Source organism: Nocardioides iriomotensis (assembly GCF_004168035.1).
GTDB lineage: Bacteria > Actinomycetota > Actinomycetes > Propionibacteriales > Nocardioidaceae > Nocardioides_B > Nocardioides_B iriomotensis.
This window is the reverse complement of record NZ_SDPU01000013.1, coordinates 1-54,731: the sequence shown is the minus strand read 5'-3', so window position 1 is coordinate 54,731 and position 54,731 is coordinate 1. Positions and strand designations below refer to the sequence as shown.

61 protein-coding genes and 1 tRNA gene (1 of these 62 running past the window's edge) are annotated in these 54,731 nt (G+C 72.3%); 45 read left to right on the top strand and 17 right to left on the bottom strand.

All coding sequences use genetic code 11. The annotated features are described in order from the left end of the window. Nucleotides 1-341 carry the 3' portion of an HAD family hydrolase gene (locus ETU37_RS05140; RefSeq protein ID WP_129985992.1) on the top strand. It extends 268 nt beyond the left edge of the window, so only the last 341 of its 609 coding nucleotides appear in the window; its start codon lies off the left edge, out of view; the stop codon is at nucleotides 339-341. Beyond that, a complete protein-coding gene (locus tag ETU37_RS05135; RefSeq protein ID WP_129985990.1) occupies nucleotides 341-628 on the top strand; it encodes a DUF1905 domain-containing protein in 288 nt (95 codons plus the stop codon). The genes ETU37_RS05140 and ETU37_RS05135 overlap by 1 nt, the downstream gene beginning before the upstream one ends. Nucleotides 629-636: 8 nt before the next feature. On the opposite strand, the gene ligD is transcribed toward ETU37_RS05135, so the two are convergent. After that, nucleotides 637-1,602, bottom strand: a complete 966-nt coding sequence (gene ligD, locus ETU37_RS05130; protein WP_129985988.1) for a non-homologous end-joining DNA ligase — start codon at nucleotides 1,600-1,602, stop codon at nucleotides 637-639. Nucleotides 1,603-1,651: 49 nt separating this feature from the next. Between ligD and ETU37_RS05125 the strand changes: the two genes are divergently transcribed. From ETU37_RS05125 to ETU37_RS05095, 7 genes are all read left to right on the top strand, one after another. Beyond that, nucleotides 1,652-2,050, top strand: coding sequence for a VOC family protein (locus ETU37_RS05125; protein WP_129985986.1), 399 nt, complete (start codon nucleotides 1,652-1,654; stop codon nucleotides 2,048-2,050). Further along, the gene (locus tag ETU37_RS05120) at nucleotides 2,047-2,487 is read left to right on the top strand and encodes a GNAT family N-acetyltransferase (RefSeq protein WP_206053740.1); all 441 of its coding nucleotides are present in this window, start codon (nucleotides 2,047-2,049) and stop codon (nucleotides 2,485-2,487) included. Before ETU37_RS05125 ends, ETU37_RS05120 begins: the two co-directional genes overlap by 4 nt. A 43-nt stretch (nucleotides 2,488-2,530) precedes the next feature. Then, nucleotides 2,531-3,403 carry a CHAD domain-containing protein gene (locus ETU37_RS05115; protein ID WP_129985984.1) on the top strand — a complete coding sequence of 291 codons (873 nt, stop codon included), beginning with the start codon at nucleotides 2,531-2,533 and terminating at the stop codon, nucleotides 3,401-3,403. 126 nt (nucleotides 3,404-3,529) lie between these two features. Next, complete coding sequence (gene mfd, locus ETU37_RS05110) at nucleotides 3,530-7,156, top strand: transcription-repair coupling factor (protein ID WP_129985982.1); 3,627 nt, start codon at nucleotides 3,530-3,532, stop codon at nucleotides 7,154-7,156. A 21-nt stretch (nucleotides 7,157-7,177) separates the two neighbouring features. Beyond that, on the top strand, nucleotides 7,178-7,867 hold the full coding sequence (locus ETU37_RS05105) for a SurA N-terminal domain-containing protein (protein ID WP_129985980.1): 690 nt from the start codon (nucleotides 7,178-7,180) through the stop codon (nucleotides 7,865-7,867). Beyond that, nucleotides 7,861-8,805, top strand: coding sequence for a nucleoside triphosphate pyrophosphohydrolase (locus tag ETU37_RS23910; protein WP_338068603.1), 945 nt, complete (start codon nucleotides 7,861-7,863; stop codon nucleotides 8,803-8,805). The genes ETU37_RS05105 and ETU37_RS23910 overlap by 7 nt, the downstream gene beginning before the upstream one ends. 145 nt (nucleotides 8,806-8,950) lie before the next feature. Then, a complete protein-coding gene (locus ETU37_RS05095) occupies nucleotides 8,951-9,847 on the top strand; it encodes a DUF559 domain-containing protein (protein WP_129985978.1) in 897 nt (298 codons plus the stop codon). Here ETU37_RS05095 and ETU37_RS05090 read toward each other — a convergent pair. After that, nucleotides 9,844-10,461 carry a hypothetical protein gene (locus ETU37_RS05090; RefSeq protein ID WP_129985976.1) on the bottom strand — a complete coding sequence of 206 codons (618 nt, stop codon included), beginning with the start codon at nucleotides 10,459-10,461 and terminating at the stop codon, nucleotides 9,844-9,846. The genes ETU37_RS05095 and ETU37_RS05090 overlap by 4 nt on opposite strands. A 114-nt stretch (nucleotides 10,462-10,575) precedes the next feature. Between ETU37_RS05090 and eno the strand changes: the two genes are divergently transcribed. From eno to ETU37_RS05050, 8 genes are all read left to right on the top strand, one after another. Continuing rightward, nucleotides 10,576-11,853, top strand: a complete 1,278-nt coding sequence (gene eno, locus ETU37_RS05085) for a phosphopyruvate hydratase (RefSeq protein ID WP_129985974.1) — start codon at nucleotides 10,576-10,578, stop codon at nucleotides 11,851-11,853. Nucleotides 11,854-11,899: 46 nt separating this feature from the next. Further along, nucleotides 11,900-12,520, top strand: a complete 621-nt coding sequence (locus tag ETU37_RS05080) for an FtsB family cell division protein (protein WP_129985972.1) — start codon at nucleotides 11,900-11,902, stop codon at nucleotides 12,518-12,520. Continuing rightward, the gene (locus ETU37_RS05075) at nucleotides 12,517-13,005 is read left to right on the top strand and encodes a DUF501 domain-containing protein (protein WP_129985970.1); all 489 of its coding nucleotides are present in this window, start codon (nucleotides 12,517-12,519) and stop codon (nucleotides 13,003-13,005) included. Before ETU37_RS05080 ends, ETU37_RS05075 begins: the two co-directional genes overlap by 4 nt. Then, the gene (locus ETU37_RS05070; protein ID WP_129985968.1) at nucleotides 13,002-13,937 is read left to right on the top strand and encodes a Ppx/GppA phosphatase family protein; all 936 of its coding nucleotides are present in this window, start codon (nucleotides 13,002-13,004) and stop codon (nucleotides 13,935-13,937) included. The genes ETU37_RS05075 and ETU37_RS05070 overlap by 4 nt, the downstream gene beginning before the upstream one ends. A gap of 63 nt (nucleotides 13,938-14,000) precedes the next feature. Continuing rightward, on the top strand, nucleotides 14,001-14,285 hold the full coding sequence (locus ETU37_RS05065; RefSeq protein WP_129985965.1) for a hypothetical protein: 285 nt from the start codon (nucleotides 14,001-14,003) through the stop codon (nucleotides 14,283-14,285). A gap of 50 nt (nucleotides 14,286-14,335) precedes the next feature. Next, a complete protein-coding gene (locus tag ETU37_RS05060) occupies nucleotides 14,336-15,187 on the top strand; it encodes a uracil-DNA glycosylase (RefSeq protein WP_129985963.1) in 852 nt (283 codons plus the stop codon). 145 nt (nucleotides 15,188-15,332) lie between these two features. After that, entirely contained in the window at nucleotides 15,333-15,911 is a 579-nt protein-coding gene (locus ETU37_RS05055; RefSeq protein WP_129985961.1) for a hypothetical protein, read from the top strand. Nucleotides 15,912-15,975: 64 nt separating this feature from the next. Next, nucleotides 15,976-16,048, top strand: a tRNA-Leu gene (locus ETU37_RS05050). A gap of 36 nt (nucleotides 16,049-16,084) precedes the next feature. Here the strand turns inward: ETU37_RS05050 and ETU37_RS05045 are convergent. The 3 genes from ETU37_RS05045 to ETU37_RS05035 form a co-directional block, all read right to left on the bottom strand. Further along, entirely contained in the window at nucleotides 16,085-16,585 is a 501-nt protein-coding gene (locus ETU37_RS05045; protein WP_129985959.1) for a hypothetical protein, read from the bottom strand. Nucleotides 16,586-16,664: 79 nt separating this feature from the next. After that, on the bottom strand, nucleotides 16,665-18,233 hold the full coding sequence (locus ETU37_RS05040; protein WP_129985957.1) for an AMP-binding protein: 1,569 nt from the start codon (nucleotides 18,231-18,233) through the stop codon (nucleotides 16,665-16,667). A 16-nt stretch (nucleotides 18,234-18,249) separates the two neighbouring features. After that, nucleotides 18,250-19,521, bottom strand: a complete 1,272-nt coding sequence (locus ETU37_RS05035) for an MFS transporter (protein ID WP_129985955.1) — start codon at nucleotides 19,519-19,521, stop codon at nucleotides 18,250-18,252. A 63-nt stretch (nucleotides 19,522-19,584) separates the two neighbouring features. On the opposite strand from ETU37_RS05035, the gene ETU37_RS05030 reads away from it, so the two are divergent. The 5 genes from ETU37_RS05030 (at nucleotide 19,585) to ETU37_RS05010 (ending at nucleotide 23,059) form a co-directional block, all read left to right on the top strand. Continuing rightward, on the top strand, nucleotides 19,585-20,061 hold the full coding sequence (locus tag ETU37_RS05030; RefSeq protein WP_129985953.1) for a winged helix-turn-helix transcriptional regulator: 477 nt from the start codon (nucleotides 19,585-19,587) through the stop codon (nucleotides 20,059-20,061). A gap of 36 nt (nucleotides 20,062-20,097) precedes the next feature. Beyond that, complete coding sequence (locus ETU37_RS05025) at nucleotides 20,098-20,502, top strand: phage holin family protein (protein ID WP_129985951.1); 405 nt, start codon at nucleotides 20,098-20,100, stop codon at nucleotides 20,500-20,502. Further along, nucleotides 20,499-20,690 carry a hypothetical protein gene (locus tag ETU37_RS05020; RefSeq protein WP_129985949.1) on the top strand — a complete coding sequence of 64 codons (192 nt, stop codon included), beginning with the start codon at nucleotides 20,499-20,501 and terminating at the stop codon, nucleotides 20,688-20,690. The genes ETU37_RS05025 and ETU37_RS05020 overlap by 4 nt, the downstream gene beginning before the upstream one ends. Before the next feature lie 9 nt (nucleotides 20,691-20,699). Then, nucleotides 20,700-22,070: a chromate efflux transporter gene (chrA, locus tag ETU37_RS05015; protein WP_129985947.1), complete on the top strand. Its 1,371-nt coding sequence runs from the start codon at nucleotides 20,700-20,702 to the stop codon at nucleotides 22,068-22,070. Between the two features lie 143 nt (nucleotides 22,071-22,213). Next, nucleotides 22,214-23,059, top strand: coding sequence for a Bax inhibitor-1/YccA family protein (locus tag ETU37_RS05010; protein WP_129985945.1), 846 nt, complete (start codon nucleotides 22,214-22,216; stop codon nucleotides 23,057-23,059). 81 nt (nucleotides 23,060-23,140) lie between these two features. Here ETU37_RS05010 and ETU37_RS05005 read toward each other — a convergent pair whose 3' ends face one another. Beyond that, nucleotides 23,141-24,163 carry an SGNH/GDSL hydrolase family protein gene (locus ETU37_RS05005; RefSeq protein ID WP_129985943.1) on the bottom strand — a complete coding sequence of 341 codons (1,023 nt, stop codon included), beginning with the start codon at nucleotides 24,161-24,163 and terminating at the stop codon, nucleotides 23,141-23,143. A 36-nt stretch (nucleotides 24,164-24,199) separates the two neighbouring features. Here ETU37_RS05005 and ETU37_RS05000 point away from each other — a divergent pair, with 36 nt between their 5' ends. The 6 genes from ETU37_RS05000 to frdD all read left to right on the top strand — a co-directional run bounded on the left by ETU37_RS05000 (nucleotide 24,200) and on the right by frdD (nucleotide 29,150). After that, a complete protein-coding gene (locus tag ETU37_RS05000; protein WP_129985941.1) occupies nucleotides 24,200-25,591 on the top strand; it encodes a cystathionine beta-synthase in 1,392 nt (463 codons plus the stop codon). Between the two features lie 108 nt (nucleotides 25,592-25,699). Further along, complete coding sequence (locus ETU37_RS04995; RefSeq protein ID WP_129985939.1) at nucleotides 25,700-25,927, top strand: hypothetical protein; 228 nt, start codon at nucleotides 25,700-25,702, stop codon at nucleotides 25,925-25,927. Further along, entirely contained in the window at nucleotides 25,920-27,674 is a 1,755-nt protein-coding gene (gene frdA / locus ETU37_RS04990; protein ID WP_129985937.1) for a fumarate reductase (quinol) flavoprotein subunit, read from the top strand. Before ETU37_RS04995 ends, frdA begins: the two co-directional genes overlap by 8 nt. Before the next feature lie 2 nt (nucleotides 27,675-27,676). Continuing rightward, entirely contained in the window at nucleotides 27,677-28,426 is a 750-nt protein-coding gene (locus tag ETU37_RS04985; RefSeq protein ID WP_129985935.1) for a succinate dehydrogenase/fumarate reductase iron-sulfur subunit, read from the top strand. Continuing rightward, nucleotides 28,423-28,812 carry a succinate dehydrogenase/fumarate reductase transmembrane subunit gene (locus tag ETU37_RS04980; RefSeq protein WP_206053739.1) on the top strand — a complete coding sequence of 130 codons (390 nt, stop codon included), beginning with the start codon at nucleotides 28,423-28,425 and terminating at the stop codon, nucleotides 28,810-28,812. Before ETU37_RS04985 ends, ETU37_RS04980 begins: the two co-directional genes overlap by 4 nt. Next, nucleotides 28,809-29,150 (top strand): fumarate reductase subunit FrdD, encoded by a 342-nt coding sequence (frdD, locus tag ETU37_RS04975; protein ID WP_240755550.1) that lies wholly within the window; start codon nucleotides 28,809-28,811, stop codon nucleotides 29,148-29,150. Before ETU37_RS04980 ends, frdD begins: the two co-directional genes overlap by 4 nt. A 24-nt stretch (nucleotides 29,151-29,174) precedes the next feature. Here the strand turns inward: frdD and ETU37_RS04970 are convergent, their stop codons facing one another. Then, entirely contained in the window at nucleotides 29,175-30,077 is a 903-nt protein-coding gene (locus tag ETU37_RS04970; protein ID WP_129985933.1) for a cobalamin-binding protein, read from the bottom strand. A 127-nt stretch (nucleotides 30,078-30,204) separates the two neighbouring features. On the opposite strand from ETU37_RS04970, the gene ETU37_RS04965 reads away from it, so the two are divergent. Genes ETU37_RS04965 through ETU37_RS04920 form a run of 10 tightly spaced genes read left to right on the top strand, consistent with a single transcriptional unit; the run spans nucleotide 30,205 to nucleotide 37,654 of the window. Further along, entirely contained in the window at nucleotides 30,205-30,846 is a 642-nt protein-coding gene (locus ETU37_RS04965) for an ABC transporter permease (protein ID WP_129985932.1), read from the top strand. 1 nt (nucleotide 30,847) lies between these two features. Beyond that, entirely contained in the window at nucleotides 30,848-32,029 is a 1,182-nt protein-coding gene (locus tag ETU37_RS04960) for an ABC transporter ATP-binding protein (protein WP_129985930.1), read from the top strand. Next, nucleotides 32,026-32,826, top strand: coding sequence for an ABC transporter permease (locus ETU37_RS04955; RefSeq protein WP_129985928.1), 801 nt, complete (start codon nucleotides 32,026-32,028; stop codon nucleotides 32,824-32,826). Before ETU37_RS04960 ends, ETU37_RS04955 begins: the two co-directional genes overlap by 4 nt. After that, on the top strand, nucleotides 32,826-33,800 hold the full coding sequence (locus tag ETU37_RS04950) for a glycine betaine ABC transporter substrate-binding protein (protein ID WP_129985926.1): 975 nt from the start codon (nucleotides 32,826-32,828) through the stop codon (nucleotides 33,798-33,800). The genes ETU37_RS04955 and ETU37_RS04950 overlap by 1 nt, the downstream gene beginning before the upstream one ends. A gap of 18 nt (nucleotides 33,801-33,818) precedes the next feature. Beyond that, nucleotides 33,819-34,766 (top strand): hypothetical protein, encoded by a 948-nt coding sequence (locus ETU37_RS04945; protein ID WP_129985924.1) that lies wholly within the window; start codon nucleotides 33,819-33,821, stop codon nucleotides 34,764-34,766. 9 nt (nucleotides 34,767-34,775) lie between these two features. Beyond that, nucleotides 34,776-35,552 carry a TSUP family transporter gene (locus ETU37_RS04940; RefSeq protein WP_129985922.1) on the top strand — a complete coding sequence of 259 codons (777 nt, stop codon included), beginning with the start codon at nucleotides 34,776-34,778 and terminating at the stop codon, nucleotides 35,550-35,552. Beyond that, on the top strand, nucleotides 35,545-36,177 hold the full coding sequence (locus ETU37_RS04935; protein ID WP_129985920.1) for a YigZ family protein: 633 nt from the start codon (nucleotides 35,545-35,547) through the stop codon (nucleotides 36,175-36,177). Before ETU37_RS04940 ends, ETU37_RS04935 begins: the two co-directional genes overlap by 8 nt. Before the next feature lie 9 nt (nucleotides 36,178-36,186). Further along, nucleotides 36,187-36,507: a pyridoxamine 5'-phosphate oxidase family protein gene (locus ETU37_RS04930; RefSeq protein WP_129985918.1), complete on the top strand. Its 321-nt coding sequence runs from the start codon at nucleotides 36,187-36,189 to the stop codon at nucleotides 36,505-36,507. Between the two features lie 17 nt (nucleotides 36,508-36,524). Beyond that, nucleotides 36,525-37,250: a VOC family protein gene (locus ETU37_RS04925; protein ID WP_206053738.1), complete on the top strand. Its 726-nt coding sequence runs from the start codon at nucleotides 36,525-36,527 to the stop codon at nucleotides 37,248-37,250. Continuing rightward, on the top strand, nucleotides 37,247-37,654 hold the full coding sequence (locus ETU37_RS04920; protein WP_129985914.1) for a PPOX class F420-dependent oxidoreductase: 408 nt from the start codon (nucleotides 37,247-37,249) through the stop codon (nucleotides 37,652-37,654). The genes ETU37_RS04925 and ETU37_RS04920 overlap by 4 nt, the downstream gene beginning before the upstream one ends. Here ETU37_RS04920 and ETU37_RS04915 read toward each other — a convergent pair. Continuing rightward, nucleotides 37,617-39,422 (bottom strand): glycoside hydrolase family 2 protein, encoded by a 1,806-nt coding sequence (locus tag ETU37_RS04915; protein WP_240755556.1) that lies wholly within the window; start codon nucleotides 39,420-39,422, stop codon nucleotides 37,617-37,619. The two genes, ETU37_RS04920 and ETU37_RS04915, sit on opposite strands and share 38 nt — an antisense overlap. A gap of 62 nt (nucleotides 39,423-39,484) precedes the next feature. Between ETU37_RS04915 and ETU37_RS04910 the strand changes: the two genes are divergently transcribed. Further along, a complete protein-coding gene (locus ETU37_RS04910; RefSeq protein ID WP_129985910.1) occupies nucleotides 39,485-39,994 on the top strand; it encodes a GNAT family N-acetyltransferase in 510 nt (169 codons plus the stop codon). Then, the gene (locus ETU37_RS04905) at nucleotides 39,991-40,515 is read left to right on the top strand and encodes a DinB family protein (RefSeq protein WP_129985908.1); all 525 of its coding nucleotides are present in this window, start codon (nucleotides 39,991-39,993) and stop codon (nucleotides 40,513-40,515) included. The genes ETU37_RS04910 and ETU37_RS04905 overlap by 4 nt, the downstream gene beginning before the upstream one ends. Nucleotides 40,516-40,713: 198 nt before the next feature. Here the strand turns inward: ETU37_RS04905 and ETU37_RS04900 are convergent, their stop codons facing one another. After that, complete coding sequence (locus tag ETU37_RS04900) at nucleotides 40,714-41,028, bottom strand: YccF domain-containing protein (RefSeq protein WP_129985906.1); 315 nt, start codon at nucleotides 41,026-41,028, stop codon at nucleotides 40,714-40,716. Nucleotides 41,029-41,097: 69 nt separating this feature from the next. Continuing rightward, complete coding sequence (locus tag ETU37_RS04895; protein WP_165372406.1) at nucleotides 41,098-42,522, bottom strand: LCP family protein; 1,425 nt, start codon at nucleotides 42,520-42,522, stop codon at nucleotides 41,098-41,100. Between the two features lie 305 nt (nucleotides 42,523-42,827). Between ETU37_RS04895 and ETU37_RS04890 the strand changes: the two genes are divergently transcribed. Continuing rightward, complete coding sequence (locus tag ETU37_RS04890) at nucleotides 42,828-44,027, top strand: amidohydrolase family protein (protein WP_165372405.1); 1,200 nt, start codon at nucleotides 42,828-42,830, stop codon at nucleotides 44,025-44,027. Here the strand turns inward: ETU37_RS04890 and ETU37_RS04885 are convergent. The 3 genes from ETU37_RS04885 to msrA form a co-directional block, all read right to left on the bottom strand. Further along, nucleotides 44,024-44,374: a YciI family protein gene (locus tag ETU37_RS04885; protein ID WP_129985900.1), complete on the bottom strand. Its 351-nt coding sequence runs from the start codon at nucleotides 44,372-44,374 to the stop codon at nucleotides 44,024-44,026. The two genes, ETU37_RS04890 and ETU37_RS04885, sit on opposite strands and share 4 nt — an antisense overlap. A gap of 92 nt (nucleotides 44,375-44,466) precedes the next feature. Further along, entirely contained in the window at nucleotides 44,467-44,757 is a 291-nt protein-coding gene (locus tag ETU37_RS04880) for a hypothetical protein (RefSeq protein ID WP_129985898.1), read from the bottom strand. Between the two features lie 85 nt (nucleotides 44,758-44,842). After that, entirely contained in the window at nucleotides 44,843-45,496 is a 654-nt protein-coding gene (gene msrA, locus ETU37_RS04875; RefSeq protein WP_129985896.1) for a peptide-methionine (S)-S-oxide reductase MsrA, read from the bottom strand. An 85-nt stretch (nucleotides 45,497-45,581) separates the two neighbouring features. Between msrA and ETU37_RS04870 the strand changes: the two genes are divergently transcribed. The 3 genes from ETU37_RS04870 to ETU37_RS04860 all read left to right on the top strand — a co-directional run bounded on the left by ETU37_RS04870 (nucleotide 45,582) and on the right by ETU37_RS04860 (nucleotide 49,656). Next, a complete protein-coding gene (locus ETU37_RS04870; protein WP_129985894.1) occupies nucleotides 45,582-46,766 on the top strand; it encodes a cystathionine gamma-synthase in 1,185 nt (394 codons plus the stop codon). Further along, complete coding sequence (locus ETU37_RS04865) at nucleotides 46,759-48,120, top strand: glutamate mutase L (RefSeq protein WP_240755549.1); 1,362 nt, start codon at nucleotides 46,759-46,761, stop codon at nucleotides 48,118-48,120. The genes ETU37_RS04870 and ETU37_RS04865 overlap by 8 nt, the downstream gene beginning before the upstream one ends. 246 nt (nucleotides 48,121-48,366) lie before the next feature. Beyond that, nucleotides 48,367-49,656 (top strand): AI-2E family transporter, encoded by a 1,290-nt coding sequence (locus tag ETU37_RS04860; protein ID WP_129985892.1) that lies wholly within the window; start codon nucleotides 48,367-48,369, stop codon nucleotides 49,654-49,656. Here the strand turns inward: ETU37_RS04860 and ETU37_RS04855 are convergent. From ETU37_RS04855 to ETU37_RS04840, 4 genes are all read right to left on the bottom strand, one after another. Next, on the bottom strand, nucleotides 49,572-51,185 hold the full coding sequence (locus tag ETU37_RS04855; protein WP_240755548.1) for an MDR family MFS transporter: 1,614 nt from the start codon (nucleotides 51,183-51,185) through the stop codon (nucleotides 49,572-49,574). The genes ETU37_RS04860 and ETU37_RS04855 overlap by 85 nt on opposite strands. Continuing rightward, a complete protein-coding gene (locus ETU37_RS04850; RefSeq protein ID WP_129985890.1) occupies nucleotides 51,182-51,676 on the bottom strand; it encodes a MarR family winged helix-turn-helix transcriptional regulator in 495 nt (164 codons plus the stop codon). The genes ETU37_RS04855 and ETU37_RS04850 overlap by 4 nt, the downstream gene beginning before the upstream one ends. A 71-nt stretch (nucleotides 51,677-51,747) precedes the next feature. Beyond that, a complete protein-coding gene (locus ETU37_RS04845) occupies nucleotides 51,748-52,701 on the bottom strand; it encodes an RNA polymerase subunit sigma-70 (RefSeq protein WP_129985888.1) in 954 nt (317 codons plus the stop codon). Nucleotides 52,702-52,717: 16 nt separating this feature from the next. Further along, nucleotides 52,718-53,131, bottom strand: coding sequence for a VOC family protein (locus ETU37_RS04840; protein WP_129985886.1), 414 nt, complete (start codon nucleotides 53,129-53,131; stop codon nucleotides 52,718-52,720). A 129-nt stretch (nucleotides 53,132-53,260) separates the two neighbouring features. Between ETU37_RS04840 and ilvA the strand changes: the two genes are divergently transcribed. Next, entirely contained in the window at nucleotides 53,261-54,484 is a 1,224-nt protein-coding gene (gene ilvA, locus ETU37_RS04835; RefSeq protein WP_129985884.1) for a threonine ammonia-lyase, read from the top strand. Nucleotides 54,485-54,731: the final 247 nt, after the last annotated feature.

Below are 54,731 nucleotides of genomic sequence, written 5' to 3'. Positions count from 1 at the left end.
CGCTGGTCGCGAAGGTGCGCGCCACCGGCGCGCGCTGCTACCTCGCCACCAACCAGGACGAGCACCGCGGCCGCTTCATGCAGCGCGAGCTCGGGTACGACGAGCTCATGGACGGCGCCTTCTACTCCTACGACCTGCGCGTCGCGAAGCCCGACCCGGCCTACTTCCGCACGGTCCTCGACCGGCTCGGGCTCGCCCCCGACAGCGTGCTGTTCGTCGACGACAACCCGGGCAACGTCGACAACGCCCGGGCGGTCGGCCTGCGCGCCGAGAGCTGGCAGGTCGGGGAGGGCGTCGACGTCCTCCGCGAGCACCTCGTGCGGCACGGGCTGGACGTCTGATGGAGCTGGAGTTCACCGGCCCGGTCTTCGAGTGGCGCGGCCCCGCGCCGTACCACTTCGTCGCCGTGCCCGAGGACGACGCCCTCGTGATCCAGGACGTCGCGGCCGCGCTGACCTACGGCTGGGGGATGATCCCGGGCACCCTTCGCATCGGCGAGACGACGTGGACGACGTCGCTGTGGCCCAAGGACGGGTCGTTCGTCGTGCCGCTGAAGGACAAGATCCGGCAGGCCGAGGGGATCGAGCTCGGCGACGTCGTCACGATCACCCTCACGCTCGACGTCTGAGGCGGGACCTACTCGTCGGGGTCGGCCGGGCCCTCGGCGCCCGCGGCCTCGTCACGCTCCGCCCACTCCAGCAGCGGGGTGAAGTCGAAGACGTGGTCGTCGATGTCGTGGTGCAGGTCGCCGAGCTCGGCGTAGCGCGCGGGCACCGTCGCGATCGTGAAGTCGCGCGGGTCCGCGTCGTCCACCTCGTCCCACCGGATCGGCGTCGACACCGTGCCCTCGGGGTTGCCGCGCACGGAGTAGGCGGCGGCGATCGTGTGGTCGCGGGCGTTCTGGTTGTAGTCGACGAAGAGCCTGGTGGGGTCGCGGTCCTTGCGCCACCAGGTCGTCGTCACGTCGTCGGTACGGCGCTCGACCTCACGCGCGAACGCCAACGCTCCGCGCCGGACGTCCTTGAAGCCGTGGTCGGGCGGGATCCGCACGTAGACGTGCATCCCCTTGCCGCCCGACGTCTTGGGGTAGCCGGTGGCTCCCAGCTCGTCGAGCACCTCGTGCACGACGTGGGCGACCCGGCGCACCGTCGCGTAGTCGCACTCGTCGCCGGGGTCCAGGTCGATGCGCCACTCGTCGGGCTTCTCGGTGTCGGCGCGGCGACTGTTCCACGGGTGGAACTCGACCGTCGACATCTGCACCGCCCAGACCACCTGGGCGATCTCGGTGACGCACAGCTCGTCGGCGGTCCGGTTCCAGCGCGGGAAGTGCACGCGCACGGTCTCCATCCACGGCGGGGCGCCGTGGGGGAGCCGCTTCTGGTGGACCTTCTCGCCGCTGACGCCGGTGGGGAACCGGTGCAGCATGCACGGCCGCTCGCGGAGCGCGTTGACGATGCCGTCGCCGACCGCGAGGTAGTACTCGACGAGGTCCATCTTGGTCTCGCCGCGGGCCGGGAAGTAGACGCGCTCGGGATTGGAGACCCGGACGACCTTGTCCTCGACCTCCAGCTCCACCGCGGGCGACGACCCCTTCGATGCCATGGAGAAAACCTAGCGACCGGGGCCCCCGGGACAGGCCAGGATGGCCGCCATGACGTCGTACATCTCCCACACCAGCGTGGACTGCAAGAACGCCTACGAGCTCTCGGAGTGGTGGAAGCAGGTGCTCGGGTACGTCGACGTGGACGGCGACCCCAACGAGCCCGGCCACGAGGAGTGCATGATCCTGTCGCCGCAGACCGGCCACCACGTGCTGTTCATCGAGGTCCCGGAGGGCAAGCAGGTCAAGAACCGCGTGCACTTCGACCTCCGGCCGAGCGACGGCACCCGCGACGAGGAGGTGCGACGGCTGCGCGACCTCGGCGCGACCGTGGTGGCCGACCACAGCAGCATCCATGGGCCGGGCATCGGCTGGGTCACCCTGGCCGACCCGGAGGGCAACGAGTTCTGCGTCCTGCGCAGCGACGCCGAACGCGCGGCGCAGGCGTGACCGGGATCGTCACCGGTCCGCGTCCGGACCTCGAGGAGGTGCTGACCGACCGGCTGGTCGAGTTCAACGTCGCCGCCTCGGAGGCCGTGCGGGAGCGGTTCGAGCCGGACAACCTCCGGTCGAACCCGCTGGCCGCGTGGGCACTCGACGGGGAGCGGCTCGTCGGCGGCTGCGTCGGGCGCACCGAGGACGTGTGGCACTGGCTGACCGTCGACACGATGTGGGTCGACGCTTCGCTGCGCGGCACCGGGCTCGGCCGCGCGCTGCTCGCGTCCGTCGAGGACCAGGCGCGAGCCCGCGGCTGCCGCTGGGCGAAGCTGAACACCTGGGACTTCCAGGCGCCGGGGTTCTACGGGGCCTGCGGGTACGACGTCTACGCCCGCGAGGTCGACTACCCGCCCGGCCACGTCAACCACCTCATGCGCAAGGACCTCTGAGCAACGCCCTGCGGAGCGCCCACCCGCAGGGCAGACTCGGCGCATGAGCCACGTCGACGTGCCCGCCCTCCTGCGCGACCGGCTCACGACGCTGATCGCGGCCACCCGCGACGCCGAGCGCCGGATCGGCGAGGACGACCCCGAGGGCGTGCACGACCTGCGGGTCGCGCTGCGGCGCATCCGCAGCCTGGTCACGACCTTCCGCCAGGAGCTCGGCGAGGAGGAGTGCGACGCCCTGCGCCTCGACCTGCGCCGCGCCGGTCTCGAGCTCGGCGGGCTGCGCGACCTCGAGGTGGTGGAGGGCCGCCTGCACCAGCTCCTCGGGGAACAGCGCGTCGAGCTGGTCCTCGGCAACGTCGCCGGGCGCATCGACGACCACGTGCGGGCGCTGCGCGCCGAGGCGGCCCCGGCCGTCGACACCTTGCTCGGCTCGGCGGCCTGGCGGACGCTGCTCGCCGACCTCGACGTGTTGGCGGAGCGGACGCCGCACGCGAGGCGGTCCACCGCCCGCAAGCGCCTGCGCAAGGACTGGCGCCGGCTGCGCAAGCGGGCCGCCGTCGCGGCGATGACCACCGACGAGCACCTGCGCGGGAATGCGCTCCACGACGTGCGCAAGGCCGCCAAGCGGGCCCGGTACGCCGCGGAGACGCTGGGGCCGCTGTTCGGCGACGACGCCGCCCGGCTCGAGCAGGCAGCGGAGGCGGTGCAGGACGCCCTCGGCAGCCATCGCGACACCCTGCTCACCCGGCAGACACTGCGCGACCTGGGCGTCCAGGCCTACCTCGACGGCGACAACGGCTTCAGCTACGGCCGGCTGCACGCGCTGGAGGAGATCGCCGCGGCGGCGTACCTCGCCGACTACGAGCGCGTGCACGAGCGCCTCGGCAAGGCCACGGTCGCCGGCTGGCTCGGCTGAGCCGCTGCCGCGGCCCGGCGGCTGTCGGCGGCACTCCGTAGACTGGCCGCTCCAACCCCCTGTCGACCTCGACCGGGGGCGTCTGTGCTGTCTGTGCCGTCCTTCTCGATCCTGGAGCGTCCTCTCATGACTGCCCTTGCCGGTGTGGCCGAGCTGGTGCTCGGCGACAAGACGCTGAGCAGCGCGCTCGACGAGGCCCGCGCCGGCACGCTCCCGGCCCTCGACCTGACCGGTCCCGCCGCGCTGCGCCCGTTCACCGTCCGCGGCCTCGTCGACGCCGGCCGCACCGTGCTCGCGGTCGCGGCGACCGCCCGTGAGGCCGAGGACCTCGTCGACGCGCTGGGCGGCCTGATCGACCCGTCCCTGGTCGGCTACTACCCGTCCTGGGAGACGCTGCCGCACGAGCGGCTCTCCCCGCGCAGCGACACCGTCGGCAAGCGGCTCGCCGTGCTGCGCCGGCTCAAGCACCCCGGCGACGACGTCTCCAACGGCCCGCTCAAGGTCGTCGTGGCGCCGGTCCGCTCGGTGCTGCAGCCGCAGGTCAAGGGCCTCGCCGACCTGGCGCCGGTCGAGCTGGTGGTCGGCGACGAGGCCGACCTCGAGGACGTCGTGCGCCGTCTCGCCGGCGCGGCCTACTCCCGGGTCGACCTGGTCGAGAAGCGCGGCGAGTTCGCGGTGCGCGGCGGCATCGTCGACGTGTTCCCGCCGACCGAGGAGCACCCGCTTCGCGTGGAGTTCTGGGGCGACGAGGTCGAGGAGATCAGGTCGTTCGCCGTGGCCGACCAGCGCACGCTGGAGCCGGTCAGCCGACTGTGGGCGCCGCCCTGCCGCGAGCTGCTGCTCACCGACGAGGTGCGCGAGCGCGCCCGTGTGCTGGGTGAGCAGCACCCGCAGCTCGTCGAGATCACCGACAAGCTCGCCGCCGGCGTCGCCGTCGAGGGCATGGAGTCCCTCGCTCCGGCGCTCGTCGACGACATGGAGCTGCTCGTCGACCTGATGCCCGACGACACCCACGTGCTCGTCCTCGACCCGGAGCGCGCCCGCAGCCGCGCCCACGACCTGGTCGCGACCAGCGAGGAGTTCCTCGGCGCGTCGTGGGCGGCCGCCGCCGGTGGCGGGCAGGCGCCGATCGACCTCGGGGCGGCGTCGTACCGCAGCCTCGCCGAGGTCCGCTCCCACGCGCTCACCCAGCAGAAGCCGTGGTGGAGCATCTCGCCGTTCGGCCTCGCCGACGACGACGTCCCGGCCGACGACGCGCCGCTGCGCGACGTGATGGGCGAGATCGTCCGCGCCGACGTCGACTGGGAGGCGGGGGCGGTCGAGAGCCGGGCCGTCGACGTCAAGCCGGCCGACGAGTACCGCGGCGACATGGAGCGCGCCATCGGCGACATCCGCACCTGGCTCGCCGGCGGCCGGCGCGTCGTGCTGGTCAACGAGGGTCACGGCCCCGCGCAGCGGCTCACCGAGGTGCTCCAGGAGCACGACGTACCCGTCCGCATGGTCGACGCCCTGCCCACCGCGGCCGACGTCCCCACCGACCTCGCGGTCGTCACCTGCGCGACGCTGGCCCACGGGCTCGTCACCGACGACCTGGTGGTCGTCACCGGCGACGACCTCTCCGGCCAGCGCGCGTCCACCAAGGACATGCGCAAGATGCCGGCGCGGCGCAAGCGGCAGATCGACCCGCTGGAGCTCAAGCCCGGCGACTACGTCGTCCACGAGCAGCACGGCGTCGGCCGCTACGTCGAGATGAAGCAGCGCGAGGTGCAGGGTGCCACCCGCGAGTACCTCGTCCTCGAGTACGGCGCCTCCAAGAAGGGCCACCCGCCCGACCGGCTCTACGTCCCCACCGACCAGCTCGACCAGGTCACGCGGTACGTCGGCGGCGAGCAGCCGTCGCTCGACCGGCTCGGCGGGGCCGACTGGGCCAAGCGCAAGGGCCGCGCCCGCAAGGCCGTGCGGCAGATCGCGGCCGAGCTGATCAAGCTGTACGCCGCCCGCCAGGCCACCCAGGGGCACGCGTTCGGCCCCGACAGCCCGTGGCAGCGCGAGCTCGAGGACGCCTTTCCGTTCACCGAGACCCCCGACCAGCTCTCGACCGTCGACGAGGTCAAGGGCGACATGATGCGCACCGTCCCGATGGACCGGCTGGTCTGCGGTGACGTCGGCTACGGCAAGACCGAGATCGCCGTGCGGGCGGCGTTCAAGGCCGTCCAGGACGGCAAGCAGGTCGCCGTGCTCGTGCCGACGACCCTGCTCGTGCAGCAGCACTTCTCGACGTTCGCCGAGCGGATGTCCGGCTTCCCCGTCGTGCTCAAGGGCCTCTCGCGGTTCCAGACCGACAAGGAGGCGGCCGAGGTGATGGAGGGGCTGCGCGAGGGCAGCGTCGACATCGTCATCGGCACCCACCGGCTGCTCAACCCCGACATCAAGATCAAGAACCTCGGCCTGATCATCGTCGACGAGGAGCAGCGGTTCGGCGTCGAGCACAAGGAGCAGATGAAGCGGCTGCGCACCTCCGTCGACGTGCTGTCGATGTCGGCGACGCCGATCCCGCGCACGCTGGAGATGGCGATCACCGGCATCCGCGAGATGTCCACGATCACCACCCCGCCCGAGGAGCGGCACCCGGTGCTCACCTACGTCGGCGCCTACGAGGACCGCCAGGTCACCGCCGCGATCCGGCGTGAGCTGCTCCGCGAGGGCCAGGTCTTCTACATCCACAACCGGGTGCAGTCGATCGAGAAGGCCGCCGGCCGGATCAAGCAGCTCGTGCCCGAGGCGCGCGTCGCCACCGCCCACGGCCAGATGAACGAGCGGCAGCTCGAGCAGGTGATGGTCGACTTCTGGGAGAAGCGGTTCGACGTGCTGGTGTGCACCACCCTCGTCGAGTCCGGCCTCGACGTCTCCAACGCCAACACGATGATCATCGAGCGCTCCGACATGCTCGGCCTGTCCCAGCTGCACCAGCTGCGTGGTCGCGTCGGACGGTCCCGCGAGCGTGCCTACGGCTACTTCCTCTACCCGGCCGACAAGCCGCTCACCGAGACCGCCCACGAGCGGCTCGCGACTCTCGCGCAGCACTCCGACCTCGGCGGCGGCATGGCGATCGCGATGAAGGACCTCGAGATCCGCGGCGCCGGCAACCTGCTCGGCGGCGAGCAGTCCGGCCACATCGCCGACGTCGGCTTCGACCTCTACGTGCGGCTCGTCGGCGAGGCGGTCAACGAGTTCCGCGGCGACGGCGCCGAGCAGGAGCCGACCGAGGTCAAGATCGAGCTCCCGATCGACGCGCACCTGCCGCACGACTACGTGCCCAGCGAGCGGCTGCGGCTCGAGATGTACAAGCGCCTGGCGGAGGTCCGCTCCGACGAGGACGTCGCGCTGCTGCGCGAGGAGATGCTCGACCGCTACGGCGAGCCTCCCGCCCCGGTCGCGTCGCTGCTGGAGGTGGCCCGGTTCCGGGCCCGGATGCGCGGTGCGGGTCTCACCGACGTGACCGTGCAGGGCAAGTACGTCCGGTTCGCTCCGGTCGAGCTGCCCGACTCCGCGACGGTGCGGCTCAACCGCCTGTACCCGAAGAGCATCGTCAAGGCCAGCCTGCGTACCATGCTCGTGCCCCGTCCCTCGACCGCCGTCGTGGGCGGTACGCCGATCCGCGACGAGGCGCTGCTGACGTGGGCCCGTCAGGTCGTCGACACCGTGGTCGACCCGGCAGGAGCCACCCCGGCGCCTGCCGCCGCGAGCCAGTAGGACCGGTAGGAGAGAGAACTCGTGACCCGAGCCAAGGTCAAGCTGTCCGTCATCGCGGTCGCCGCCGCGGCCGTCCTGTCCGGCTGCGGGATGCACCCGGGTGCCGCGGCCGTCGTGGGCGACGAGCAGATCTCGACAAACACGGTCGACGACGCCGCCGCCGCGCTGTGCAGCTCGACCGTCAGCGCCGCCGTGGCGCAGGGTCAGCCGCGGCCCGACCTGCCGTCGCGCGGCGCCCGCTCGGCCGCGATCCAGCTGCTGCTCGACAACGAGCTGAGCCGGCAGTACGGCGAGGCCGAGGGAATCAAGGTCGACCAGGAGGCGGTCTCCTCCGCGCTGGCCCGGAGCGCCCAGCAGATCAACCTGCTGCCGCAGCCGGAGCGCGCCCACTTCCGGGCGCTGTTCCTGGGCTTCCAGGTCAGCCAGAGCATCCTCGACCAGGCCGGCGCCGCCTCGCTGGCGCAGCAGGGCAACGCCAACCCGTCGCCTGAGGAGGCCAGCGCCGAGGGCGCGCGGCTGCGCAACCAGTGGGTGAAGCAGCAGGGCATCGACGTCGAGGTCGACCCGCGCTTCGGCGAGTACGCCAACGGCACGGTCACGCCCACCAGCGGCTCGCTCTCGATCGCCGCGTCCGACCGGGCGCGCCAGGGTGCCGCCGACGAACCGGGCCAGGCGTGGACGGCCGGTCTCCCGATGTCGCAGAAGTGCTGACGCTCCTCGTCACGAGTCCCCGGGTCGCACCCGGGCTGATGACCTGGCCCGCGTGGCAGGCGGTCACCGGGCCGGCGACGCTGCTCGCCGCGTCCGCCGACCTGCCGGTCGTGCGCGCCGTCGAGGCCGCCGGCCGCCCCGTCACGATCGTCGACGACCCGTCGACCGCGGCGCTGCTCAACGCCGCTGCGTCCGGCCTCGTCGTGTACCTCGCCGGTGACGAGGAGGCAGACCGGCTCCCCGCCGAGCTCGCCGCCGCGCTCGTCGCCGGCCCGGCCGACGGCTCCGACGCCGCCGAGGTCGAGGTGCTGCACGCGTCGTACGACGTCCCGGGGGCGCGGCTGCTCGACCTGGTCACGGTCATGGACCAGCTGCGGCTGCACTGCCCGTGGGACAGGGAGCAGACCCACCGGTCGCTTGCGACGTACCTCGTCGAGGAGGCCTACGAGACGCTCGAGGCGATCGAGACCGGCGACGTCACCCACCTGCGCGAGGAGCTCGGCGACCTGCTGCTGCAGGTCTACTTCCACGCGCGGATCGCCGCTGAGACGCCCGACGAGGACGGCGGCTTCACCATCGACGACGTCGCCGGCGGCATCGTCGACAAGCTGGTGAGCCGGCACCCGCACGTCTTCGCGGGCCTCGACGTCGCCGATGCCGCGGAGGTCGAGGAGAACTGGGAGGCGCTGAAGGCCTCCGAGAAGGGCCGTACGTCCGTGCTCGAGGGCGTCCCGATGGCGCTGCCCGCCCTGCACCTCGCCGACAAGGTCGTCGGCCGCGCCGGCCGCGTCGGCGTCACGCCCGCCACCGGTCCGTCCCTCGGCGACCGGCTGCTCGCCCTCGTCGTCGAGGCACGCGCCGCCGGCGCCGACCCCGAGCAGGAGCTGCGGGACGCCGTCCGCCGGTTGGCCGAGGCGGTGCGGGCCGCGGAGGCCTGACGTCCTGCGCGACTGCGCACGTGCACTGTTGTGACACCGTGGCCGGTGGATCCCGTGTCACAACGGCGCATGTGCATGGTTGTGCCCGGGCCGAGCCTGTGGACGACCGCCGACGCGCCGACTCCGGACGCGGCAGGCTCGACGGATGAGCAGCCTCGACCTCCGCCGACCGTTCACCCGCGCGGACGCCGTGGCCGCCGGTGTCGACCCGCGCGTGCTGCGGACGTCGCGGTTCCGGCGGCTGTTCCGCGGCGTCTACGTCAGTGCTGCACATGCTGACGAACCGTGGCTCCGCACGGCCGGCGCGCTCGCGCTCCATCCGCCGGACGCCTTCGCCAGTCACCACTCGGCCGCGCGACTGCTCGGCCTGCCGGTCCAGGGTGCTGCCGTCGAGCATGTGTCGGTCAACCGCGCCCAGGACCGCCGCTCACGTGCGGGGATCGTGTGCCACGTCGCGCCGGTCGGATCGCAGGTGGTGGAACGGCAGGGGCTGCGCGTGTCGGCGCCGCGCCAGGTCTTCCGAGAGCTGGCCGGCGTGCTGTCGCTCGTGGACCTGGTGGTGGTCGGCGATGCGCTGGTCCGGCTCTTCCCGCTGACCGCCGCCGACCTGCTCACGACGTTCACGGTGGGGCGCGCCGGCCGTGCGGCTGCGTACGTCCGTGACGGCGTGGGCTCGCCGATGGAGACCCGGCTGCGCCTGCTGATCGTGCTTGCCGGGCTCCCCGAGCCGGTGGTCGACCACGTGCTCTGGAACGACGCTGGTGGCGCACGGTTCCGGCTCGACCTTGCGTACGTCCCTCTACGCGTGGCGGTGGAGTACGACGGTCGGCAGCACGCGCACGACACGCGGCAGTGGCGGCACGACCTGCGGCGGCGCGAGTGGCTCGACGCGCACGGCTGGCGCCTGGTGGTCGTCACGGCGGAAGGCATCTACCGGGATCCGGTCGACACGCTCGAACGCGTCCGTGCCGCCCTCGCCGCTCGGACAACATCCGTGCCCCGCCGGCTCGACGAGGGCTGGCGGGGTCACTTTCCCTGCTAGACGAGCGCCTCGCCGCTCATCGCCGCCATGGCCGCCGCGACCTGGCGGTTGTGGTCCGCCAGCAGACCGGCGTCGGTGCGCGGCAGCACGTCGTCCCAGAGCTCGAGCATCCAGCCGCGCGCCTGCATCATCCCGAGCGGGCGGGCCGCGAAGGCCAGGTGGAAGTGCGCGCTGCCGTCGCCCCACCGGGCGAAGTGGGTGCGTGCGACGCCGTCGAGCGACTGCACGGCGCCGGCCAGCCGCTTGATCACGACGCCCATGGTGGTGACCTCGTCGGGGCCGAGCTCGTCGAGGCGCAGGTGGGCGTTGGGCGCCAGCCCACCGATCCAGGGGAGCCCGCTGTCGTGCGCGCCCACCACGTGCCAGTGCTCGTCCGCCCAGATCCAGTGCTCGCGGCCGCGGGCGGGGCAGTGCCAGCACTCCGACGGGTCGAGCACCCCGGAGCGGGGTTCCTCGGGCACCAGCATCGGCGCCAGCGGCTCCATCCGGAGCTCCTCGACCGGCACCATCGGGTGCGCGACGACCATGTCGGTCGCGTAGCGCTCGCCGATCGTCACGCCGTCGTGCCAGCGGGAGGTCGCGGGGTGGGTGAGGTACTGCGGCTCGTCTGTCACGCGCCGGAGTGTGCCACCCGACCCGCCGTACCGCGGGGCGAGCCGTCGCGGCGACACCCCGCACCGCCGTTAGGCTGGGCCCGTTCGACCGTCCGTCTTCCCCCAGGAGCAACCGTGGCCAGCATCGAAGCCGTCGGCGCCCGCGAGATCCTCGACTCCCGCGGCAACCCCACCGTCGAGGTCGAGGTCGCCCTCGACGACGGCACCATCGGCCGCGCGGCGGTCCCGTCCGGCGCGTCGACCGGCGCGTTCGAGGCGATGGAGCTGCGTGACGGAGGCAAGCGCTACCTCGGCAAGGGCGTCGGCAAGGCCGTCGACGGCGTGCTCGACGTGATCGGCCCCGAGCTGGTCGGTTTCGAGGCCTCCGAGCAGCGCCTCGTCGACCAGCGGCTGCTCGACCTCGACGGCACCCCCAACAAGGCCAAGCTCGGCGCCAACGCGATCCTCGGCGTGTCGCTCGCGGTCGCGCGTGCGGCGGCCGACAGCGCCGGCCTCCCGCTCTTCCGGTACGTCGGGGGGCCCAACGCGCACGTGCTGCCGGTGCCGATGATGAACATCCTCAACGGCGGCGCCCACGCCGACACGGGCGTCGACGTCCAGGAGTTCATGGTCGCCCCGATCGGCGCGCCGACGTTCCGCGAGGCGCTGCAGCAGGGCGCCGAGGTCTACCACGCGCTCAAGAGCGTGCTGAAGGAGAACGGCCTGGCCACCGGCCTCGGCGACGAGGGCGGCTTCGCCCCTGACCTGGCCAACAACCGTGCGGCGCTCGACCTGATCAGCACCGCCGTCGAGAAGGCCGGGCTGAAGGTCGGCCAGGACGTCGTGTTCGCACTCGACGTGGCCGCGACGGAGTTCTGGAACGACGGCTCCTACACGTTCGAGGGCGCCGGCAAGTCCAGCGACGAGATGATCTCCTACTACACCGAGCTCGCCTCGTCGTACCCGATCGTCTCCATCGAGGACCCCCTCAACGAGGAGGACTGGGACGGCTGGAAGGCGATGACGGCGGCGCTGGGCGACAAGCTCCAGCTCGTCGGCGACGACCTGTTCGTCACCAACGTCGAGCGGCTCGGCCGCGGCATCGCCGAGAAGTCCGCCAACGCGCTGCTGGTCAAGGTCAACCAGATCGGCTCGCTCACCGAGACCCTCGACTCCGTCGACCTCGCGCACCGCAACGGCTTCCGCTGCATGATGAGCCACCGCTCCGGCGAGACCGAGGACACCACGATCGCCGACCTCGCGGTCGCGACCAACTGCGGCCAGATCAAGACCGGTGCCCCGGCGCGGTCCGAGCGGGTCGCGAAGTACAACCAGCTGCTCCGGATCGAGGAGGAGCTCGACGACGCCGCGCGGTACGCCGGACGCGGCGCGTTCCCGCGCTACACCGCCTGACCCGACCCCGCCGACCCACAGCCGACCCGCGAGGAGCCAGCGCACCATGGCCGACCGCCGCCCGTCGTCCCGGGGCAACCGCCCCGGGGCTCCCGGCGCGTCCTCGCGACCCCGCGGCGGGTCGAGCCGGCCCCACCAGCACCAGCGGCCGACGTCGCGGCCCCCGGTCCGCGCGGCCGCCGCACGCACCGCTGGGCCAGGAGCCCAGGCGCCGCGCCCCCGGTTCACCGGGCGGGCCGCGATCCTGGTGCTCGTGCTGGCCGTGCTGATGGTGTCCTACGCGTCGAGCATGCGGGCCTATCTCGAGCAGCGCTCCCACCTCGAGACGCTGCACGACCGGATCGCTGCGTCGGAGGACAACATCGAGGCGCTGGAGCGCGAGAAGGAGCGCTGGGACGACCCGGCGTTCGTCCGCGCCCAGGCCCGCGAGCGGTTCGGCTGGGTGCTGCCCGGCGAGATCGGCTTCCAGGTCATCGACGAGGACGGCACGGCGCTCGACCACGACGACTCCCTGCCCGACCCGGTGGCGACCGACGAGGAGGAGCAGCCGCTGTGGTGGCAGACCGCGTGGGACAGCGTGGAGGCCGCCGGCAACCCGCAGGACGCGGAGGACGCCCCCGAGCCGATCGAGCGCATCCGGGCCCCGAAGCCGCCCGCGCAGCGGTGAACGCCCCGATCGAGCCGGCGGACGAGGCGAAAGTCGGCGAGCAGCTCGGCCGGCCGCCGCGCTCCATCCACGCCGTCGCGCACCGCTGCCCCTGCGGCAACCCTGACGTCGTCGCCACCGAGCCCCGGCTCGACGACGGCACCCCGTTCCCGACGACCTTCTACCTCACCTGCCCGCGCGCGGCCTCGCGCATCGGCACGCTCGAGGCGTCCGGGCTGATGAACGACATGACCGAGCGGCTCGCCGACGACCCCGACCTGGCGGCGGCGTACCAGCGGGCGCACGAGCGCTACCTGGAGTACCGCGAGTCCATCGGCCACGTCGAGGAGATCGCGGGCGTCTCCGCGGGCGGGATGCCCACCCGCGTGAAGTGCCTGCACGTCCTCGCCGGCCAGTCGCTGGGCATGGGCCGCGGGGTGAACCCGCTCGGTGACGAGGTGGTCGACGCGCTCGGAGAGTTCTGGCAGTCGGGACCCTGCGTATGACGCGGGTCGGGTCCATCGACTGCGGCACCAACACCATCAAGCTGCTGGTCGCCGACCTCGACCCGGCGAGCGGCACCGAGGAGCAGCTCGTCCGTGAGATGCGGATCGTGCGCCTCGGCCAGGACGTCGACCGGACCGGCCGGCTCGCCGACGAGGCGGTCGCGCGGACGCTCGCGGCGGTCGAGGAGTACGCCGCGATCCTCGACGAGCACCGGGTCGACGCACTGCGCTTCTGCGCCACGTCCGCCAGCCGCGACGCCTCCAACGGCGACGAGTTCCGCGCGGCCGTGCGCGAGCGGCTCGGCGTCGAGCCCGAGGTCGTGTCGGGCGACGAGGAGGCCGCCCTGTCCTTCGACGGCGCCACCCGCGCGCTGCAGGCGACCGACCTGCCCCGGCCGTTCCTCGTCGTCGACATCGGCGGCGGCTCCACCGAGCTGGTGCTCGGCGACACGTCCGTGGACGCGGCGCGGTCGCTCGACATCGGGTCGGTCCGGATGACCGAACGGCTGATGCCCTCCGACCCGCCGACCCCCGACGAGGTGGCCGCGGCCGCGGACGCGATCGACGCTGCCCTCGACACGCTCCCGTCCTTCGGTGTCGACCCCAGCCGGGCCGCAACCGTCATCGGCGTCGCCGGCACCGTGACCACCGTGGCGACCCTGCTCGCCGGCCTCGACCACTGGGACCGCGAGCGGATCCACCTCGCCACCTTTCCCGTCGACGACGTGCACGCCCTGACCGACCGGCTGCTGCACCTGACCGTCGCCGAGCGGATCGCGCTGCACGTGCCGAGAGGCCGCGCGGACGTGATCGGAGCCGGTGCGCTCGTGCTCGACCGCGTGCTCCGCCGTACCCCCGCCGAGCGGCTGCTCGTCTCCGACGCCGACATCCTCGACGGGATGGCGTGGTCGCTGGTCCACCGCGAGGATTGACCCGGCTGCTCCTCGGGTAGGTCCAGGAAGGACGAGGGACGCCGCACTGACGAAGGAGCGACGATGAAGAAGCTGACCCTGCTGGCCGCCGCCGCCGTGGGCTACGTCCTCGGCAGCCGCGCCGGACGCGAGCGCTACGAGCAGATCAAGGCAGGGGCCACGAAGATCGCCCAGGACCCGCGGGTCCGGGCCAAGGCCAGCGAGGCCGGCCAGACGATCAAGGAGCAGGCCCCGCACGTGAGGGACAAGGTCGTGGAGACCGCCTCGTCGGCGACCGCGGCCGCCAAGGAGAAGGTCGGCAGCCACAGCAGTGGCGCCGACCAGTCCACCCCGTACCCGCAGTCGTAGCGGGACCCCCGGTCGACGGGCCGGGCCATGGACCCCGGGAGGATGGGGCCATGGTCCGGCCCGTCCCGCTTCCGCACCCGGTGACGGGCGAGGCGTTCCCGTCCCCGGTGCCTCCGGGGACCGGCTGGCCGGACGACCCCGCCACAGCCGACACACCGGTGGCTCGGACGGCTGCCGCGGTACGACGCACCGCGCGCGGCGCGACCCTGGACGACCTCGAGGCGGCGATCTCCGTGTGCCGCGCCTGCGACCGGCTGGTGCGCTGGCGCGAGGACGTCGCCGTGGGGAAGCGGGCGTCGTTCGCGGGGGAGCCCTACTGGGGCAGGCCGATCGGCGGCTGGGGCGACCCGCACCCATCGGTGCTGATCATGGGGCTGGCGCCCGCCGCGAACGGCGGCAACCGCACCGGCCGGATCTTCACCGGCGACCGGTCCGGCGACTGGCTCTTCGCCTCGCTGCACCGCGTCGGGCTGGCCGTGCAGGAGACCTCGCTGCACGCAGGCGACGGGCAGCGGCTGGTCCGGACCCGGATGGTCGCGACCGTGCGCTGCGCACCTCCGGACAACAAGCCGACGACCGACGAGCGCGACACCTGCGCGCCGTGGCTGCACCGCGAGGTCGCGCTCGTCTCGGACCGGCTGCGGGCCGTGGTGTGCCTCGGCTCCTACGGCTGGGACGCCGCGCTGCGGGTGTTCCGCGAGGTGGGGTACGACGTTCCCAGGCCCAAACCACGGTTCGGGCACGGCGCCGAGGCCGTGCTCGTCGCGCCCGACGGCCGCGAGGTGGTCCTGCTGGGCAGCTACCACCCGAGCCAGCAGAACACCTTCACCGGCAAGCTCACCGAGCCGATGCTGGACGCGGTGCTCGGTCGTGCGGCGTCGCTGGCCGCGCTGGAAGACTGAGCACCACGCCCCCGTAGCCCAATGGCATAGTCGCGGAAGGTTCGTGTGAGCGCCGACACATCGGACTCGATGTGCCTGCAGTGCTCGATGCGCGCTGGCAGTCTGTGTCTGCACTTGACAAGGTGACACGAAGACGGGGGATCTCATGCGTTCTCGCACGCGCACTCATGCGGCGCTGCTCGTAATGCTCGCTGTCGTGGTGGCCGGGTTGTCGGCTTGGCCCGCTGCGGGCCTCAACTCATCCATGACGACCAAATCGGACCCGATCGACGACTTGGAGGCCCTCAAGGGAGGGAAGAGCGCCAACGCGTCTGTGCGAAAGGCGACAGATTTGACATCGGTCGCGTTCGGCTCGGGAGTCGGTCGTTCGTCGTTCAAGTTGCGTTGGTGCACGAGGAAGGCCTCGTCGCCCAGTCTCAGCCCTGGGACGTCGTATGCCTACAAGGCGATCGTCGCCTATCCCGGTGCCGCGGTCATGGTGGGCGAGATCATCGTGTACGTGAGCCCGGACGGCGTGCGTACGGGAACAGTGGGGCTGCAAGGTTCGTCGGCGTCTGTGCGATCCAAGGTCGACAGTAACTGCGTCACTGCCAGCGTGCCCGTCGCCGCCTTCCCGAGTCACGTGAGCAGGCTCCAGCTCGCCATGGGCACCGAGATTGTGAACTTCTCGCCACGGTTCACGCTGATGGACCACGGCCCGGCGCGCTGGATCGATCTGCGCTGATCGTTCTCGCCAAGCCGGGGGTCGTGACGTCGCCAGTGCCCGTAACCTCGGGGCTGTTGGATCCGCCCCCGTAGCCCAATGGCAGAGGCAGAGGTCTTAAACACCTCTCAGTGTCAGTTCGAGTCTGACCGGGGGCACCCGCGCCGTCCCACGGTCGCTCATGCTCACCGGCGTCACCCCGTGAAGTCGACGTGCACCGTGCCGGTGTCCTCACCGGTGCTGTGCTCCACCGCGACACCCTGGGCGCCGACGTAGCGGCCGGTCCCGCCGGTGATCGAGATGACCGTGTTCGCACCGCCGAGCCGTGTGGTGGTGATGCCGCTGACCGTGCCGCCAGGAAGCGTGTAGACGCCGTAGCAGAGCAGCCGGGAGTCCTCGGGAACGGTCGCGCCCTTGACCACAGCACAGGTGGCGGCCAGGTTCCCGACCTTGTCCTTGCCGCGGAACAGGTGGTTGGTGAGCACGAACGAGTCGCCGGGCGAGGGGGCGAACTCGTCGGGCCCCTGCAGCGGTGGCGCGTCGACGTACCGGAAGGTCGCCCCCTCGTAGCGCAACGAGAGGTCGCTCGGCGACGCCCCCGACGCCGTGGACTGGTTGAGCAGGACACCGGCCGTCAGCGCGGCGAGGATGCCGAGGGCGAAGGCGGCGGCACTGCGGCGGGGCGAAGCGGACATGTCGACCTCCAGGTCTGGTCTGGGGTACGACGGGGCCTCCAGCGCGCAGCGTAGGACCGCTGCGCCGCGGGTGACATCCTCAGCGCGGCGTATCTGCCCCGGGGCCCGCGGGCTGCTCGCCGACCCGGGTCCGCAGCTCGAACTTCTGGATCTTGCCGGTCGCCGTCTTCGGTAGCGGCCCGAACACCACGTGCTTGGGCGCCTTGTAGCGCGCGATCCGGGACTTCACGAACTCGATCAGCTCGTCCTCGGAGACGTCGCCGGCGTCGTCGCTCAGCGTCACGAACGCGACGGGCACCTCGCCCCACGTCTCGTCCGGCCGGGCGACCACCGCCGACTCGCTGACGGCGGGGTGCTCGGCGAGGACCCGCTCGACCTCGATCGAGGAGATGTTCTCGCCGCCGCTGATGATGACGTCCTTCGCCCGGTCCTGGAGCTGGAAGTAGCGGTCGTCGTGCTGCACGCCGAGGTCGCCGGTGCGGAACCGGTCGTCGCCGACCGTGGCCGCGGCCGTCGCCGCGTCGTCGCGGTAGTAGCCCGCCATCACCGTGTTGCCGGCGATCGTCAGCTCGGCGAGCCCCCGGCCGTCGTCGCCCGGCACCGGCTCCAGGGTGACCGTCGCGCCCATGACGTTGGGGATGCCCTGCCGGGACAGCTTCTCGGCCTGCTCGTCCTCGGGCAGCCCGTCCCACTCCGGCTGCCAGTCGCAGATCAGCGAGGGGCCGTAGGTCTCGGTCAGCCCGTAGAGGTGCACCACGTGCAGGCCGAGCTGCTCGGCCCGCCGGATCAGCGCCGGGGTCGGCGGGGCACCGCCGGTGGCCACGGTGAGGGGCTGCTCCACCGGGGCCGCGGCGGGCGACGTCAGCAGGCTGGTCAGCAGGGTCGGCGCGGCGCAGAAGTGGGTGACCGTCTCGTCCCGGATCAGCTGCCACAGCTGCTCCGGGTCGGTGGTGCCGGTGCACAGCGACGTCGCGCCGGCCGCGGCGACCGCCCACGGGAACGACCAGCCGTTGCAGTGGAACATCGGCAGCGTCCAGAGGTAGACCGAGTCCATCTCCAGCCGCAGGTGGTACGCCATCGCGATCGACTGCAGGGCGGCGCCGCGGTGCCGGTACATCACGCCCTTCGGCGAACCGGTCGTGCCGCTCGTGTAGTTGAGGGTGATCAGGTCGAGCTCGTCGGTGACCCCGTGCCGCTCGGGTACGGCGTCCGCCGATGACACGGCCGCCGTCAGGAGCGCGGAGTCGGGCAGCACCGGGAGGTCGAGACCCGCGACGGCGTCGTCCGCGAGGTCCGCGAGGTCCTGCTCGGCGACGAGCAGCCGCGGCTCGGCGTGCTCGAGGATGCCGTGCAGCTCGCCGGCGGCGAGCCGGTGGTTGAGCGCGACCAGCACGCCGCCGGCCCACGGCACCGCGAAGTGCGCGAGCAGCGCGACGGGCACGTTGCGCGCCAGCACCGCCACCCGGTCCCCGCGCCGCACACCGGCCTCGACCAGCAGCCCCGCCGCCCGCCGTACCTGCTCGCGGAGCCCGGCGTAGGTGGTCGACGCGCCCTCGAAGCGGTAGGCGACCCGGTCGGGGAAGTAGTCCGCGGCCCGGTCGAGCTGGGCGAGCGGGGTCAGGGGAGCAAGGCCGAGCGCAGCATCCATCCCTCGAAGATAGGGCTCACCCCGTGACGGGGTGCCGCGCGTCCCGACGGATCCCGACCGACAGCGCGGCCGCCACGACGCAGAGCGCGGCGGCGCTGAACCAGGCGGCCGTGTAGGTCCCGGTCGCGTCGCGCGCGAAGCCGGCGGCCACCGAGGCGAGCGCGGCACCGACCTGGTGCGACGCGAACACCCAGCCGAACACCACCGTGCCGGAGTCGCCAAAGACGTTGCGGCACAGCGCGACGGTCGGCGGCACGGTGGCCACCCAGTCCAGGCCGTAGATCACCACGAAGGCGACCATGCTCGGGTGCACGGCGTCGTTGAGCAGCACCGGCAGCAGCGCCAGGCCGACGCCGCGGAAGAAGTAGTAGAAGCCCAGCAGCAGGCGGGGGTCGAACCGGTCGGTGAGCCAGCCGGAGGCGACCGTGCCGACGATGTCGAAGATGCCGACGACGGCGAGCAGGCCGGCGGCGGTCGTCTGCGCCATGCCGTGGTCGTGGGCGGCGGGCACGAAGTGGGTGCCGATCAGCCCGTTGGTGGTGGCGCCGCAGATCGCGAAGCCGGCCATCAGCGCCCAGAAGGTGCGGCTGTGCGAGGCGTCGCGGAACGCCTGGATCGCGGCGCGGGCGGCGCCGGCCGGGTGCGGGACCGGCCGGGGCGTGGGCTCCGACGCGCCGTACGCCATGACGCCGAGGTCGCTGGGGTGGTCGCGCAGCACGAGCCACACGAGCGGGACGACCGCGAGGGCGGCTGCGGCGATGACCAGGGAGGCGGTGCGCCAGCCGGCCACCTCGGCGGTGGCGGCGACGATCGGCAGGAAGACGAGCTGGCCGGTCGCACTGCCCGCGGTGAGGATGCCCATCACCAGGCCGCGCCGCGTCACGAACCAGCGGTTGGCGACGGTGGCCGCGAACACCAGCGCCATCGACCCGGTGCCGAGCCCGATCAGCACGCCCCAGGTGAGCACGATCTGCCAGCTCTGCTGGACGAAGACCGTCAGGCCCGCCCCGAAGGCGATCAGCGTCAGGGCCACCGAGGTGACCCGGCGGATGCCGAAGCGGTCCATCAGGGCGGCCGCGAACGGCGCGGTGAGCCCGAACAGCACCAGGTTGACGCCCACCGCCAGCGACAGCACGCCGCGGCTCCAGCCGAACTCGTCCTGCAGGGGCACCATCAGCACGCCGGGCGCGGCGCGGAACCCGGCGGCCCCGATCAGCGCCACGAACGCGACGGCGGCGACGAGCCAGGCGGGGTGCACGCCGCGGCGGACGGGGGTGATCGTGGCCATGGGGAGAGACTAGACTCTCTTGAAAGAAGTCAACATCCGAGTTCCGAGGAACGGACACGCACCATGCCGCTGCGCTCCGACTGGTCCGAGGCGACCTGCCCGATCGCCCGCTCGCTCGACGTCGTCGGCGACCCGTGGGTGCTGCTCGTGCTGCGCGAGGCGTTCCAGGGCGTCACCCGGTACGACGAGTTCCGGGCGCGCCTCGGCGTGGCCGACAGCGTGCTGGCCAAGCGGCTCGCCGGCATGGTCGACGCCGGGCTCCTCGAGCGGACGCCGTACCGCGACGGCCAGCGCACGCGGGACGGCTACGTGCTGACCGACGCGGGGGCCGACCTGCTGCCGCTGCTCAACGCGCTCGTGCTCTGGGGTGAGCGGCACCGCCCGCGGGGCAGCGGCGTGATGCACGTCGTGCACGACCGCTGCGGACGCGAGACCGCGAGCGCCGACACGTGCACGTCCTGCGGCGAGCCGCTCAGCCCCGCGACCGTCTCGTGGCGCAAGCCGCGCGACCCGTCCCGGCTCGTCCCGCTGGTGCGGTAGGGGTTTACCCGGGGGTGGTGTGGGCACTCGAACCACATGAGCGCACCGCACGACACCGACAGGGAGACGCTCGGCGCCCTGGTGCACGACCTGAGTGAGCAGACCAGCGCGCTGGTCCGCAGCGAGGTCGAGCTGGCCAAGGCCGAGCTCACCGCCAAGGGCAAGGCCGCCGGCGTCGGCGCCGGGATGTTCGGCGCGGCCGGCATCCTCGGGCTGTTCGGGCTCGGGGTCCTCATCGCCACGGCCATCCTCGCGCTGGCCCTCGTCCTGCCCGCCTGGGGCGCGGCGCTGATCGTCGCGGTGGTGCTGTTCGCCGCCGCGGGCATCGCCGCCGTCGTCGGCAAGGGCAAGGTGTCGCAGGCGACGCCGCCGGCGCCCGAGCGCGCCGTCGAGGGAGTCAAGCAGGACGTCGAGACCATCAAGGGAGGGCACAGCCGATGAGCTCCACCCACGTCGACCCCGCGGTCGCCGCCGCGCAGGCCGAGGTCGAGCGCAACCGCGAGCAGCTCGCCCAGACGGTCGACCACCTCCAGCAGAACATCGAGGCGAAGAAGCGCCCGGCGGCGATCGTCGCCGCGGTCGCTCTCACCCTCGGGGTCGCTGTTCTCGTGTGGAGGAAACGCCGCTAGATTGTCCACATGGTCAGTGGACTTTCTCGGGACATCGGGGACGGGCACCTGGTCCCGCTGCGCGTGGCCACCCGCGCCTGGTTCCTGATCTCGCTGCAGACCTTCGGCGGGCCGGCCGGCCAGATCGCGGTGATGCACCGCAGCATGGTCGACGAGAACCGCTGGATCGGGGAGCGCCGGTTCCTGCACGCGCTCAACTACTGCATGCTGCTGCCCGGCCCCGAGGCGCAGCAGCTCGCCGTGTACGTCGGCTGGTTGCTCAACGGAGCCGTCGGTGGCCTGATCGCCGGGGTGCTGTTCGTGCTGCCCGGCCTGGTCGCGCTGCTGGCGCTCTCGGCGCTGTACGCCGGGTTCGGCGAGACCGCCTTCGTCGCCGGCCTGTTCGCGGGCCTCGCGCCCGCGGTCCTGGCCGTGGTCGTGCAGGCGGTCGTCCGTGTCGGCAGGCGGGTGCTGCGCCACCCGGCGCTGGTCGGGCTCGCGGTCGCCGCGTTCGTCGCGCTGGCGGTGCTGCACCTGCCGTTCCCGCTGGTCGTGCTCGCCGCCGGCCTGGCCGGGGTCGCCCTGCACCGCTGGCGTCCCGCGGTCGTGGCGATGCCGGCGGAGAGCGCCGACCCCGACGCGCCGGCCCCGGTCGTCCCCGACGACGCCCTGCACACCGTCCGCCCGACCTGGCGCCGCGCGGCCGTCGTGCTGGGCATCGGCCTGCCGGTCTGGCTGCTCCCGGTCGCCCTCGCCGCGGCCCTCGCCGGCGGCGACAGCGTCTACGCCCAGCAGGGCCTCTTCTTCAGCGGCACCGCGCTCGTCACGTTCGGCGGTGCCTACGCGGTGCTCGCCTTCGTCGCCCAGAAGGCGGTGGAGGTCTACGGCTGGCTGGCGCCGGGGGAGATGGCGCGCGGGCTCGCGCTGGCCGAGACCACGCCCGGGCCGCTGATCATGGTGGTGCAGTTCGTGGCGTTCCTCGGCGCCTTCCGCGACCCCGGCTCGCTCGACCCCTGGGTCGCCGGCGTCCTCGCGTCGCTGCTCACCACGTGGGTGACGTTCGTGCCCTGCTTCCTGTTCATCTTCCTCGGCGCGCCGTACGTCGAACGCCTGCGCGGCAACGCCACCCTCTCCGCCGCGATGACCGGGATCACCGCCGCCGTCGTCGGCGTGATCGCCAACCTGGGTGTCTACTTCGCCACGCACACGCTGTTCGACGCCTCCCGCGACGTCGCGCTCGGCCCCTTCACCGTCGAGCTTCCCGTCCTCGCCACCCTCGACTGGGTGGCGGTCGTCGTGGCGCTGCTGGCGGCGTTCCTCCTGCTCAGGGCCGGCTGGAGCGTGCTGCGCACCCTGGGGGTCTGCGCGGCGCTGGGACTGGTCCTCACGCTCGTCCTCTAGGGGCGCGCCACCGCGTCTTCTCATGGAACCGTTGCCTGCGCACGGTCGTTGAACGAACAGCGGGTCCGTAGGATTGGACTCGCACACCCACGGGGACGTTCCAGACCGGAACACCCCCAGGCCTCCAAGGAGGAGACCACACGATGCGCAGCAGCAATCCCGTGTTCGCCAGGAGCGAGGGCTTCAACGGCCGTGGCTCCTCGAGCGGCATGAGCTACCCCGGCTACGACGCACCCCCGGCTCCGGCCTACGGCCAGGGCGCTGGCTACGACGCTCCGCAGCAGACCCAGGCCCCGGTCTCGACCGGCCCGATGACGATCGACTCGGTCGTCCAGAAGACCGGCATCACGCTGGGAACGACCATCGTGATCGCGGCCGCGACGTGGATCCTGACCGGCCCGATCACCGCTGAGTCGATCCCGACGCTCTACGCCCTGTCGATGTTCGGTGCCCTCGTCGGCTTCGGGCTGGCGATGGTCAACTCGTTCAAGAAGGTCGTCTCGCCGGGCCTCGTGCTCGCGTACGCCGCCGTCGAGGGCGTCTTCGTCGGCGCGTTCTCCAAGGCGATGGAGGCCAACTTCGGTGGCGGCCTCGTGATGGGTGCCGTCGTCGGCACCTTCGCCGCGGTCGCCGGCACGCTCGCGGCCTACAAGTTCTTCAACATCCAGGTCAGCGACAAGTTCCGCAAGTGGACCGTCGCCGCGCTGTTCGGCTTCGTCGCCGTCTCGCTCTTCGACTTCGTGCTGAGCTTCTTCGGCGCGTCGTTCGGGTTCAACGGCTTCGGCACGATCGGCTTCATCGCCAGCCTCATCGGCCTGGGCCTCGGCGTGCTCATGCTGATCCTCGACTTCGACTTCGTCGAGCGCGGCATCGCGGCGCGCCTGCCCGAGCGTGAGTCGTGGCGTGCGGCGTTCGGCCTGACCGTCACGATCATCTGGATCTACATCGAGATGCTCCGGATCCTCGCGATCCTGCGCGGCAACGACTGACCGAGCAGCACAGCACCCAGCACTCCCAAGGAGAGGCCCCGCGGCAGCCGCCGCGGGGCCTTCTTCGTGTCGGGACCTGTCTCAGGAGGCCGGAGCCGGCGCCTCGTCGGTCGCGCGCGGCGCCTCCGCCTCGGCCTCGGGCTGCCGGCGCCGGCGGCGCAGCTGCACCCAGCGGCCGAGCGCGCCGCGCTTCTGGCCGGCGATCTCGGTCCCGCCGAGCTCGGTGCCGGGCACCTTCGCGGCCTCCACGGCGGCCTCGGAGATCGGCAGCACCGTGTCGCCGCGGGCCGCCACGGGCGTCAGCTCCTCGTCGGGGATCTCGCCGAGCGCGGCGAGCACCGACGGCAGCAGCACCGAGGCCAGCGAGGAGTAGCCGGCCGCCGACGGGTGGAACCGGTCGGGACCGAAGAACAGGCTCGGCGTCGCCGCGAACTCGGGGCCCAGGATCGAGCCCAACGACACGGTGCGGCCGCCGGCCTCGACGACCGCGATCGCCTGGCCGGCCGCCAACCGTCGCGACAGCACGCGGGCGAGCTGGCGCAGGGGAGGGGCGATCGGCTCGATCGTGCCGAGGTCGGGGCAGGTCCCGACGACCACCTCGACGTTCGCCTCGCGGAACCGGCGCACCGCCTCGGACAGCAGCCGCATCGACTCCGACTGCGGGCGGGTGTGGGTGACGTCGTTGGCGCCGATCAGGACGACGGCGACGTCGGGCTCGACCGCGAGCGCCTCGTCGACCTGGCCCGCGAGGTCCCGGCTCTGCGCCCCCACGCGGGCGACCGAGCGCAGGTACACCCGCTGGTCGGTGGCCTCGGCGAGACCGGAGGCGAGGTGCGCTCCGGGGGTCTGCTGGACGATGTCGACGCCGTACCCGGCCGCCGAGGAGTCGCCGAGCAGGACCATCTTGAGGGCGGGACCGGGTCGGCCATGGCCGTACCAGCCGGTCGCCTGGGGCGGGTCGCCGTTGGGCAGGCCGATCGCACGGCGGGCGAGCAGCGCCTCGGCGCGGAGCAAGGCGTAGACGGTCGCGCCCACGACGGAGAGGCCACCGCCGCCGTACGCCGCGGCAGCCGCCAGCCGTCGCGCCGCAGCAGCCTTCCCCACGTCCGTCATTTTATGGAAGCCACCTAGACTCCCGCCGTGGACTACGTGAACTCGCTCCTCGACCTGGTGGGCAACACCCCGCTCGTCAGGCTCCAGCACGTCGTGCCCACCGGCGACGACGCTCCCCTCGTGCTCGCGAAGATCGAGTACCTCAACCCCGGCGGCTCCGTGAAGGACCGCATCGCCCTGCGCATGGTCGAGGCGGCCGAGCAGGACGGCTCGCTCAAGCCCGGCGGCACCATCGTCGAGCCGACCTCCGGGAACACCGGCGTCGGGCTCGCGATCGTGGCGCAGGCCAAGGGCTACAAGTGCGTCTTCGTCTGCCCCGACAAGGTCAGCGAGGACAAGCGCAACGTGCTCAAGGCGTACGGCGCCGAGGTGGTGGTCTGCCCGACGGCCGTCGCGCCGGAGCACCCGGACTCCTACTACAACGTCTCCGACCGGCTCGTCCGCGAGATCGAGGGCGCGTGGAAGCCGGACCAGTACTCCAACCCCAACAACCCGCGCTCCCACTACGAGACCACCGGCCCGGAGATCTGGCAGCAGACCGACGGTCGCGTCACGCACTTCGTCACCGGCATGGGCACCGGCGGCACGATCAGCGGCACCGGCCGCTACCTCAAGGAGCAGAACCCGGCCGTCCGGGTGGTCGGCTCCGACCCGGCGGGCTCGGTCTACTCCGGCGGCACCGGCCGGCCCTACCTCGTCGAGGGCGTCGGCGAGGACTTCTGGCCCACGACGTACGACCCCGACATCGCCGATCGCGTCATCGAGGTCTCCGACGCCGACTCGTTCGCAATGACCCGGCGGCTCGCCCGCGAGGAGGCGCTGCTCGTCGGCGGCTCCTGCGGCATGGCCGTCGCCGCGGCCGCGAAGCTCGCCGAGGAGCTCGCCGGCACGCCCGAGGGCAAGGACGCCGTGATCGTGGTGCTGCTGCCCGACTCGGGCCGCGGCTACCTCACCAAGATCTTCAACGACGACTGGCTCGCCCAGTACGGCTTCCTGCCCGCCTCGGGCGAGGAGACCGTCGGCGGCGTGCTGCGCCGCAAGAGCGGCGAGATCCCCGACCTCGTGCACACCCACCCCAACGAGACGATCGCCGAGGCCGTGCACATCCTCCAGGAGTACGGCGTCTCGCAGATGCCCGTGGTCCGCGCGGAGCCGCCGATCGTGGCGGCCGAGGTGGCCGGGTCGGTGTCGGAGCGGGCGCTGCTCGACGCGCTCTATGCCGGCCACGCCCGGCTCACCGACCCGGTCGAGGAGCACATGGAGAAGGCGCTGCCGACGATCGGCTCCAACGAGTCGGTGTCGGAGGCGGTCGCGACGCTCGAGGGCGCCGACGCGCTGCTCGTCCAGGAGGACGGCAAGCCCATCGGGGTCGTGACCCGGCAGGACCTGCTGGCCTACCTGGTCACCAGCGGCGCCTGACCGCTCGACCGACGGTGCCCGACCACCCGAAAGGGGTGCTTCCCAACCCGTCCCGCGAGGCGCACTCTGGGGGCGGGAACGTGGTCCCCGAGCCACGGGAGGTGCACGGTGACGTCGACCATCACGCGCTTCGAGCCGACACTCGCTCCTTGCGGACAGCTCAAGTCCGGTGAGCGCTCCGTCTCCGAGGACGAGCAGGGCCTGTTCGCCGAGGAGGTGACCTACGCCTGCGGCTGTCGCAGCTCCAAGGAGGAGTTCCACGACGGCAGCGTCCATCGCCTGGTGGTGAACCACCGCGGCAAGGTGCTCGTCGACGAGGAGCTGCGCGGTGAGTGACGGCGGGTTCGCCGCCACGCACGACGTGCTCCTCGTCGGTGGTGGCGGCGCCGGCCTGCGGGCCGCCATCGCCATCGCCGAGACCGACCCGCGGCTCGACGTCGCCGTCGTGTCGAAGGTCTACCCGATGCGCAGCCACACGGTGTCCGCCGAGGGCGGCGCCGCCGGGGTCATCGCCGAGGGGGACTCCCTCGACGAGCACGCCTACGACACGGTCTCGGGCAGCGACTGGCTCGGCGACCAGGACGCCATCGAGGCGTTCGTCGAGGAGGCGCCGCGCGAGCTGCTGCAGCTCGAGCACTGGGGCTGCCCGTGGAGCCGTCAGCCGGACGGTCACGTCGCGGTGCGTGCGTTCGGCGGCATGAAGAGGATGCGCACCTGGTTCGCCGCGGACAAGACCGGCTTCCACATGCTGCACGCGCTCTTCCAGACGTCCTTGAAGTACGACCGGCTGACCCGGTACGACGAAGGCTTCGTCACCCGTCTGCTGGTCGACGACGGCCGGGTGCACGGGGTGGTCGCCGTCGAGCTCACCACCGGCAAGATCCACAGCATCGGCGCCAAGGCCGTCATCCTGTGCACCGGCGGCTGCGGCAAGGTCTTCCCGTTCACCACCAACGCCAACATCAACACCGGCGACGGGATGGCGCTGGCCTACCGGGCGGGAGCCCCGCTCAAGGACATGGAGTTCGTCCAGTACCACCCGACCGGCCTGCCCTTCACGGGCATCCTCATCACCGAGGCGGCCCGCGCCGAGGGCGGCTGGCTGCTGAACGGGGACGGCTACCGCTACCTGCAGGACTACGACCTCGGCACCCCGTCGCCGACCCCGGTGCTCCGCAGCATGGAGCTCGGGCCGAGGGACAGGCTGTCGCAGGCCTTCGTGCACGAGGTGGAGAAGGGCCGCACCAGCCACTCGCCGTACGGGCCCATCGTGCACCTCGACCTGCGCCACCTCGGCGAGAAGCTGATCGAGGCCAAGCTCCCGTTCGTGCGTGAGCTGTGCCTGAAGTACGAGCGCATCGACCCCGTGCACGAGCTGATCCCGGTGCGGCCGGTCGTGCACTACATGATGGGCGGGGTCCACACCGACCTGCACGGCGCGACGCCGGTCGCCGGGCTGTACGCCGCCGGGGAGACCGCCTGCGTCAGCATCAACGGCGCCAACCGGCTCGGGTCGAACTCCCTGCCCGAGTGCCTGGTCTTCGGAGCGCGCGCCGGACGGGCCGCGGCGACGTACGCAACGGGCGCCCGACCCGCGCCGTCGTCGGTGCACGCGCAGGCCGCCGACGAGGTGCGCCGGCTCGAGCGCGAGCTCCTCGGCCACCGCGCCGGCACCGAGCGCGTCTCGCGGATCCGCGACGAGATGCAGGCGACGATGGAGGAGAGTGCCGGCATCTACCGGGCCGCGCCCGCGATGAAGAAGGGCGTGGACACGCTGGCGGAGCTCCAGCAGCGGATGGCCGGGGTGGGGGTCGCCGACACGAGCCGGTCCTTCAACACCGAGCTGGTCGCAGCGCTGGAGCTCGCGAACATGCTGGACGTGGCCGAGTGCATCCTGCGCTCCGGGCTGGAGCGTGAGGAGTCCCGCGGAGCACACCAGCGCACCGACTTCCCGGCGCGCGACGACGAGCGCTTCCTCGTGCACCAGCTGGTCCACCGGGGCCCGGACGGGTCGCCGCGCGTGGGCACCGTCCCGGTGACGATCACGCGATGGCCGCCGGGCGAGCGGGTCTACGGGAGGTAGTCATGGGATCCGAGAGCAGCATCGGCCTGCGGGTGTCGAGGTACCGGCCCGAGAGCGACCCGGGCCCCGGCTGGCAGGAGTACGACGTACCGCTGCGCACGGAGTGGACCGTGCTGGACGCCCTCAACCACGTCAAGAACGAGCTCGACCCCACCCTGTCGTTCCGCTGGTCGTGCCGGATGGGGATCTGCGGCAGCTGCGGGATGAACGTCGACGGCGAGCCGCGGCTGACGTGCGGCACCTTCCTCGTCGACCATGCCCCGGGCCCGATCCGTGTGGAGCCGCTGGCGAACTTCCACGTCGTGCGCGACCTCGTCATCGACATGACCGACTTCATGGAGAAGCTGCCGCGCGTGAAACCGTGGATCATCCGCGACGAGGAGCAGTCCGTCGACGACGGTGAGTACCTCCAGACGCCGGAGGAGCTCGACGCCTACAAGCAGTTCAGCATGTGCATCAACTGCATGCTCTGCTACGCCGCCTGCCCGGTCTACGGGCTCGACCCCGACTTCATCGGTCCGGCGGCGATCGCGCTGGCGGAGCGCTACGACCTCGACTCGCGTGACCGGGGGGCCAGGGAGCGGCTCGACGTGCTGATCGAGCACGAGGGGGTCTGGGGCTGCACGTTCGTCGGTGAGTGCACGCGCGTGTGCCCCAAGCACGTGGACCCGGCCGGCGCCATCCAGCGCTACAAGCTGAAGGCGGCCAAGCAGTCGGTGATGGCGGTGCTGCTCCCGCGGGGTGCGCGATGACCGAGGTGCGGGCCTACCGGCGCACGCTGTCGACCTGGTGGTGGGTGCGGAAGCCGTCGTACTTCCTGTTCGTGATGCGCGAGCTGAGCAGCATCTTCGTCGCCTGGTTCGTGCTGTACCTGCTGGTCCTGCTGTCGGCGATCGGGCGGGGCGAGGAGGCCTACCGCGACGTCCTCGACCTCGCCGCCCACCCGCTGGTCGTCGTGGTCAACGCGGTCGCGTTCGCGTTCGTGGTGCTGCACACGGTCACCTGGTTCGCGCTGACCCCGAAGGCGATGGATGCCCGGGTGGCCGGCCGCCGGGTGCCGGCCGCGGCGGTGATGGCGTCCCAGTACGTCGGGCTCGCCGTGGTGTCCGCGTTCGTGGTCTGGCTGGTGACCCTGTGACCAAGCGCCGCCTGGAGCCGTTCGTGTGGCTGATGTTCAGCGCCGGGGGCGTGCTCGCCGCCGTGTTCCTGCCGGTGCTCGCGTTCCTGTTCGCGTTCGCCTTCCCGCTGGGCTGGATGACCCCGCCCGGCCATGCTCACCTGAGTGCCGTGACGAGCCACCCGCTGACGGTGCTGTTCCTGCTCGGGTTCTTCGTGCTGCTGCTGGTGCACAGCGCGCACCGCTTCCGCTACACGCTCTACGACGGCCTGCAGATCAAGGCCCGTCGCGCGGTCGCGCTGCTCTGCTACGGCGGCGCCGCCGTGGGCACGGTCCTCGCCCTCGCCGTACTGCTCTGAAGGCCTGGCCGGCGGGCGGCTCGGTCAGCCGCCGTCACGGACGCGCCGCGCGATCGGGCTCGCCGGCAGGTCGGCGAAGGCCTCCGGGTGCAGGATCCCGGCCAGTGCCTCGACGCCGTCGACCAGCCGCGGGCCCGGTCGCGCGAAGGACGCGTTGGCGTCCACCGCCCACACCGGTACGGCGTCCGGCAGCGCCCCCGACGCGACGAGCTGCGCGGCGAGCGCCGCCGACCCGTCGAGGTCGTAGCCGCACGGCGCGCACACCACGACCTCCGGGCGCGCCTCCGTCACGGCCTGCCAGGTGGTGCGGAACGACTTCTCGCCCGGCGTGCCGAGCACGGACTCGCCACCGGCGAGCGCGACCATGTCGGGCACCCAGTGGCCGGGAGCGAACGGCGGCTCGGTCCACTCCAGCAGCAGGGTGCGCGGGCGAGGACGTCCCGCGACGCGTCGGGCCACCTCGTCGAGCCGGCTGCGCAGCGACGTGACCAGCTCCGATGCCGTGGTCTCGGTGCCGGTGGCCTTGCCGAGCGTCTCGACCGACGCGAGCACCTCGTCGAGCGTGTGCGGGTCGATCGTGAGGACCTCGGCCGTGCAGCCCAGGTGGGCGAGCGCGTCGTCGACGACGGACACGTCGACCGCGCAGACGGCGCAGAGGTCCTGGGTCACGACGAGGTCGGCGTCGAGCCCGGACAGCGCGCCCGCGTCGAGGTGGTAGAGGTCCTCGCCGCGGTGCAGCGCCGCCGCGACCCAGGCGTCGATCTCCCTCGTCGTCAGACCCTCGGGCATCGCGCTGGTGGACACGATCGTCCGGGTGCGGGCCTCGACGGGGTGGTCGCACTCGAACGTCACCCCGACCACGTCGTCACCGGCCCCGAGGTCGAACAGGATCTCGGTCGTCGAGGGCAGCAGGGACACGATCCGCATGGCTGACAGCCTCGCACGCCGTACCCCCGGGTGCCCCCGGAGCGATGTCACACGGTGTTTGAACCCGAGTTGCTCGGGCACGTTGGATCAGGACCCGTCGTCGACTCTCGGGAGCTGAGCGCACCTCGTGTGGGACTACCTCGTCCAGGAGCGCGCCGACATCGCGTTCGGTGCCTACCAGCACACCTCGCTCGTCGTGCAGTGCGTCGTGCTCGCCACGGTCCTGGCCTTCGCGCTGGCCGTGCTGGTCACCCGCGTGCCCCGGCTGGAGGGCGTCGCCAACGCCGTCAGCGCGATCGGGCTCACCCTGCCGTCGTTCGCGCTGCTCGGCTTCCTGCTGCCGCTGCTGAGCCTCGGCACCGGTCCCGCCGTCGCCGCGGTGACCTTCTACGCCGTGCTGCCGATCCTGCGCAACGCGGTCGTCGGGCTCCAGGGCGTCGACCGCACGCTGCTGGAGTCGGCGCGCGGCATGGGCATGGACCCGGTCAGCACGCTCGTGCGCGTCCAGCTCCCACTCGCGTGGCCGGTCATCCTGGCCGGCGTCCGCACGTCCACGCAGATGACCATGGGCGTCGCCGCGATCGCCGCGATCGTGCTCGGCCCCGGTCTCGGCACCTACATCTTCAGCGGCCTCGAGCAGATCGGCAGCGCCAACGCCCTCCACTCCGCGCTGGTCGGCACCGTCGGCGTCGTGGTCCTCGCGCTCGTGCTCGACCTGCTCCTGCTCCTGTTCGGCCGCCTCACCACCTCGAAGGGGATCCGTGTCTGAGATGAACGACCATTCCCAGCAGCACCCCGACGGCGTCAGTGGCGTCGACCTCGAGCTGAAGGACGTCACCAAGAAGTACGCCGGGCAGCAGACGCCGGCCGTCGACGGGCTCAGCCTGCACATCCCCGCCGGCGAGATCGTGATGTTCGTCGGCCCGTCGGGATGCGGCAAGACCACGTCGTTGAAGATGATCAACCGGCTCATCGAGCCGACCTCCGGCACCATCACGATCGACGGCGAGGACGTCCGCTCGCAGAAGGTCGACGACCTTCGCCGCCACATCGGCTACGTCATCCAGGGCGGCAGCCTGTTCCCGCACATGACGGTCGCGCAGAACATCGCGCTCGTTCCGGGCCTGCTCGGCTGGGACAAGAAGAAGGCAGACGAGCGGGTCGACGAGCTGCTCGACCTGGTCAGCCTCGACGCCGGCCGCTACCGCGACCGCTATCCCCGCGAGCTCTCCGGCGGGCAGCAGCAGCGCGTCGGTGTCGCCCGCGGGCTCGCCGCCGACCCGCCGGTGGTGCTGATGGACGAGCCGTTCGGCGCCGTCGACCCGATCACCCGGCAGCGGCTGCAGGACGAGCTGATGTCGATCCAGTCGGAGCTGGGAAAGACCATCGTCTGCGTCACCCACGACATCGACGAGGCGATCAAGCTCGGCGACCGGATCTGCATCCTCCAGGAGGGGGCGAGGGTCGCCCAGTACGACACCCCCGCCAACATCCTCGCCGCGCCTGCCGACGAGTTCGTCGAGGACTTCGTCGGCGCCGGCTCCTCGCTCAAGCAGCTCACGCTCGCGCGCGTCAGCGACGTCGAGCTCTCGCCGTGGACGACCGTCACGGTCGGTGAGTCCAGCCGCGACGCGCTCGCGCGCGCCGAGCAGGCCGGGCACTCCTCCGTGGTCGTCCTCGACTCCCGCAAGCGGCCACGAGGCTGGACCTGGCTGCGCGACCTCCGGGCCGCCGAGACCGTGCCGGAGCCGCGCACCGACGAGATCCTCGGCGTCGACCGCCGCGCGACGCTCAACGACGCGCTCGACGACATGCTGACCTCCAGCCACGGCGCTGCGATCGTCACCGGGCGCCGCGACGAGTTCCTCGGCGTCGTCGACTTCGCCACGGTCACCCAGCAGATCCAGGACGCCGGCGAGGCCGCCGAGCGCGAGGCGGCTGGGACCGCATGACGGCCACCGTCGAGGAACCCCGCACCACCGAGCCGGCCGCGCCGGCCGCCCGGCGACGCCGCTCCCGGCTCTCGCGCGAGCAGGTCATCCTGCTGACCGCGCTGCCGGCGCTGGTGGCGATCACGTTCGCGCTGTGGGCGTGGTGGCGGGCGAGCGCCGACCTCGACTCGATCGAGTCCCGGCAGCTCGCCTGGGGGACCCTGGCGAACCTCACCTGGCAGCACATCAAGATCTCACTGGTCACCACGGCCTTCGTGCTGGTCACCGCGATCCCGCTGGGCGTGCTGCTCACGCGCGGCCGCTTCCGCCGCGCCTCCCCGCTCGTCGTCGGTGTCGCCAACATCGGGCAGGCCGCGCCCGCGATCGGGCTCGTGGTTCTGTTCGCGATCTGGCTCGGCTTCGGCTTCTGGACCGGCGTCCTCGCGTTCACCCTGTACGGCGTCCTCCCGGTGCTGCGCAACACCATCGTCGGTCTGCAGGGCGTCGACCCGACGCTCGTCGAGGCCGGCCGGGGCATGGGCATGTCCGGCGCCGGCGTGCTGTTCCGGATCGAGCTGCCGCTCGCCGTACCCGTGATCATGGCCGGTGCCCGCACCGCGCTCGTGCTCGTCGTCGGCGTCGCGTCGTTCGCGACCTTCATCGACGCCGGCGGGCTCGGCGCCCTGATCCAGACCGGCATCACGCTGTTCCGCACGTCGGTCCTGGTCAGCGGCGGCCTGCTCATCGCCCTGCTCGCCCTGCTCGTCGACTGGGCCGGCCGCGTCCTCGAGACGATCGCCCGGCCGAAGGGACTGTGATGCTCCGTCGCTCGCTGGCTGCCGTCGCCGCCACCGCCTGCCTCGCCGTGACCGCCGGGTGCGGTCTCGGCACCGCCGCGGGGTTCTCACCGTCCGGGAAGCTCGACGGTCCGGTGCAGGACGTCGACCTCGGTGGCGCCAGCGTCAGCGTGGGCTCGAAGAACTTCACCGAGCAGCTGGTCCTCGGCAAGATCGCGGTGATCCTGCTGCAGTCGGCGGGCGCGGACGTGACCGACCTGACCAACATCCCGGGCAGCGCCAGCGCGCGCTACGCGCAGATCGACGGCCAGGTCGACATGGAGTGGGAGTACACCGGCACCGCCTGGATCAGCTACCTCGGCCACACCAAGCCGATCCCCGACGAGCAGAAGCAGTACGAAGCCGTCCGCGACGAGGAGCTGAAGAAGAACGACCTCGTCTGGGCGAAGCCCGCGCCGATGAACAACACCTACGGCTTCGCGACGCCGGCCGAGACCTTGAAGAAGCTCGGCATCACCAAGCTGTCCGAGATCGCCGACCTGCCCGTCGACCAGCGCACCTTCTGCGTCGAGTCGGAGTTCAAGAACCGTAACGACGGCTTCCAGCCGATGCTCGAGAAGTACGACCTCCCGCTCGGCAAGGAGGTCCCGCAGGGCAACGTCAAGACGCTGGCCACCGGTGCCATCTACGCCGCCACCGACAAGGGCGAGTGCAACTTCGGTGAGATCTTCACGACCGACGGCCGGATCAAGGCGCTCGACCTCACCGTGCTGGAGGACGACCGGCAGTTCTTCCCCAAGTACAACGTCGCCACGGTCTTCCGCAAGGAGGTGCTCGACCAGCACCCGGAGCTGAAGGACCTGTTCGCGCCGGTGTCGGCCAAGCTCGACGACAAGACCCTGATCGAGCTCAACGCCCAGGTCGACGTCGACGGTCGCGACCCGGTCGACGTGGCCCACGACTGGCTGAAGAAGGAAGGCTTCCTCGCCTCCTGACGTCCTAGGATCTCCGGCATGACCGACGGGGGACCCATCCAGGACGAGATCACGCGCGCCGAGGCGGCCCGGAGCGAGGCGCGCGGCCTCGCCGCGCGGCTCACCGCGGCGCAGGGGCACGCCGCGGAGGCGCGTCACCGTGCCGACGAGCAGGCGTCCCGCTTCGCCGACGAGGAGCGCGACGTCGCGCAGCTCGAGTCGATGTCCTGGGTGCGGATCTGGGCGACGTTGCGCGGTGGTCGCGCCACGGACCTCGAGCGGGAGGCCGCCGAGCGCGACGCGGCACGGTACGCCGCCGCGGAGGCCGCACACCGGGCGACCATGGCCGAGGGCGACGTCCGCGCGATCGAGGCGCAGCTGAACGCCCTGGGTGATGTCGACGGTGACCTCGCCCGCGCGCTGGACGCCAAGGAGGCCTGGCTGCGCGAGCACCCGGGTGCAGCGAGCACCCGGCTCGTCGAGATCGCGACGCGTCGGGGTGAGCTCGCCGCCGAGGACAAGGAGAACCGCGAGGCGCACGCCGCCGGTGTCGCCGCGCACGACGCGCTGGCCGCCGCGCTGGACGTGCTCGCCAGCGCCGCGTCGTGGTCGACCTGGGACACGTTCGGTGGCGGCGGGCTGCTGACCGACATGATGAAGTACAACCGGCTCGAGCAGGCGCAGCAGCTGGTCCGCGCCGCCAACGACGCGATGGCGCACTTCGCGACGGAGCTCGCGGACGTCGGTGTCGAGGGCGTCCGGGGTGTCGAGATCGACGGGCTGGTCCGCACGTTCGACATCTGGTTCGACAACATCTTCAGCGACATGAGCGTGCGCTCGCGGATCCACGAGGCGCGCGACCGCTTGCACGAGGCGATGTCCGCCGTACGCCGCATCGGCACCGATCTCGCGGCGGCCAAGCGCCGCATCGACGACGAGGTGACCTCGCTGGACGCCGAGCGGGAGGCCCTCGTCCGGGCCGCCTAGGGTTGACCGGTGACCGACCTGTCGCTGGAGCTGCTCGCGCTTCTCGCGCTGGCCGGTCTCGCCGCCGGCTTCGTCGACGCCGTCGTCGGCGGCGGCGGTCTCGTGCAGCTCCCCGCGCTCGTCCTCGCGATGCCCGGCGTCGCTCCCGTGCACGTGCTGGCGACCAACAAGCTCGCGTCGCTGTGCGGCACGACGGTCAGCTCGGTCACCTACTACCGCCGGGTGCGGCCGGACCCGCGCACGTTCGTGCCGCTCATGGTCTTCGCGTTCCTCGGCTCGATGGCCGGCGCCCTCGCCGCGTCCCACATCCCGGCGGACGCGCTCGAGCCGATCGTGCTCGTCGTGCTGGTCGTCGTCGGCGCCTACGTGCTGTTCAAGCCCGACCTCGGCGAGCTCACCGAGCTGCGCTTCGCCGGCCACCACCACACCCTGGCGGCGGTGACGGCCGGCGCCGTGATCGGCTTCTACGACGGCGCGCTCGGGCCCGGCACCGGGTCCTTCTTCGTGTTCACGCTCGTGGGGCTGCTCGGCTACTCGTTCCTGGAGGCCTCGGCCAAGGCGCGCCTGGCCAACTGGGCGACGAACCTCGCCGCGCTCGTCATCTTCGTGCCGCAGGGCGCGGTGCTCTGGAAGGTCGGCATCGTGATGGGCGTCGCCAACCTGTGCGGCGGGTACGTCGGTGCGCGGACCGCCGTGCGGCGGGGATCGCGCTTCGTCCGCGTGTTCTTCGTGCTCGTCGTCGGCGCCTTCATCGTGACGCTCGGCTGGCGGGTGCTCGGTGGCTGACCCGGCCGGCTACCTCACGGTCGCCCGCGCGGCGACGGCGGAGATCGAGGTGAAGCGGTCCCGCTTCCTCGGCCGCGTCGTACCGGTCGGGACCGAGGCCGACGCGCGCGCTGTCGTCGAGGCGGCCCGCAAGGAGCACTGGGACGCCCGGCACCACTGCTCGGCCTTCGTGCTCGGACCCGAGGGCGCCGTGCAGCGGTCGAGCGACGACGGTGAGCCGTCGGGCACCGCGGGCGCACCGATGCTGGAGGTGCTCCGCGGGCGCGACCTCACTGACCTGGTCGTCGTGGTGACGCGGTGGTTCGGCGGCACGCTGCTGGGCGCGGGCGGGCTCGTCCGCGCCTACTCGGACGCGACGCGAGCCGCCCTGGACGTCGCCGGCACCCGTCGCCGCGTCCTGCTGTCCTGCTTCGACCTCGTCGCCGACCACGCTCACGCCGCCCGCTGGGAGGCCGACCTGCGCGGCCGCGGCGTCACGGTGCTGGACGTCGAGCACGCCGAGCGCGTCACGCTGCACCTCGCCGTACCGGCAGGGGAGGTGGTGTCCTTCGAGGCCCAGGTCGCCGCGCTGACGTCCGGCTCGGCCGTCGCGCGGCCGGCGGGGGAGACCTGGGCCGACGGGTAGCCTCGCCCCATGAGTGTCGAGGTCGACCTGGCCGAGCTGGCCGACAAGGCCGCGGAGCACCGGTTCGCCTACCTGGTCACGGTCGGCGACGGCCAGCGCGCCAAGCCCGTGGCCGTGCGGCCGCAGGTCGACGGCGTCACGGTCACGCTGCCGTCGCTCGGCGACGGCACCCGCGCGAACCTCGCCGCACGTTCCGACGTCGTGCTGGTCTTCCCGCCCCCGGAGGCGGGCGGCTTCTCGCTGCTCGTCGACGCCCGGGCCGAGGTCGACGGCGACGGCGCGCGCCTCACCGCCACCCACGCCGTGCTGCACCGGCCGGCCGACCGGTGACGCCGGCCGCTCCCGCGGTGCGCTGGGTCACCGGGTTCCTCGACACCGCCCGCGAGTCGGCCGAGGCCGCCGAGACGTTCTGGTCGCGGGTCACCGGCTACCGCCTGTCGGCGAGCCGGGGCGACCGCGACGAGTTCGCGACCCTGCTGCCGCCGAGCGGCGACCCGCACCTGAGGGTGCAGCGGGTCGTGCAGACCCCGCCCGGCGCGCTGCACGTCGACCTGCACACCGACGACGTCCGCGGGCTGGCCGAGCGGGCCGAGGAGCTCGGGGCCAGCGCGAGCTACCTCGACCTCGGGTACGTCGTGTGCGGGTCGCCCGGGGGCATGACGTTCTGCGTGGTCGGGCACCCGGGCGCGGTCCGCGCCGAGCCGGCCACCTGGCCGGGCGGGCGCAGCATGGTCGACCAGGTCTGCCTGGACGTCCCGCCGTCGCGCTGGGACGCGGAGTGCGCGTTCTGGGCGGACCTGACCGGCTGGACGGTCACCGACCACCCCAGGTACGCCGAGTTCCGCCGGATGGCGGTGCCCGACGAGGTCGTGCTCGGCCTGCTGCTCCAGCGCCTCGACGACGAGCAGCCCGTCGTGACCGGTCACCTCGACCTCGCCTCCGACGACCGGACCGCCGAGGCTGCCCGGCACGTCGCGCTCGGCGCGCGGGAGCTCGGCCGGCACGACAGCTGGATCGCGCTGGAGGACCCGGCCGGGCGCTCGTACTGCATCACGGGCCGGACGCCGCGATGAGCGCCTTCGCGCCGGGCTGGGACGCGTTTCCCCAGGCCCTGCTGGACTTCTGGACCGAGCGGCACCTGCTCACCCTGAGCACGACCCGGCCCGACGGACGCCCGCACCTGGTCCCCGTCGGGGTCGCGCTCGACCTCGACGAGCGCTGCGCGTGGGTGATCACCTCGCGCGACTCGCGCAAGGCCCGCAACCTGCGCGAGGGTGACGGCCGGGTGGCCGCCTGCCAGGTGGACGGCCGTCGCTGGTCGACGATCGAGGGGTCCGCGGTCGTGCTCGACGACCCGGCGTCGGTCGCGCGGGCGGAGGAGCGGTACGCCGTGCGCTACAAGCAGCCGCGGCCCAACCCGCAGCGGGTCGCGCTGCGCATCACGGTCGACCGGTTCCTGCACTCGTCGACGCTGTGAACGCGGCGCGCAGCCGGTCGAGCGCAGCCCGGACGACGGCCTCGTCGATCTTGAGCACCTCGCGGTCGTAGGTGAGCAGGCCGTTGACCTCGTCCTCGACGTCGCAGAGCTGGGTGTAGACGGTCGCCGACAGCCCCGCACCGACCGTGGGGACGAGCTCGTCGTCGTGCAGCCGCTCGAAGGCCGCGGCCAGGGCCGTGACGGTGTCGAAGTGCCGGTAGCCCATGTGCTCCGGCCCCCAGGTGTGGTCGGGCACGGTGAGGTCGTAGCCGCCGTACTCGGTGAGCGCCAGCACCCGCCGCTCCTCCGGCGCCCGGCGCGGGGCGCGGAACCGTCGCTGGTAGACGTGCAGGCTCCACACGTCGCCCGCGCCCTGGTCGTGCCAGCCGCTCGCGTGGTCGACCACCCGGGTCGGGTCGAGCGCGGCGACCTCGGCGGCGACCGCGGCGGCGTCGAACTGGCCCCAGCCCTCGTTGAACGGCACCCAGCACACGACCGATGGCGTGTTGCGCAGCAGCTCGACGGTCGCCCGCGCCTCGCGCCGGAACTCGTCGCGGCCGTGGCTGTCCGTGCGACCGAACACCGCGTAGCGGTCGTCGCGGAGCCGCCGGCCGGCGCTCGGGAGCCGGCCCGGCCAGGTCACCGCGGCCGTGCGGTAGCGGCCGCCGCCGTTGACCATGTCCTGCCAGACGAGCATGCCGAGCCGGTCGCAGTGGTGGTACCAGCGCAGCGGCTCCACCTTGATGTGCTTGCGGAGCATGGTGAAGCCGAGCCGCTTCATCGTGCTGATGTCGTGCACCATCGCCTCGTCGGACGGCGGCGTGAGCAGCCCGTCCGGCCAGTAGCCCTGGTCGAGCACCCCCGCGTGCAGGAACGGCTCGCCGTTGAGCAGCAGCCGCGGCGTGCCGCTCTCGTCGGTGCCGACCGCGACCGACCGCATCCCGACGTACGACCGGACACGGTCGGCGCCGAGGGTGACCTCGACGCCGTACAGGTGCGGGTCGTCCGGCGTCCACGGTCGTACGGCGGACAGCCGGACCGTCGTGGGCACGCCCGCGGGCGCGGCCGCGCCGCCGACCAGCCTGCCGCCGTCGGTGACCCGCACCGTCGCCAGGTCGCGCGACGGCGCACCGGCCGCGACGACCGTGACCTCGACGGTGCCGTCGTCGAGCCGGGGCACGAGGTGGAGCTCCGCGACGTACCGCGCCGGGACCGCCTCGAGCCAGACGGTCTGCCAGATGCCGGACTGGGCGGTGTACCAGATGCCGCCGCGCACCAGCCGCTGCTTGCCGCTGCTCGGGCCGCGGTTGTTGGACAGGTCGCGGACCCGGACGACGAGCTCGCGCGGCCCCGGGGAGACCGCGTCCGTGAGGTCCACCGTGAACGGCAGGTAGCCGCCGTGGTGGTCACCCACCTCCTGCCCGTCGACGTACACGGTCGCGGTCTGGTCGACGGCACCGAAGTGCAGCAGCAGCCGGCCGCCGGGCGGGACGAAGCCGGTCGGGACGTCGAGGGTGCGGCGGTACCAGAGCAGCTCGTCGGGCTGCACCTGCCGGCCGACGCCCGACAGCGGCGCCTCGGGGGAGAACGGAACCAGGATGCGACCGTCCCAGGCGCCGTCGGCCGGCGGCTCGGACACGTCGGCCGGCGTGACGGCGTGCTCCCACCAGCCGTTGAGGGAGCGCCACGTGCCGCGGACCAGCTGCGGACGCGGGTGCTCGGGCAGCACGCGCTCGGCGTCCAGGTCGCGGCCCCAGCGCGTCAGCATGGTCACGGGCGCGACGATAACCAGTCGCTCCCCGTCCCCGGGCGTCGCTAGGGTCGCGAACGATGCTGATCCGTGACGCGAACGACGACGACTGGGACGCGATCTGGCCGTTCTTCCGCGACGTCGTGCAGGCCCAGGAGACCTACACCTACGACCCTGCGACGTCGTACGACGCCGGTCGCGCGCTCTGGATGGAGACGCCGCCGTCGCGCACCGCGGTCGCGGTCGACGACGACGGCACCGTGCTCGGCTCGTCGAAGATGGGCCCCAACAAGCCCGGTCCCGGTGCCCACATCGGCACCGCGTCGTTCATGGTGTCGCCGGCCGCACGGGGTAGGGGCGTCGGCCGGGCGCTGGCCGAGGACATGGTGCGGTGGCACCGCGAGCAGGGTTTCCACGGCATCCAGTTCAACGCCGTCGTCGAGACCAACACCTCCGCCGTGCGGCTGTGGCAGGCGCTCGGCTTCACGATCGTCGGCACCGTGCCCGAGGCCTTCCGCAGCCCCGTGGACGGCCTCGTCGGCCTGCACGTGATGTACCTGCCGCTCACGACCCCCGGAGGACCCGCATGACCGCACCGACCGACCGCGTCGAGCCGCCGAGCACGGCCGACGAGCGCACCCAGCTGATGGCCTACCTCGACTACCACCGCGCGACGCTGCTGTGGAAGACCGAGGGGCTGTCGGGCGAGCAGCTCGCGCGGACCCTCGCTCCCTCGACGATGACGCTCGGCGGGATGCTCAAGCACCTGGCGCTGGTCGAGGACAACTGGTTCTCGGTGTTCCTCCTCGGCAACGACGAGGACGCCCCCTGGCGGGGGGTGGACTGGGAGGCCGACGCCGACTGGGACTGGCACAGCGCGGTCGACGACACGCCCGAGCAGCTGCGCGACCTCCTCACCGGCACGATCGAGCGCGTGCGAGGCCTGGTGGCCGACGTACCACTGGAGCAGGAGTCGGTCCGGAAGCGACGCTTCAACGACCAGCACGCCAACCTGCGCTGGATCCTGCTGCACATGATCGAGGAGTACGCCCGGCACAACGGGCACGCCGACCTGCTGCGCGAGGCGATCGACGGCGAGGTCGGGGAGTGACGACCCGTCTCGTCCGAGTGGTGCCGTCGGGCGGAATCGAACCACCCGCATCGCCCATGCTCGGCTGCCGCGGTACGTGACCGCCGCCTGCAGGCGCATCCAGGGCCGGCATGAGACATAACCGGAGATCGGGGTGTCGATATTCCCGTGGGCCGGTGTGACGTGCATGACGGAGCGGACCAGAGAGTCCGCTTCGGCTCACGGCGCGAGGGCGCGCGCCTTCTTCCCCAGCTTCTTGCGGGTCTTCTCGAGGTCCTTCGTCGCCTCGCGACCCTTCTTCCTGCCCTTCTTCCGGGCCTTCTTGGAGCCGCGCTTCAGCGAGGCGGCCGGGTTCGCGACCGGCCGCGGCAGCATCAGCAGGATCGCCTTGTCGACGAGGCGTCGCGCCAGCTTGAAGAGCGGGATGCCCAGCGGCAGCAGGATCACCGTCACGCACAGCACGAGCGCGACGAGCCCGAGCACGGTGCCGAGGATCCACAGCAGCGCGCCGAGGAGTCCGCGCAGCGTCCGCATCGTCCTCACCTCCCTGCGAGCCCCGTACCCCGCCGGTACGGCGCTCACTCCCCGGCAGCGGGCGGGGGCTCAGGAGGTCTCGGGGTGGTACCCGCAGGTGTCCTTGGCCTCGACCGCCGTACCCGGGTCGGCCTCCTCGCTCGGCACACCGGGCGTCGGGGTCGGTGACGCCGTCGCGGACGGCCGGCTCTCGCCGCGGTCGCGGGGCCGGTCGGGCGGCGGCTTCAGCGCCGCGCGCACCTTCTGCCGCATCCAGGCGAAGTCGGGGTCGCCCGGGAAGAACGCCTCGGAGGAGCGGAACACCACCGAGGTGACGCTGGCGTCCTTGATCTCCATCGCCAGGTCGACGAACGCCGGCAGCAGCTTGCTGGGGATGTCGGTGCGGATGATCTTCTTCCCGGCCTCGGCGAGCCCCTGGTAGCGGCGCAGCAGGTTGAGCGGCTTGGCCTCGTCGATGATCGCGTCGATCATGCAGCGCTGGCGCTCCATGCGCTGGTAGTCGTCAGAGCCGTACCGGCCGCGGGAGTACCAGAGCGCGTCCATGCCGTCGAGCCGCTGGTCCGGGCCCGGCTGCAGGTAGCGGTCGGGCAGGATGCCGAGGTCGGTGTTGCCGCCGACCGGGATCGGCGAGCTGATGTTGACGGTGACGCCGCCCATCGCGTCGACGATCTGCCGGAAACCCCGGAGGTTGACCAGCACGTAGTAGTCGACCGGGACGCCGAGGCTGCCCTGGATGGCGAGCTTGAGCGCGTCGGCGCCCTCGTTGTCGGACGTGCCGAGGATGCCGGGGTGCAGGATCGGCACCATCCGGTAGACCGCGTTGAGCATCCAGTTGCCCGCGTCGCCGTACCCGCCGAAGCCGGAGGGGTAGAGGTCGTGCAGCGGGCTGTCGGCCGGGAACTGCGCGTTCATCATGTTGCGCGGGAGGCTGAACATGATCGTGCGGCCGGTGCGGGTGTCGAGGCTCAGCAGGATCATCGTGTCGGTGCGCACGCCCTCGCGGTGCACGCCTCCGTCGCCGCCGAGGAGCAGCACGTTGACCCGGTCGCGTCCGGCCCACGGGTCCTTGACGGTGACGTTCTTGGGCGCGGTCGCGCTGGTGTTGTCCTGGAACACCGTCTGCACGAGGTCCGCCTGGACCATGGCGTAGCGCGCGCCGACGACGACCGGCGCCGCGACGGCGGCGCACAGCAGGCCGACGAACGCGGTGCCGACGAACGTGTGGATCGCGCGGCTCGGCAGCGGCCGCACCATGAAGTACGTCGTCAGCACGATCAGCGCCCAGATCACGAGCCCGGCGCCGAGCGCGACCGCCGCGACCTGCAGCCGGGTGGGGTCGAAGGCCAGGTCGAGCACCGCGCGCGGGTCACGCACGGCGTACCAGGCGGCGAGCGCGATCACCGTCAGCGCGGGTGGGAGCACCAGGAAGCCGAGGCTCTTGCGCCCGGACCAGAGGAACCCGGTGCCCGGCAGCAGCGCCGACAGCAGCGTCACGAGCAACGCCCCGCCGAGGGTCCGGGCCCGGCGACGGGATGGCCGCAGCGCGCGCTTCCCCGGGCGCTCCTTCTGCGCGGGGGGCGCGACACGGTGCATCGTGCTCGCCACGGACTACCTCGGGACTTCGTGAGGTCGACGCCCGGAGCCCTCGCCCCGTGCGGTCGGCGGCCCGCACCAGCCGGTCCGCCACCCGGAGATTATCAACGGAACGCGGGCCGCTCTCGGATCCGGGGCGGAATCGGTCGGGCGAATGGCCCGGCCGGGTGATGCCGCAGGGGGCGCCGCGACGGGATCGTGATCACATGCAGGCGGTCCGCGCGGCACACGCTTTCGACGGTGCCCGGTTCCTTCCCGGCGGTGCCACGGTGCTCCACGAGTCCGGGCGCATCGTCGGTGTCGTGACGGGTGCGGCCGACCTTCCGGACGGCGTCGAGGTGACGGAGCACGCCGGCACCGTGCTGCCCGGCCTGGTGGACGGCCACACCCACCTGGTCGCCGATGGCACGATCGGCGGGCTGGAGCGCGCCGGTGCGCTGTCCGACGCGGAGATCGACACCGTCATCGCGAGCTCCCTGCGCGCGCACGCGGTGGCCGGAGTGACGACGGTCCGGGACCTGGGTGACCGAGGTTTCCGCACTCTGGCGTCTCGGGAGCGCCCAGGCCTGCCGCGCGTCGTGGCCTCCGGGCCTCCGCTCACGATCCCGGGCGGGCACTGCCACTTCCTCGGTGGGGTCGTGGACGGCGACCTGCGTGCGGTCGTCGCGGAGCACGCCGGGCGCGGAGTCGACGTGGTCAAGGTGATGGCCTCGGGCGGCTTCGCAACGCCGGGGACGGACCAGCTGGGTACCCAGTTCACCGTTGCCGAGCTCACCGGGCTGGTCGACGCGGCGCACGACGCCGGGCTACCCGTGGTCGCGCACGCACACTCGCTCGCCGCCATGCAGAACGCGCTGGCCGCCGGCGTCGACGGGATCGAGCACTTCACGGGGCTCACCTCGCAGGGACCGCGGATCGACGACGACCTGCTGGACGAGGTGGCTCGGCAGGGTGTGTACGTGGGTCTGACGATGGGCAACGACCGCTCCTTGCACGCCCTGATGCCCGAGCCTCCGCCTGCCCTCGCGGCGCTGATGGCCAGACTCGGGGTCGGCTCGTTCGACGAGCTCTACGCCTCCCGCATGCGCGATCTCTCCCGGCTCCGCGAGCACGGGGTGGCCGTGGTCAGCGGCGTGGACTCGGGGATGGCCCCGCCCAAGCAGCACGGCAACGTCTGGCGCACGGTCGGCGAGATGGTCGAGAGCGGCTACCCGGTGGCCGAGGCCCTGGCAGCCGCCACGTCGGTGGCCGCGGAGGCCTGCGGGCTCGCGGCGGAGACCGGGCGGCTCGCCGAGGGGTACGCCGCCGACCTGCTCGTCGTCGACGGCGACCTCGCCGAGGACCCGTCGCTGCTCGGCCGGCCGCGACACGTCCTCGTGCGAGGGACCCCGGTCGACCTCGCCTAGCCGGGGCGCGGGCTGAAGCGGCGGACCTCCTGCGGCCAGCCGCAGCCCTCCGCCACCTTGCCCGCCCACCTCTTGGCCTCCTCGAGGTCGGGCACGTCGATGATCGTCAGCCCGCCCAGGAACTCCGTCGTCTCGGCGTACGGCCCCTCGGTGACCATGACCGTGCCGCTCGTCGCGTCGGCGCCGTAGACCGGTCCCCCCTCCTCCAGACCGCCGGCGTAGACGAGGACGCCGGCCTTCTCCATCTCGTGGACGACCGCCATGCTCGGCTCCACCCGCGTGCCGAACCACTCCGGGGGGTGGTCGCCGACCCACTGCTGGTTGAAGTAGATGAGGTACTCCGCCATGTCTGCTCCTCCTGCGCGCGCGGACCCGATGTCCGACTCCACCTCACTGACGAACGGCGTGCGGTGGAATCGACACGATCCTGCAGGAAATCTCAGGCGGCGTCGTCGTCATCGTTGGCGTGTGGCTCCAGGAAGCTCACCGGGATCCCACGCGATCGTGCGTGCTCGATCTCGCGACGGGTGCTTTCCCCGACGTAGTCGCCCACGTTGACGATGAGGACCTGGTCCGACATCGCGATCCTCTGGAGGTGTACCCGGGCGAGCCGTGCGCGTTCCGCTGCGTCAAGCTTCGTGGCCGGATCCAGGACGATCGGGGTCAGCACCACGTGTCCCGCCAGGGTCAGCTCGGCGTCAAGACGCTCGAACTCCTCGCGGAACCGCATGGAGCCGCAAGAGCGTGACGACGGTGCACTTATCGGGCGCGGTCCGCGGCTCCTCATCAGGCACCGGGTGAGGCTAGCAACGGGCTCAGGCGTCCGAGGGAAACGGGATCCCCGTGGCCGAGTGGCAGCGGTAGCCGTGGGGGTTCTTCACGAGGTACTGCTGGTGGTAGTCCTCGGCGTAGTAGTACGTCGGCGCCGGCTTGATCTCGGTGGTGATCGGGCCGTACCCGCGCTGCGTGAGCACGGGCTCGTAGGCGGCCCGGAGCCGCGCCGCGACCTCGGCCTGCTCGGGGGTCGTGGTGTAGATCGCCGAGCGGTACTGCGTGCCGTGGTCGTTGCCCTGGCGCATGCCCTGCGTCGGGTCGTGGATCGTGAAGAACAGCTTCACCAGGTCGGCGTACGACACCTTCGCGGGGTCGTAGACGACCCGGACGGCCTCGGTGTGGCCGGTCTGCCCGGAGCAGACCTGCTCGTACGACGGGTGCGGGGTGAGGCCGCCGGCGTAACCGACGGACGTCGACCAGACGCCCGGGACCTGCCAGAACGCCTCCTCGGCGCCCCAGAAGCAGCCCAGCCCGAACACCGCGACCTCGTGGCCCTCGGGGATCTCGCTGTCGGGGGTGACCAGCGGGGTGTGCAGCACGAGGTGCTCCTCGGCCAGCGTGAACCACTGCTCGGTGCGCCCCTTCAGCGCCTGCTCCTCGGTCGGCAGCGTGCTCTTGTGACGGTTGAACAGCACGGGCACTTCCTCCTCGATCAGTGGGGGGTTCGCTCTCCCCAACGCGCCGGACGGCTCGAACCTTCCCAGGTCTAGGCTCGCACGCATGTCCGACCAGACCAGCGCCTCCACGGGCCAGCAGCACCGGCACAAGTCCGGGTTCGAGACCCGCGCCATCCACGCGGGGTACGAGCCCGACCCGACCACCGGCGCGGTGATCCCGCCCATCTTCGCCACCTCGACCTACAAGCAGGACGGCGTCGGCGGCCTGCGCGGCGGCTACGAGTACTCCCGCTCCGCCAACCCCACCCGCACCGCCCTCGAGGGCAACATCGCGGCGCTGGAGGAGGGCGAGCGCGGGTTCGCGTTCGCGAGCGGGCTCGCCTCCGAGCACACCCTGCTCAAGGCGGTCTGCAGGCCGGGCGACCACCTGGTCGTCCCCGACGACGCGTACGGCGGCACCTACCGCCTCTTCGCCAAGGTCGAGGAGCCCTGGGGCCTGTCCCACACGTCCGCGCCGGTCTCCGACGTCGACGCGATCCGCGCCGCGATCCGTCCGGGCGAGACCAAGATCGTCTGGCTCGAGACGCCGACGAACCCGATGCTCAACATCGGTGACATCGAGGCGGTCGCCGCCGTCGCCCACGAGGGCGGCGCGCTGCTCGTCGTCGACAACACCTTCGCCTCGCCGTACCTCCAGCAGCCGCTCACCCTTGGCGCCGACGTGGTCGTGCACTCGACCACGAAGTACGTCGGCGGGCACAGCGACGTCGTCGGCGGCGCGATCGTGGTGCGCGACCTCGACCTCGCCGAGAAGATCACGTTCCACCAGAACGCCATCGGCGCCGTGTCCGGGCCGTTCGACGCGTGGCTGACGCTGCGCGGCATCCGCACGCTCGCGCTGCGGATGGACCGGCACTGCGACAACGCCGAGAAGGTCGTCGACTTCCTGACCAAGCACCCGCAAGTCACCGAGGTGATCTACCCCGGTCTGCCCGAGCACCCCGGTCACGCGGTCGCGTCCCGCCAGATGAAGCGGTACGGCGGGATGGTGTCCTTCCGGGTCGCCGGCGGGCGGCAGCAGGCGCTCGCGGTCTGCGAGAAGGCCGAGGTCTTCACGCTCGGGGAGTCCCTCGGTGGGGTCGAGTCGCTGATCGAGCACCCCGGCCTGATGACGCACGCCTCGGTGGCCGGCACCGACCTCGAGGTGCCCGACGACCTGGTTCGCCTCTCGGTCGGCATCGAGACCGCCGACGACCTGCTGGCCGACCTGGAGCAGGCGCTTGGCTGACGTCGTCGCCTGCGTGGACTTCGGGTCCACGTTCACCAAGGCGGCGCTGGTCGAGGTGCCGAGCGGCGCACTCGTCGCGACCGCCGACCACCGGACCACGATCGACACCGACGTGCTCGACGGCTGGGACGCCTGCCGGGCGGCACTGGCCGCGGCCGACCCGCGGGCGGACGACGCCGAGGTGCTGGCCTGCTCCTCGGCCGGCGGCGGGCTGCGGATCGCCGTCGTCGGCAACGAGGAGCTGGTCACCGCCGAGGCCGGACGCCGGGTCGCGCTGTCCAGCGGCGGCCGGGTCGTGCACGTCACGCACGGCGGGCTGGCCCGCGCCGACGTCACGACGCTGCGCGCCACCAAGCCCGACGTGCTGCTGCTCGTCGGCGGCACCGACGGGGGCAACGAGGAGGTTCTCGTCGGCTGCGCGACCACGCTGGCCAGGGCGCGCTGGCGCGGCCCGGTCGTGGTCGCGGGCAACGTCGACGCGCAGGCCGAGGTGGCGGCGCTGCTCACCGGGTCCGGTACGCCGCACGTCCTGGCCGACAACGTGGTGCCGCGCATCGGCGTGCTCGCGCCCGAGTCGGCGCGGGCGGCGATCCGCGAGATGTTCCTGCGGCACGTGATCGGCGGCAAGCACCTGTCCAGGCGCGACTCGGGGGAGCGCTTCACCGCGATGGTGCGCGGGGCGACGCCCGATGTCGTGCTCACCGCGGTCGAGCTGCTCGCGGACGAGCTCGGCAGCGACGTGGTGGTCGTCGACGTCGGCGGCGCCACCACCGACGTGCACTCCGTCGTGGAGGTCGACCCCGAGGACGCCGGTCTCTCCCGGCAGGTGGTGGCGACCGTGCCGGTCAGCCGGACCGTCGAGGGCGACCTCGGCATGCGCTGGAGCGCGATCAGCACCGTGGAGGAGGGTGTCGCCGCTGGGCTGCTCGACCCGGCGCTGGCCGACGCCGCCGCCGTCCGGCAGGCCGACCCGTCGTACCTCCCCGGCGACGCACTTGGCGCCGACGCCGACCTCGCCATCGCCGCCGCGGCGGTCACCGTCGCGCTGCGCCGGCACGCCGGCCGGTCGCAGGTCGTGTTCAGCCCCGAGGGGCGGGTCGTCGAGCGCAGCGGCAAGGACCTGCGCGAGGTGGACCTGCTGGTCGGGTCCGGCGGCGTTCTGCGGCACAGCGACAGCCCCGCCGATGGAGTGCTGACCCGTCACCTCGCCGCGGACCCCGGTGCGGGCTGGCAGCTCCCGGAGCACCCGCGCACGGTCGTCGACCGCGACTACGTGCTCGCGCCGGTCGGGCTGCTCGCCGCCGCGTACCCGGAGGCCGCCCGCAGCCTGGCGCGCCGTCTGCTCCGTCCGTAGGTGCCACGGCCCTCGGGCGTGTCTCCCAATTCAGATGGCCTGCTGCGCGCCGCCCGGACACGCACGCTGGCGGCGTTGCCGTCGCTCGACGGGCCGCCGGCCCGCCGTCGCTCCGGCGCCAAGCCACCACCCCAACGAATCGCTCCGCAGGCTCCGCGATTCGCCGGGGACCCCGGTGAATCGATCGCACGCGCCGGACGACGCTCGCTACGGCCAGAATTGGGAGACACGCCCTAGCCTGGCCTCATGGCGGAGGGGAACCGGATGACGGCACGGCTCAGCCGCCTGCGCGCTGCGCAGCGGGCCAAGTCCGACGAGCGGTTCGCCGAGCGCTTCGCGCACCAGTGGAGCCAGATGCGCGGTGAGCGCGTCCAGGAGGAGGAGAAGCCGCCGACCATCGACGCCGGGCCCAGCAACTTCAGCCGGGCGCAGGTGCCCTGGGCGTTCGACCTCGCCGCGGCCTGGGCGTGGCGGCTGCTCGTGATCGGGGCAGCGGGCTACATCGCCTACCGGGTCGCCGCCTACTTCTCGGTCATCTTCCTGCCGCTGGCGATCTCGCTGCTGATCACGGCGCTGGCCTCGCCGATCGTCGCCTCCGCGGGCCGGGTCGGGATCAACCGCAAGCTCGCCTCGGCCATCGTGGTCGTCGGGGGGCTCGGGGCGGTGGTCCTGCTGCTGACGTTCGTCGGCACCCAGGTCTCGGCCGGCTTCAGCGACCTCTCCGCGCAAGTGGTCTCGGGCCTGGAGGAGATCCGGCGCTGGCTGCGCACCGGGCCGCTCCAGGCCAGCGACTCGCAGGTCCAGGACTACATCAAGCAGGCCCAGTCCGCGATCACCAACTCCTCCCAGGAGCTGCTGGCCCAGGCCACCGAGGTCGGCACGGCGATCGGTCACATCGTCGCGGGCTTCTTCATCGTGCTGTTCTCCAGCTACTTCTTCCTCGCCGACGGCGCCCGCATCTGGGCGTGGGTCGTCCGGCTGTTCCCGCGGGTGGCGCGGCTCCGCGCCAACGAGTCCGGCAAGGTCGCCTGGCGCTCGCTGACCCAGTTCGTCCGCGCGACCGTGATCATCGCGCTGGCCGACGCGATCGGCATCATGACCGTCGCGTTCATCCTCAAGGTGCCGTTCGCGACGGCGATCGGCGTGCTGGTGTTCCTCGGTGCGTTCATCCCGATGGTGGGGGCCACCATCTCGGGCTCGGTGGCCGTGCTCGTCGCGCTGGTCGCGCACGGCCCCCTCGTCGCGCTGCTGATGTTCGGCGGCGTGATCCTCGTCCAGCAGATCGAGGCGCACGTCCTCCAGCCGTTCCTCACCGGGCGGTTCGTGTCGGTGCACCCGCTCGGCGTCATCGTGGCCATCGGCATGGGCGTCCTGGTCGGCGGAGTGGCCGGCGCCCTCCTCGCCGTGCCGCTCGTCGCCGCCCTGAACGCCGTCGTGCAGTACCTCGCCGACTACACCGCGGTGGGCGACGACACCGACGAGGCGGGCACGCCCGACGAGGCGTCGTCCGACGCGCCGCCGGCCGCCGGCGCCTGAGGCGCCTGCCGCCCGATCAGCGGGATCTCCTTCAGGAACAGCGCCACGACCACGGCCACGACCGTCAGCGGCACCGCCGCGATGAACGTGTCGTGGAGCGACATGCTGAACGCCTGCGTGACCAGGCCGTGCAGCGGCTCCGGGAGCGCCTTGATCGCCTCGACGTTGTTCGTGACCGAGTCGAGGTTCCCGCCCTGGCCACCGGCCCGGACGGCCGCCGGGTTGCCGGCGAGCACGTCGGTCATGTGCGTGGCGAGACGGCTGGACAGGATGGCGCCGAAGAGCGCCGTACCGAACGAGCCGCCCATCTGGCGGAAGAACGTCACCGAGCTCGTCGCGACGCCCATGTCGGAGCGGTCGACGGAGTTCTGCACGACGACGACCAGCACCTGCATGGTGAGGCCGAGGCCCATGCCCATGACGTACATCGAGATGCCGGCGAACCAGTACGGCGAGGAGTTGTCGAGCATCGACAGCATCACCAGGCCGGCGGTCACGACCAGCGCGCCGGCGATCGGGTAGCGCTTGTACTTCCCGTTGCGGCTCATCAGCCGACCGGAGGTGATCGAGGTGGTGAAGATGCCGAGCACCATCGGGACCATGGCCAGGCCGGACTCGGTCGGGCTCATCCCGTCGACGACCTGCAGGTAGACCGGGATGAAGATCATCGAGCCGAACATCGCGACGCCGATGAGGAAGCCGAAGATGTTGGACACGGTGAAGATCGAGTTGCGGAACAGCCGCATCGGGAGGATCGGCTCGGCGGCGCGCAGCTCGACGACGATGAACAGCGCGGTCAGCACCACGCCGGCGGCGAGCAGGGCGATGCCGGTGCCGGAGGCCCAGCCCAGGTCGGGGCCGGCCCACGCGGTGTAGAGCAGGAACGACGACACGGCGGAGACCACCAGGGCGGCGCCCAGGTAGTCGATCGTGTGCTCGCGACGCACGTGTGGGATCTTCAGCGCGGCCGAGGTGACGACCAGCGCCGCGATGCCCAGCGGGACGTTGATGAAGAAGATCCACTCCCAGCCGGGGCCGTCGGCGAACCAGCCACCGAGCACCGGGCCGAGCACGCTGGACACACCGAAGACGGCGGCGAAGTAGCCCTGGTAGCGGCCGCGCTCGATCGGCGGCACGACGTCGCCGATGGTGGCGAGCGCCAGCGCCATCAGGCCACCGCCGCCGAGACCCTGCACGGCGCGGAAGGCGATGAGCTGGTCGATGTTCTGCGACAGGCCGGAGAGCAGCGAGCCGAGGATGAAGGTGGTGATCGCGGCCTGGAAGAGCAGGCGGCGACCGTAGAGGTCGGAGAGCTTGCCCCACAACGGGGTCGACGACGTGGCGGTCAGCAAGTAGGCCGTGACGACCCACGACAGCTTGTCGAGGCCGCCGAGCTCGGAGGTGATGCGCGGCAGCGCCGTACCGACGATGCTCTGGTCGAGGGCGGCGAGGAACATGCCGACCATGAGGCCGCCCATGACGACGAGGATCTGCTTGTGGGACAGGTAGCCCTGGGAGTCGGGGGTCACTTGGTGTGCTCCTGGGTCTCGAGGGAGAGGGTCAGCTGGTGGAGGAGGCGGCGCATGTCCTCGCGGTCCTGGTCGTTCCAGTCCGCGAGCAGCGAGCCGATCAGCTCGCGGCGGCGGGCGCCGGCCGCCTCGATGCGGGCGGTGCCCGCGGGGGAGAGCGCGACTTGGAACGCGCGGCCGTCGTCGGGGTCGGTGGTGCGCTCAAGCAGGCCGGCGTCCTCGAGGGACTTGACGTGCCTGCTGACGGTGGAGGCGTCGAGCGAGAGCTCGGCGGCGAGGGCCGAGAGGCGCATGGGGCCGAGGTGGGCGACGGTCTTGAGCAGGATGAACGTCGGGAAGTCGACGTCGTCGCCGGCCGTGCGCTGGCGCAGCCGCTTGCCCATCCGGGCCATGGCCGCCATCAGCGCGTCCTCGACGGTGGCGGGCTCCGGAACCCGGTCGGTCACCGCGGCGGGGGTGGCCGCCTCGGCGAGGGGAGTGGAAGATTGCATGCGTCAACCATACAACTACGTGCGTGAGCCATGCAATTTTCTCCCGATGTGATCCGCGACGCGGGGGCTGGTCAGGCCGGCAGCACCAGCGGGAGCCCGAGCCGCTCGAAGTGCGACCAGCCGAACGTGGTGATCTCGGCGATCCGGGGCGCCGGTGTGGCCTCGACGCGGAGGACGTCGAGCTTGAAACCGCGGTACGCCGAGTCGCCGGGCCGGGCGAGGTAGCTCGCCGCCGCCGGCATCCGGTTGACCGCGGTCGGGACGAGCCGCCACTCGCCGTCGCGGCCGGGGCCGAACGCGCGCGCGAGCAGCGGCCGCAGCTGCTCGTGGCCGTCGATGCGCGCCGGGTTGGGCGGCATGGTGACGCGGATGTCGGTCGCGGCGATGGCGAGCGCCGCCTCCGCGTCGTACCGCTGGTGGGCGTCGATGAACCTGTCCAGCAGCTCCCTCTCCGCGGGGCTGGGGTCGCGGGCGGTCCAGTCGCCGCGGTGGGACGGCAGGTGCTCGCGCATCGTGGTGCGGGCGCGCTGGAGGGCGCTGTTGGCCGAGGCGACGGAGGTGTCGAGCATCCGGGCCGTCTCGGCGGCCGGCAGCCCGAGCACCTCGCGGGCGATCAGCGCGGCCCGCTGCCGGGGCGGCAGCGCCTGGAGGGCCGCGAGGAACGCGAGCTCGATGGTCTCCCGCGCGACTGCCGACTCCTCGGGGCCGTCGTCGAGGAGCACGTCGGGGTAGGGCTGGAGCCAGGCGATCTCGGCGTACGACCGCAGCTTCGCGGCCTGCCGTCCCTTGGCCTTGATCGCGTCGAGGCAGACGTTCGTCGCGATCTTGTAGAGCCACGCGCGGACGTTGCCACCACCCGGCTCGGCTGCCTCCTCCGCAGTCTTCTCGAAGCCGGCGGCGTGCTTCCAGGCGCGCAGGAAGGTCTCCTGGACGCAGTCCTCCGCGTCGTCGTACGACGCCAGCATCCGGTAGCAGTGCACGTGCAGCTCGTGCCGGTGGCGCGCGGCGAGCGCGTCGACGTCCACGACGACCCCTCGTGCCTCAGGCGCCGCGGTGTGCGACCTCCTGCACGGCCCACGAGTTGCCGTCGGGGTCGTCGAAGTAGATGAACGAGTTGTAGTCGCGACGCTCGGGGTCCGGCCCGGGCTTCGGCCCGCCGTCCTCGAAGTGCACGACGCCGCCGTTCTCGATCGCCCGCTCGTCGAGGAACGCCTGGGCGGCCTCGATGTCCTCGACGACGAGGTGGGTGCCCTTGATCGTGCCGGGCTCCCCGACGGGCATCCCGACCCCGAAGGTGATCGAGCAGGCGGACCCGGGCGGCGTGCACTGGATGACCCGGAACTCACCCATGTCGTGGTCGACGTCGAGGTGGAACCCGAGCTTGTCGACGTAGAACTCCTTGGAGCGGTCCGGGTCCTTGACGGGCAGCAGGACGAGCTCGAGCTTCCAGTCCATGGTGGTTCCCTTTCGTGCGGGCCTCTGGGGCCACTCTGTCAGGCGGTACGGGGATGTAACGACGCCCGCGCGGAAAACTCATCGGTGCACCGGTGAGTGGTCCCGACAGGGCGGTCTAGGGTGTGCCGCATGAGCGACCCTGCCGCCTATGACGGGCCGACGCTGGCGGACATCGAGGAGGCCCGTGAGGCGCTCCGCGGCGTGTCGATCGAGACGCCGATGGAGGAGTCCCGCTGGCTCTCCGGACTCGCCGGCGGGCCGGTGCTGCTGAAGGCCGAGAACCTCCAGCGCACGGGTTCGTTCAAGATCCGCGGCGCCTACCTGCGGATCTCCCGGCTGTCCGCGGAGGAGCGCGCGCACGGCGTGGTCGCCGCCAGTGCCGGCAACCACGCGCAGGGGGTCGCGCTCGCCGCGCAGATGCTCGGAATCAGGGCCACGGTGTTCATGCCCGAGGGCGCGCCGATCCCGAAGGAGAAGGCCACCCGCGGGTACGGCGCCGACGTGCGGTTCCACGGCCACTCCGTCGACGAGGCGCTGGTCCAGGCCAAGGCCTTCGCCGCGGAGACCGGCGCGGTGCTGATCCACCCGTTCGACCACGTCGACATCGTCACCGGCCAGGGCACGTGTGGCCTCGAGGTGCTCGAGCAGTGCCCGGACGTGCGCACGGTGGTCGTCTCGTGCGGCGGTGGCGGCCTGATCGCCGGGATGGCGACGGCGATCAAGGCGCGACGTCCCGACGTGCGCGTGGTCGGCGTGCAGGCGGAGGGCGCGGCGGCGTACCCGACCTCGCTGGCGCAGGGCCACCCCGTCGCGCTGAAGACCATGACGACGATGGCCGACGGCATCGCGGTCGGCTGCCCCGGCGACGTGCCGTTCCGGGCGATCCAGCGCTACGTCGACGAGATGGTGACGGTCAGCGAGGAGTCCCTCTCGCAGGCGCTGCTGATGCTGCTCGAGCGGGCGAAGCTCGTCGTCGAGCCGGCGGGTGCCGCCGCCGTCGCGGCGATGCTGGACCGGCCGGACGCGTTCGAGACCCCCGCCGTCGCGGTGCTCAGCGGCGGCAACGTCGACCCGCTGCTGCTGATGCGGGTGATCCGGCACGGCATGGCCGCGGCCGGCCGCTACCTCGCGTTCAAGGTCCGGATCGCCGACACCCCCGGCGGCCTCGCCCGGCTGCTCAACGAGCTCGCCGACGCCGAGGCCAACGTGCTCGACGTCGTGCACGAGCGCACCTCGATGCACCTGCACCTCGAGGAGGTCGAGGTCGCCGTGCAGGTCGAGACCCGCGGCGCCGAGCACGCCGAGCGGGTGCTCGGCCGGCTGCGCGCGTGCGGCTACCACGTGGCCGAGTAGCGCCGACCCGGCTCGAACCTCCCGCGCTGGACGGCCGACCCGGCTCGAACCTCCCGCCGGGAGGGCGCGAGTCGGCGCGTCTTGCCCTCGCGGACCCGTCGAGTCGGCGCGTCTTGCCCCTCGACGTCGAGACCGCCGATCGCCGTACGCGAGGCACTTCCCCAGGCGTGTGGACGCTTCCCCAGCGGTATGCGCCTTGTGGAGCGTCCATAACCCCGCGTTACAGCAGGCCGCGCAGCGGCCCAGA

Coding starts and splice junctions, on each gene's coding strand:
- ETU37_RS04910 (WP_129985910.1), top strand. CDS start 39,485: ATGCTGATCCGTGACGCGAACGACGACGACTGGGACGCGATCTGGCCG.
- ETU37_RS05070 (WP_129985968.1), top strand. CDS start 13,002: ATGACGCGGGTCGGGTCCATCGACTGCGGCACCAACACCATCAAGCTG.
- ETU37_RS05010 (WP_129985945.1), top strand. CDS start 22,214: ATGCGCAGCAGCAATCCCGTGTTCGCCAGGAGCGAGGGCTTCAACGGC.
- ETU37_RS04885 (WP_129985900.1), bottom strand. CDS start 44,374: ATGGCGGAGTACCTCATCTACTTCAACCAGCAGTGGGTCGGCGACCAC.
- ETU37_RS05125 (WP_129985986.1), top strand. CDS start 1,652: ATGACGTCGTACATCTCCCACACCAGCGTGGACTGCAAGAACGCCTAC.
- ETU37_RS04950 (WP_129985926.1), top strand. CDS start 32,826: ATGCTCCGTCGCTCGCTGGCTGCCGTCGCCGCCACCGCCTGCCTCGCC.
- ETU37_RS04905 (WP_129985908.1), top strand. CDS start 39,991: ATGACCGCACCGACCGACCGCGTCGAGCCGCCGAGCACGGCCGACGAG.
- ETU37_RS05040 (WP_129985957.1), bottom strand. CDS start 18,233: ATGGATGCTGCGCTCGGCCTTGCTCCCCTGACCCCGCTCGCCCAGCTC.
- ETU37_RS04980 (WP_206053739.1), top strand. CDS start 28,423: ATGACCGAGGTGCGGGCCTACCGGCGCACGCTGTCGACCTGGTGGTGG.
- ETU37_RS04970 (WP_129985933.1), bottom strand. CDS start 30,077: ATGCGGATCGTGTCCCTGCTGCCCTCGACGACCGAGATCCTGTTCGAC.
- ETU37_RS04960 (WP_129985930.1), top strand. CDS start 30,848: ATGAACGACCATTCCCAGCAGCACCCCGACGGCGTCAGTGGCGTCGAC.
- ETU37_RS05065 (WP_129985965.1), top strand. CDS start 14,001: ATGAAGAAGCTGACCCTGCTGGCCGCCGCCGCCGTGGGCTACGTCCTC.
- ETU37_RS04945 (WP_129985924.1), top strand. CDS start 33,819: ATGACCGACGGGGGACCCATCCAGGACGAGATCACGCGCGCCGAGGCG.
- ETU37_RS05060 (WP_129985963.1), top strand. CDS start 14,336: ATGGTCCGGCCCGTCCCGCTTCCGCACCCGGTGACGGGCGAGGCGTTC.
- ETU37_RS04870 (WP_129985894.1), top strand. CDS start 45,582: ATGTCCGACCAGACCAGCGCCTCCACGGGCCAGCAGCACCGGCACAAG.
- ilvA (WP_129985884.1), top strand. CDS start 53,261: ATGAGCGACCCTGCCGCCTATGACGGGCCGACGCTGGCGGACATCGAG.
- ETU37_RS04900 (WP_129985906.1), bottom strand. CDS start 41,028: ATGCGGACGCTGCGCGGACTCCTCGGCGCGCTGCTGTGGATCCTCGGC.
- ETU37_RS05055 (WP_129985961.1), top strand. CDS start 15,333: ATGCGTTCTCGCACGCGCACTCATGCGGCGCTGCTCGTAATGCTCGCT.
- ETU37_RS04850 (WP_129985890.1), bottom strand. CDS start 51,676: ATGCAATCTTCCACTCCCCTCGCCGAGGCGGCCACCCCCGCCGCGGTG.
- ETU37_RS05035 (WP_129985955.1), bottom strand. CDS start 19,521: ATGGCCACGATCACCCCCGTCCGCCGCGGCGTGCACCCCGCCTGGCTC.
- ETU37_RS04880 (WP_129985898.1), bottom strand. CDS start 44,757: ATGCGGTTCCGCGAGGAGTTCGAGCGTCTTGACGCCGAGCTGACCCTG.
- ETU37_RS04955 (WP_129985928.1), top strand. CDS start 32,026: ATGACGGCCACCGTCGAGGAACCCCGCACCACCGAGCCGGCCGCGCCG.
- ligD (WP_129985988.1), bottom strand. CDS start 1,602: ATGGCATCGAAGGGGTCGTCGCCCGCGGTGGAGCTGGAGGTCGAGGAC.
- ETU37_RS04860 (WP_129985892.1), top strand. CDS start 48,367: ATGGCGGAGGGGAACCGGATGACGGCACGGCTCAGCCGCCTGCGCGCT.
- ETU37_RS05095 (WP_129985978.1), top strand. CDS start 8,951: ATGAGCAGCCTCGACCTCCGCCGACCGTTCACCCGCGCGGACGCCGTG.
- ETU37_RS05020 (WP_129985949.1), top strand. CDS start 20,499: ATGAGCTCCACCCACGTCGACCCCGCGGTCGCCGCCGCGCAGGCCGAG.
- ETU37_RS04920 (WP_129985914.1), top strand. CDS start 37,247: ATGAGCGCCTTCGCGCCGGGCTGGGACGCGTTTCCCCAGGCCCTGCTG.
- ETU37_RS05135 (WP_129985990.1), top strand. CDS start 341: ATGGAGCTGGAGTTCACCGGCCCGGTCTTCGAGTGGCGCGGCCCCGCG.
- ETU37_RS05080 (WP_129985972.1), top strand. CDS start 11,900: ATGGCCGACCGCCGCCCGTCGTCCCGGGGCAACCGCCCCGGGGCTCCC.
- ETU37_RS04840 (WP_129985886.1), bottom strand. CDS start 53,131: ATGGACTGGAAGCTCGAGCTCGTCCTGCTGCCCGTCAAGGACCCGGAC.
- mfd (WP_129985982.1), top strand. CDS start 3,530: ATGACTGCCCTTGCCGGTGTGGCCGAGCTGGTGCTCGGCGACAAGACG.
- chrA (WP_129985947.1), top strand. CDS start 20,700: ATGGTCAGTGGACTTTCTCGGGACATCGGGGACGGGCACCTGGTCCCG.
- ETU37_RS04915 (WP_240755556.1), bottom strand. CDS start 39,422: ATGCTGACGCGCTGGGGCCGCGACCTGGACGCCGAGCGCGTGCTGCCC.
- ETU37_RS04930 (WP_129985918.1), top strand. CDS start 36,187: ATGAGTGTCGAGGTCGACCTGGCCGAGCTGGCCGACAAGGCCGCGGAG.
- ETU37_RS05045 (WP_129985959.1), bottom strand. CDS start 16,585: ATGTCCGCTTCGCCCCGCCGCAGTGCCGCCGCCTTCGCCCTCGGCATC.
- ETU37_RS05115 (WP_129985984.1), top strand. CDS start 2,531: ATGAGCCACGTCGACGTGCCCGCCCTCCTGCGCGACCGGCTCACGACG.
- ETU37_RS05030 (WP_129985953.1), top strand. CDS start 19,585: ATGCCGCTGCGCTCCGACTGGTCCGAGGCGACCTGCCCGATCGCCCGC.
- ETU37_RS04985 (WP_129985935.1), top strand. CDS start 27,677: ATGGGATCCGAGAGCAGCATCGGCCTGCGGGTGTCGAGGTACCGGCCC.
- ETU37_RS05025 (WP_129985951.1), top strand. CDS start 20,098: ATGAGCGCACCGCACGACACCGACAGGGAGACGCTCGGCGCCCTGGTG.
- ETU37_RS04890 (WP_165372405.1), top strand. CDS start 42,828: ATGCAGGCGGTCCGCGCGGCACACGCTTTCGACGGTGCCCGGTTCCTT.